Origin of the sequence: Bradyrhizobium sp. Rc2d (assembly GCF_900099855.1) — a bacterium.
GTDB lineage: Bacteria > Pseudomonadota > Alphaproteobacteria > Rhizobiales > Xanthobacteraceae > Bradyrhizobium.
The window spans coordinates 279,420-324,171 of record NZ_FNCU01000004.1 but is presented as its reverse complement, the minus strand read 5'-3'; the positions used below and the strand labels follow the sequence as shown (position 1 = coordinate 324,171).

Here is a 44,752-nt window from a genome sequence, read left to right as displayed (position 1 = left end):
CATCGTGAGGCCGCCGAGCGCACGTTGCTCACGGCGATTGCGGCCGGCTTCTCCCCGGCTGAACTCGCTGATGCCCTGCTCGCCGCTGCGACCGACCGGGCGTTCGCCGACACCGGGCACTCGCTTGACTTCATCAACAAGGCATTCGAGTGCCTCGACCTGATCGGTTGGCAACACGCGGCGGCTCTGCTGCCGGCAGTCGTCGGTCAGATGGTGGCGGCCCGTGGTGCCGAGGAATCCACCGCCTGGCGCCAGCCCGTTGATCTTGTTCTGTTGTGTGAGGAATCAACCAGCGAACTCGCGGACCTGTTCGCTGCCGGACGCGGCGCGCGTGACTGGTCGGGCCACGCCGCACTTGCTCAAGAACTCGTCGGTGACGATCCGGCCAGGATCGTTGACGCTCTCAAGGGGGCGATCCGCGCCGGTGCCGATCCTGCTGACCTCGGCCAATCCCTCGCGTATGCGGCAGCGCTCAGGGTGGCGCGCTTCGGCACTGCCAATGAGCACGCCGATTGGGAGACGGCACATCACGTCTTCACCTACGCCAATGCAGTCCACCAGATGCTGACGCGGATGGACACTGCCAGCGTCGACACCCACGTCACGGCTGTCCGCGGCGTCTTGCACGGCGCGATGGCGCTCTACCTTGCTCGTTATCTCAATGTGCCGCCGGCAGGCATCCCGGGCGACGGCGGCGAGCAGCTCGATGATCTGCCCGCGGAGCCAGAGACGATCCGCGCCGCCTTGCTCGACGCCTTCGACCGGCAGCGACAGGTCGATCTTGCCGCACGCCTGGTAGCACGGCACCTCACGCTCGGCCATTCGCCGCAGGCGCTGATCGCCACGCTCGCGCATGCGGTGCTGCGCGAAGATGCAGGCTTCCATACATATCAGATGCTGGAGGCGGGGGTCCGGCAGTTCGGGGCGTGGGGCAACACGGACGAGGGCCGGCACATCCTCATCGCGGTTGCCCGCTATCTGGCGGCCCATTCACCGACCGAACGCGCGTTACACCAGACAGCCGACATCGCCCGCCGCTTGATGCGGGGTGCCGAGCTACATCAAGAGGCTGGATCGTTCTGAACATCACGCGCCGAGGGCGATCTGAAGCGACAAAGGCCTGCGTCCGACACGCGCTTCCAGTTACCATCTTAGCGCGCACCAGTACGACGCCCGGATCATGTCCTGGACAGAACCGCCACAGCACGGCTCAGTTGGGGGTCATCTGATCCGGCAGAGACCGCGCCTGCCGGGACCTCGATCGTCGGCGTCACGCCCACGCCCTCCAGGCGCTCGCCATCGACCCGAACATCTTCGACTGCGAGCAGCAGCAAGCCGCCTCCGATGAGGAATGCGGTGGCGGCAAGGACCGCGCCCTCTGTCCGGGTGCCGATGAGCTCGCCCAACCGGTACTTCTTGAAGCCATATGCAAGCACCTCCTTGCCGCTGCGCGTGCCGCCGTTGATGAGCATGGCAACGGGCTTGCGCCACTTCACATTCACGAGTTCGCTAGTGCCGCCTCGGTCGGTGACCTGCATCGTTGGCGCCCGGGCGTTGAACAGGTCGAGATATTCGGGTTGCGCGCCGCCCCAACCGTCCCGCAAGTCCCAGATCAGCGCGTCCGCGTCTTTTAGCGCGCCTTGAGATAGCAGGCGTTCAAGAGCCCGTTGATAGACGTAGCCGGCATAGCACCAAACATGGACATAGCCGATGCGCCGTCCGTTGGACTCAATGATGCGCGCACTCGACTCCAACCCACGAAGGAACATTTTGGTGGGCTCAAGATCGACTGGCGTGACCGGGATTTGCAGACCCGAGGCGCCTCGATTGACCTCCAAGACAAGCGATTTGCCGACCTTCCCACGGAAGGACCCGATTGGCTCAAATGCGTTCCCGTCCGCCGCGATGATTTCGTCACCGGCACGGAGACCCGCCTGCTGCGCCGGCGTTCCATCTATGACGCCGGTGATCGTATTGCGACCCCCCGCCTCGAAACCTGAAATGATACCGATGCCGGGGTACGAAATGCGGCCGTCTGGAAACGCACGCTGCAGTCCCTGGCGTCGCAGTGCGCCGACAAAGATGTCTGCAAGCTGATAGTATTCCGGCTCATCCGGCGTATAGAAGCGCGTGTGTGAAGCGTGCAACTCAGACAGCATGGTATTGATGACGCGCGCCAGGGAGTCCTGCGAGGTTGCCCGCTCAACGTCTGGGAGATATCTCTCCCGAACCGCCGACCAGTCCAGTCCGTTGTGACGCGGATCGAAAAAGCGATCACGCACGGTCTGCCAAACGCTCTCGAAGGTCGCGACGCCATCAGCGGGAACATAGGAGTCGTTGGCCTCTCCCTTGAGAGGCTCCGCGGCACTCGGGGCCTTCGCAGCCACGGCACATGCCGTAACCATGGCTGCGAGTCGCAACACTTGGCGACGCGAAGGCGATGTATCGACAACCTGTTTCATCGTCTGAACTCGCGGTGGAGTGCCGCGTTCGGCCATTCGATCCCGGCACGTTACCGAATGCTTGCGCTCCATTGGCGAAAATCATGAGGTGCCAGCGATCCTGCCACCGCGAGGCTACTTCCCGTAGAACTTTCGCCTGTCGGGCTCACGCCCCGTTGAGGATGAAATCGCCGTCAGGACTGGCGTCATGGCGGTGGTTGCCGAATCGGTCGTCCGCGATGGCCGCCAAATCCGTCCTCACATCGAGAAATCGCCCAACCAGTAGTGCCCCCGAACGGTCCGGCTCGAGCTTAAGATGAAGACGAGCCCCAGCACCATCAGCAGCACGCCGAGCCAGGTTGCCGTCCACCCTCTCCCGTCGTCGGCCGCCTCGGCGACGGGAAAGGCGACCGGCGCCGGAGGCACGGAGGCGGCAACCGCTTCGCTGGCAGCCGGCGCGGCCGCCAGAAGCGTCCCCACGTCGACCTGGCGCGGGATGGGACGGTCGGGCATAAGCTGATCCGTCGCAGTCATGGGGACGACGGGCTCCGGCACGAGGGCCGCGGCCCATGTAGCGAGGACGGGAGCAGCGTCGGCCACCTTGAACTCGGGCGTAGGCGGCGTCGGCTGGGGCGTTTCCGCCGCTGCGGAGCGCAGTAGCTCCGCGCGCGCATCTACGATCGCCTTCCGCTTGCGCAGCGCGGTCTCGTTCTTCTCGGCAGCGGGCACACGATGCCTGGCGGCTTGGCCATGCGGCTTCTTCGCCGTCGCGGTCCCCGCGGCAGCCTGGAACCAGCATTTGCGGTGACCGTCGAAACGATAGACCCAGTGCTGGCCATCGGCCGTCGACTTGCCGGGTTGCGAGAGGCACTCCTCTGTGGCGGGAGCGGGCGCAGTGGCTTGCGCGGGAGACGCATTGAAAAAGTCGGCGAAGGGATTCGAAAACGCAGGCGATGTAGAGAGACCTGCCAAAAGGAGACAACCGGTGAAGCAAAATCGCAAATGACCGGACATGGAAACCCCCGGTGTTGCGCCCCGCCCCGCATGACCTTTGGCCGCGACACTAGGCCGGGACGACGGCCGCAGTTGTTGCAGTGCTGTCGCACGGCGTCCGGGACAAACGCGCCGTATTTGATCCAGCGCAACGCGCTCCTGCACCATTGTGCCTAGTCTCGCTCCAATTCCACGACCTCAACGGAGCTTTCCATGAGCACCGCAAGCAGGCCCTATCCCATCGTCCAGGATCTCATCGAGTCCTTTGCCGGCTGGCTGAAGCATCGCCGCGAGATGAACGAGATGCGGCAGCTCGATCGCGCCGATTTCAACCGGATCGCCAGCGATCTCAGGATCGCGCCTGACGATCTGGAGGAGCTCGTTCGCCACGGCAAGCACGCCGCCGACGAATTGCCGAAGATGCTGGAGCAACTCGGCATCAACGCCGAAGGGCTCGGCCGCGCACAGCCGCTGCTGCTGCGCGACATGGAGCGGGTCTGCTCGCTCTGCAACCAGAAGGGCCAGTGCGACCGCGATCTCGCCGCCGGCACCGCCGCGGAGAATTATCACGGCTACTGCGCCAACGCCGCGACGCTGGAGTCGCTCGACCGCGCCGACGTCGCGCCGCGCTGAGGCGGACGCGGGAGATCCCACTCGGGTGTGTACTTACGAGAGCGAGGGCGTGGAGGTCTGCTGCAGCCTATAGCAGACATCGTTCAGAGGTCCGAGCTGGGGCTCAAGGCCGACATCGCTATCCTATTCGATGGCCTCGTCGGGGCGGGCAGTTGCACCGGCAAGTCAGAAAATAGCGTTTCTCGCGAACCTCAGCGGCTACCCGATTGCCGGCGGATATCTTCCAAAATACCGCGCATCGCATCGATCTCTTTGCCGAAGCCTGCCCAATCACCGGATTTCAACCGCTCCATGGCCTGGTCGTAGTGCGTGAGCGCCTCCTGCGCGCGCGCTGCCGTGGAGGCTTCGGCGGGTGTTTCCGCGGTCACAGCCGACGCTGCCGGGGAAGGGCCGCTGTCCACGAAGAGTGCCGACAGGGCCTCGGCAAGCGTTTCCTTCATGACGACATGCTCACCATAGGCGGCAATCACTCGCTTGAGCTCCGGCAAATGTCCTTGCTCGGCCCGCAAATACAGCGGCGACACGTAGAGAATCGAATTCTCGATCGGGATCACGAGCAGATTTCCCCGGATCACCCGCGACCCCATCTGGTTCCACAGCGATATCTGCTGGGAGATCTCCGTGTTCTGATGAATTCGCGCCTCGATCTGGAACGGCCCGTAGACCAGCTTCTCTTTGGGAAATTCGTACACGATCAGCTTGCCATAGCCGGGCTCGTCGCAGCGCGCGGCAAGCCAAGCGATCATGTTGTCGCGACGGCTCGGCACCATCGGGATCATGATGAAGAACTCGGCTTGCGCCTCTCCGGGCAGCCGCATGATGATGTAATAGGGGGCCATGGTGGTGATGCCGTCCATTGAAGAGACGCCATCACCGGCCGGTTGACGCGGAAATTGCCAGAGGTCCTCCCGGTTATAGAAAACATCGGCAGCTTCCATGTGGTAGGTCTGGAAAAGTCGCGCCTGGATCAGGAAGAGGTCTTCGGGATAACGAATGTGCTTTTGAAGATCGGACGGCATGGCCGCGAACGGCTTGAACAGGTCCGGGAAGATTCGCTGATAGGTCGCGGCGACCGGGTCGGCTGGGTCCATCAGGTAAAAATCGACGGTGCCGTTATAGGCGTCGATCACGACCTTCACTGAATTGCGGATATAATTGAGGTTGTAGCCGGGCGCAGGCTGTGCGTAGGGAAAATAATCGCTGGTCGTGTAGGCGTCCTGCATCCAGAACAGCCTGCCCTCGCTGACGACCAGATAGGGATCGCGATCGAGAGAGAGGAACGGGGCGATCATGCCCACCCGCTTCTGGATGTTGCGCCGGATCATGATCCGGCTGTCATCGCCGATGTAGTCTGACAGCAGCAGGTTCACATCGTTGAAATGGTGGGCGAAGATCAGTCTCCGCACCATGCCCGACAGCGGCACGCCGCCGGAGCCGTCATAGGACGCGTAGGCATTGTCCTTTCCCCTGGGATAATCGAATTCCGGCACGGTTCCCTTGACGATGACGTAGTCCTCAGTCTGCAGTCCGTAATAGATGCGCGGCTCGCGAATCGCGGGACCTCCATGTGCGACCGGAGGAATGTCGTCCAGATAGAGAAGCGGAAGTCCTTCGCCGCTCTTCTGGGTGACCGGACTCATCACCGCACCATTGCCGTGGGTGAACAGGATGTGGCGGTTGACCCAGGTCTGCGCGTTGGGTGGCAGCAGCGCGGAATTCAACTCGCGGCCTGAGATCATCACGCTTTGGTAGGTATCGCCGAACCAGTAACGATCGACATCGAGGTCGCGCAGTTTGTAATAGGTGCGAATCTCCTGCAGTTGAGCGTAAGTGTCGGCCAATGGTTGCCAATCCCACAGCCTTATATTTTCAATGGTAGCCTTGTTGGCCTCGAGCGCCCTCAAGGTCAGGTTCTGTTCCGCAGGGAACGGCTTCGGCACGATCCGATTGAGATTGTAGGCCTCCCGCGTCAGGGCAATGTTGCGTTCCATGTAAGGCCGCTCCCATGCCAGCTCGTTCGGCCCGACGTAGAAGCGCTGAAACACTGCGGGGATGATGCCCGATAGCAGGAAAGCGCCGCCGAACAGCAGCACAATCGCGGCGGTGGGGAGGCGGTAGGTACGCACCCACAGGTTCGCGCATGCCGCCACAGCGGCGACGATCGAAAGTGCGATCAGCAGCCACAGGACCGGCAGTTCCACATTGACGTCGGTGAAGCCTGCGCCGACCACCACGCCGTTGTCGCCGTACAGCAGGAGATAGCGGTCGAGACTGTAGGACCACGCCTTCACGCCAAAGAAGAGGCCGAGAAGCGCCGAACCGTGCGAGATCGCCGCTGGTGATACTCGCTGCGCCCGGTCCTCGATGTCGCCGTGCACCCAGTAGATAAGCCCGGCGAGCAGCGCGCTCATGACGAGTGTCAGCAACGCCCAATTCTTGATGGCCACAAAGACGGGCAGGGAAAACAGGTAGAATCCGATATCCTTGTCGTACAAGGGATCATTGGTGCCGTAGGGCACTTGATAGATGAAGCGCAGAAAAGTGCTCCAGTTGCCGGCTTCTCCCCAGCCGACAAGCAGAGCGACGAGGCCGCTACTGGCGGCGATCATGCTGCGCCACCGCAGCCGCTCGCGCAGGAATTCAAGCGGATCGGGCAGCGCCGCAGCGGCCACAAGCCTCGGGTCGAAGGCCGCGGGCAACCGGGTTCGGCGCCCGGCAAGGCCAAGTGCAAGGCGCGCGTTCGCCCACAAGATGGCGGCGGTCGCCGCGAAAACGACGAGGAAGACGGCGGCTTTCGCGCCGATTGTGGTCCAGAAGACCTGTTCGTAGCCGATCGACGAGAACCACATCCAGTCGACCAGAAAGTCGCCGACGAGAGCGAGCAGGATCAGGCCGATTGCGGCGATGATGGCCGCGATGATGAATCCCACCACGGCGCTTCGCCCTGGTGCCTTCCGTTCGGGTCCGGAAATCCCGATCGTCATAGTAACATTATAGCAGAACGACAGACGTGGCGCGCCTGTCACGTGGCGCCCGCACCTGCTTTTTGCTCCGCAGTCCTAAAGCGGAATGGCTTTAGATTGAATCGATTGCCGCGGGTGGTTCACCTCTCCCGCTTGCGGGAGAGGTCGGCGCGAAGCGCCGGGTGAGGGCTTTCTCCTCTTGGGGATTGTCCCATCGCGGAGACACCCTCTCCCCAACCCTCTCCCGCAAGCGAGAGAGGGAGTGCACCTCGCTCGTTGCAGCGATCAAGCCTCATCCCATCAAGCTTTTACACGCGGATACCCGCAACAGGCTGCGCGCCGACCTCGGGAGGACGCGCGAGGTCTTGCAGAGCTGCGTGTTGTCCCCTGAAGCAACGCCGCTTTTTTGAGCGTGCGCCCTAGCCTTTCCCCATCACCGCGATCGCGTCTGCGATCTCGATCGTGCGCCGGGCCATGTCGGCGTGCAGGCGTTCGACCATGGCGCCGTCGAGCCGGATCGCGCCACGGGAGACGTTTTCCGGCAATTCGAACGCTGCGATGATTTTTCGCGCGCGCGCGACTTCCTCTTCGGGTGGGGTGAAGATCGCGTTGCAGGCATCGATCTGCGAGGGATGGATCAGCGTCTTGCCGTCGAAGCCGAGATCGCGCCCTTGCGCGCATTCGGTGGCAAAGCCGTCGGAATTGGCGATGTCGCTATAGGGCCCGTCGAGGATTTCGAGGCCGTGGGCGCGCGTTGCCAGGATGCAATGGGTGATCATCGGGATCATCGCGGCGCGGCCCGGCAGCATCTTGATGCGGGTCTCGCGCGAAATATCGTTCGGACCGAACACGAAGCCCGACAGGCGGCTTGATGGATCGCGGCCGGCGGCGGCCAGCTCCTCGGCATGGAGCACGGCGCGCGCGGTCTCGATCATCGCCCAGACTTTCACCGTCGGCGCGGCGCCAAGCTCGGCCAGCTTCCGGCCGATCGCGTTGAGATCTTCGATGCTTGAAACTTTTGGAACCAGGATGCCGTCCGGCGACGCCTTGGCAGCCATAGCGACGTCGTCGGCCCACCAGGACGTGTCGAGGCCGTTGGTCCGGATCAGGATCTCGCGTTTGCCAAAACCCTTGGCCGCGATCGCGGCGGCGATGCCGTCGCGCGCCATCGCTTTGGCATCAGGAGCGACGGAATCCTCGAGATCGAGGATCAGGCCGTCGGCGGCGAGATTGCGCGCCTTTTCCAGCGCGCGGGGATTGGAGCCGGGCATGAACAGGTGGCTGCGGCGCGGGCGGGTCATGCAAGCGTTCCTTCCTCGTCAGTCTTCTGACCTCAGCCGATAGCATTTGGCCTGCCTATTCGAAAGGCTTGTTCGCCCCTGCGGTCTGTGATTAGGCATGGGTATGGTGACATTCCCGAAGCATTTGCTGGAAGGCTACGAGGCGTTCGCCACCCAGCGGCTGCCGGCCGAGCAGACCCGCTACCGCGAGCTGTCGGTGAAGGGACAGTCGCCGGAAGTGATGGTGATCGGCTGCTGCGACAGCCGCGTCTCGCCCGAGGTGATCTTCGACGTCGGCCCCGGCGAGTTGTTCGTCGTCCGCAACATCGCCAATCTGGTGCCGACCTATCAGCCCGACGAGAACGCACATGGCGTCTCGGCGGCGCTGGAATATGCGGTGACGGTGCTGAAGGTGAAGCACATCGTGGTGCTCGGCCACGCGCAATGCGGCGGCATCCGCGCCTTCGTCGACAAGATCGAGCCGCTGACGCCGGGCGACTTCATCGGCAAATGGATGCAGATGTTCATCAAGCCGGGCGAGGTGGTCGAGCAGCGCAATCACGAGACCATGGCGCAGTTCGTCGCTCGCATCGAGAAGGCCGCGGTGTTCCGCAGCCTGGAGAACCTGATGACGTTCCCGTTCGTGCGCACGGCGGTGGAGAGCGGCCAGATGCAGACCCACGGCGCCTATTTCGGCGTCGCGGAGGGATCGCTGTTCGTGCTGGATAAGGTCGCGAAGGAATTCAAGAACGCGCGAAGCGTGGCGTAGGCCACCGCTCTCGTAGGGTGGGCAAAGCGAAGCGTGCCCACCACCTGTCGGAATCGGAAAGAATGGTGGGCACGGCGCGCGAAGAGCGCGCCTTTGCCCACCCTACGGCAGCTCGACGTTACGCCGCCTTCTTCTTCGCGCTGATCAGCTTGCGGTTGATCAGGACCTCCGCGATCTGGATCGCGTTCAGCGCGGCGCCCTTGCGCAAATTGTCGGACACGCACCACAGCACGAGGCCGTTCTCGACCGTCGCGTCCTCGCGGATGCGGCTGATATAGGTGGCGTCCTCGCCGGCGGCTTCGTAAGGCGTGGCGTAGCCGCCGGGCTCCTGCTTGTCGATGACGAGGCAGCCCGGCGCCTTGCGCAGGATTTCGCGAGCTTCGTCCGCACTGATCGGGTTCTCGAACTCGATGTTGACGGCCTCGGAATGGCCGACGAAGACAGGCACCCGCACGCAGGTCGCGGAGAGCTTGATCTTGGGATCAAGGATCTTCTTGGTCTCCGCCATCATCTTCCACTCTTCCTTGGTGTAGCCGTCCTCCATGAAGACGTCGATGTGGGGGATGACGTTGAAGGCGATGCGCTTGGGGAATTTCTTCGCGACCAGCTCGTCATTGGTGTAGACGGCCTTGGTCTGCGAGAACAATTCGTCCATCGCGTCCTTGCCTGCACCCGACACCGATTGATAGGTCGAGACCACGACGCGCTTGATCGTCGCCTTGTCGTGCAGCGGCTTGAGCGCAACGACGAGCTGCGCGGTCGAGCAGTTCGGGTTGGCGATGATGTTCTTCTTCTTGAAGCCTTCGGTCGCGCCCGCGTTCACTTCCGGCACGATCAGCGGCACGTCCGGATCCATGCGCCACGCCGAGGAATTGTCGATCACGACCGCGCCGGCGGCGCCGATCTGCGGCGACCATTCCTTCGACACCGAGCCGCCCGCCGACATCAGGCAGATGTCGACGTCGGAGAAGTCGTAATGCTCGAGCGCTTTGACCTTCAGGGTGCGGTCGCCATAGGAGACCTCGACGCCGACGCTGCGGCGTGACGCCAGGGCCACGACCTCGTCGGCGGGGAATTTGCGCTCATCCAGGATGTTGAGCATTTCCCGTCCGACATTGCCGGTCGCGCCGACGACTGCGACTTTGTAACCCATCGTTCACTCTCCGATGAAAAAGCCCGTTCCTGAAGCTGACGCTTAAACAGGAAGAGCAGCGCTTCTATGCGAGAACCGGCCTCAAGACAACGTTGGACCATGCCTGAAGGCCGTGGATGCAGTCGCCTGAGGCCAGCACGGCCGTTAGCCCTACCCAGATCCATCTGGCGCTTGCAGCCTTTGCCGACGAGGTCATCGGCACGCTGGCGCACCTGATCGCCTATGTGGGGGCGCTCGCCCTGTTTGCCATCCTCGCGCTCGAGGCGCTCGGCCAACTGCCTGACTTGCGCGACGATGAGCCGGCGGACAAGCCGGGCTGGAGCGCGGCCGACCGCTCGCATCCGGCCTTCGCCGTCAGTCGGCTTGATTCATCAGACAAAACAGCCTCTTACACCATCCTTCGGCATCCCGAAGGCGGCCGCAGGGACGTGCTGCGCTGGGCGAGCGAGGCTGACCAGCCCGTGGCCGAGCTCGAAATCTACCGCGAAGGCGGCGAGTTCGACGTGGCCCGTCCGGCGACTGCGGATCTCGCCGTCCAGATGGGATTGAGCGCGGCGACCACGCTCGAGCAGGCCGGCCTGATCGACACCAAATTCGGTCCCGTCGCCCTGTTCCGGCCGGTCGGCGCGGCGGAGGGGACGCGGGCTTGCCTCGGCTATCTCAAGCGCAGCGAGGAGCCGGCGCTCCAGATATCCGGCTTCTCCTGCCAGGGCGATACCCTGCCCGCCCGGCGCGCGGCGATCGCCTGCACGCTGAACCGGCTGACGCTGCTGACCTCGGGCAACGAACCCAGGCTGGCGGAATTGTTCGCCCATGCCGAGCTGAAGCGCCGCGCCTGCGATTCCCAGGGATCGTTGGGATCGTCGGACTGGCTGCTGGGCGCCGCGAACGCGCAATTGCGCGGGGCGCTCTAGGCCGCATCAAGCTCAAGTGGCTGGTATTGATGCAACTTTTGCCGGCGCGCACGATTATTCCGAGCTGGTGTGACCCAATTGACCTAGTTGCATCCGCCCCGGCCGGGCTAGTATGGGGTGAAATCGACTGGCGGCCTGCCGCCTGAAGGGGACGTGATGAGCTTGAAATTCTCTGCGGCGAACACATTGGCGACCTGGCTTGCGGCGGGCGCCGTCATTGCCATGTCGCTCGCGTCGCCGGCTTCGGCCGACACCAGGACCAAGCGCTATGACGAGCGCGGCCGATCCTATTACGGACCGAGCGGCCCCAACGCGGTCTATCAGCAGGGCCGCACCCGCATCTATGTGAGCAAGCGCTCCTGGCTCGACGGCGGCACCGAGGTCAATCCGGGCGACCGCAAGTTCAGCGACTACGCCTTCCCGCCGGCGGTGGGCTACCCGTCCTTCGCCCGCGAGAACCTGAACCGCCCGATCGATCGCCAGCCGCTGTCGCCGCCGGCCGATGTCGGCGGTTACCCGCAGAATTTCCCGCTGTACTGAGGCGGACGCAGGCACCGAATCAAAATGGCCGGGCTCACGCCCGGCCATTTTTTGTCGCGTAGCCCGGATGGAGCGAAGCGCAATCCGGGAAGTCTATCCACGAGGCCCGGATTTCGCTGCGCTCCATCCGGGCTACGACTCTACCCGTGCAGCTTCTGCAATTCCTTCAGAATCGCTTCGCCCATCTGCGTGGTCGAGGCGGCGGTGGTGCCTTCCGACTTGATGTCGGCGGTGCGCAGGCCGCTGGCGAGCACGGCGGCGATGGCGGCATCGACCTTGTCGGCGAGATCGCCCATGTCGAAGGAGTAGCGCAGCGCCATGCCGAAGGACGAGATCATCGCGATCGGATTGGCGAGGCCCTTGCCGGCGATATCAGGCGCGGAGCCGTGCACCGGCTCGTACAGCGCCTTGCGCTTCTTGCTCTTGACGTCGACCTCGCCGAGCGAGGCCGAGGGCAGCATGCCGAGCGAACCGGTCAGCATCGCCGCGATGTCGGACAGCATGTCGCCGAACAGATTGTCGGTGACGATGACGTCGAACTGCTTCGGCCATTTCACCAGCATCATGCCACCGGAATCGGCGAGCTGATGCTCCAGCGTGACGTCGGGGTATTCGCGCTTGTGAACTTGCGTGACGACCTCATTCCAAAGCACGCCCGACTTCATGACGTTGCGCTTCTCCATCGACGTCACCTTGTTCTTGCGCTTTTTGGCAAGCTCGAAGGCGACGCGAGCGATGCGCTCGATCTCATAGGTGTCGTAGACCTGGGTATCGATGGCGCGCTTCTGGCCGTTGCCGAGATCGGTGATGGTCTTGGGCTCGCCGAAATAGACGCCGCCGGTGAGCTCGCGCACGATGACGATGTCGAGGCCCTCGACCGCCTCGCGCTTCAGGCTCGAGGCGTCTGCCAGCGCCGGGTAGCACACGGCAGGACGCAGGTTGGCGAACAGAGCGAGATCCTTGCGCAGGCGAAGCAGACCGGCTTCGGGGCGCACCTCGTAGGGCACCGCATCCCATTTCGGGCCGCCGACCGCGCCAAAGATCACGGCGTCGGCGTCCTTGGCCTTGGCCATGTCGCCCTCGGAGATCGACACCTTGTGCGCGTCATAGGCCGCGCCGCCGACGAGGCCGGTGTCGGTCTCGAACTTGGCGATCCCGGCCGAATTGAGCCAGTCGATCAGCCGCTTCACCTCGCCCATCACCTCGGGGCCGATACCGTCGCCGGGGAGCAGCAGCAGTTTGTGGGTCGCCATGGTCGTTCCTCTCAGGTCGAATTCGGCCGGAGTGCTAGAGCGGCGTTGCGCGCTTGGCAAGACACCATTGCCGGGGAGCCGGCTGTGCAAAGCGGATGGAGCCTGCCACACTCCCACAGCCGGAGTACCCCTTGCACGCCCCTGACCGCCCCCCGCCCATCCCGCATCCCGCGCGGCTGATCCTGACCCTGTCGCTGGCGGCGACGGTCGGGCTCGGCATCGGCCGCTTTGCCTATGCGCTGGTGTTGCCAGATATGCGGGAGACCCTCGGCTGGTCCTACTCGGCGGCCGGTTTCATGAACACCATCAACGCCGTCGGCTACCTCGTGGGCGCGCTGGTGGCCTCCCGCCTGATCCAGCGTATCGGCTGGGCGGCGGCGATCCGCCTGGGAACTCTGGCCTGCGTCGCCGCGCTCGCCACCTGCGCGCTGACAGGCGATTTCATCGCGCTGAGCCTGGCCCGCCTCGTGCTGGGCTTGGGGGCTGCAGCCGGCTTCGTCGCCGGCGGCGCGCTGGCTGCGACCATCGCGCAGTTGCGTCCCGAGCGGGCCAATTTCCTGCTGAGCCTGTTCTATGCCGGGCCCGGCATCGGCATTCTCGCCTCGGGGCTGATCGCCCCGTTCACGCTGCAATATTTCGGACCGGGCTCGTGGTGGATCGTCTGGTGGGCGCTGACGCTGCTGTCCGTCGCGATGACGATTCCGCTGTTCCTGATCCGCATCGAGAGCAGCGTCCGCTTCTCGGAAGGCAGCCACGTGTCGTTCGCGATTCTGCCGGTGCTGATCTATCTCGCCGGCTACTTCCTGTTCGGCGCCGGCTACATCGCCTACATGACCTTCATGATCGCCTATGTGCGCGACGGCGGCGGCGGGGCCGCAGCGCAGGCCGCGTTCTGGAGCCTGATCGGGCTCAGCGCCTTCGTGACGCCCTGGGCCTGGCGCGGCGTGCTGGCGCTCGATCGCGGCGGACTTGCCACCGCCATCATCCTCGGCACCAACGCCCTCGGTGCCGCCCTGCCGATGCTCGGACATTCGCCGGCGTGGCTTGCGGTCTCCGCCGTGGTGTTCGGCGTCGCGTTCTTCGCGGTGGTCGGCTCAACCACCGCCTTCATCCGCTTCAACTATCCGCCCGAGATGTGGCCGACCGCGATCGCGGCGATGACGATCTCGTTCGGCGTCGGCCAGACGCTGGGCCCGATCGTGGTCGGTGCGATCACGGATGCGCTGGGCAGCTTGAGTTACGCGCTGAATGTGTCGGCAGCGCTGCTGGCGTTCGGGGCGGTGGCGGCGCTGTGCCAGCGCAAGGTGGGGACGAAGAAATCATCGGTGCCGTAGGGTGGGCAAAGCGAAGCGTGCCCACCAACGCTTTATCCGCCGTGACAATCATGGTGGGCACGGCGCTACGCGCCTTTGCCCACCCTACGGCAGCGGGCCTAACTCCCACTAAACGAATTATACCCCTGGTCTTCCCAATAGCCGCCCTTGTAGTCGTTGGTGACTTCCATCGAGACCACGTATTTCGGGTTCTTGAAGCCGAGTTTTGTCGGCACGCGGATCTTCATCGGAAAACCGTAGGCGCGCGGCAAAATCTCGTTCGCGTATTTGAACGTCATCTGGGTCTGCGGATGCAGTGCGCTGCGCATGTCGAGCGGCGAGTTGTAGCCGTCCTTGTCGGCGCACTGGAACCAGACATATTTCGCGCGCGTGTCGGCGCCGATCAGCTTGAGGAAGTCGCGCAGCGGCGTGCCGGTCCAGCTGCCGATCGCGCTCCAGCCCTCGACGCAGATGAGGCGGGTGATCTGCGTGACCTGGGGAAGTTGGTACAGCTCCGGAAGGGTCCACGATTTCTTGTTGTCGACGAGGCCGCGGACCTCGAGCTTCCAGTCGTTGCCATCGACATCGGGCGCGTCGTCGAGATCGTAATAGGCATTGAACGGGAACGGTTTTGTGATCGCGCTCTCGGAGAAGGTCGGCGCCAGCGCATCGGGATTGAAGATGAAGGCCTGCACCGCGTCGTTGAATTTCGAGACCTGCTTCAGCATCTCCTCGGCCGATGACGAGTCGACGACGTCGCAGCCGGTGAGCAGCGTCAGCGCACCGAAGCTGGCGCCGCCCGCGATGAAGCGGCGGCGGGTGACGTCAGGCATCGCCTTGATGGAGTCCTTGATCAAGAGCCGCTTGTCGACGCCGGGGATCAGGAATGAGCGCTTGGCCATGGCTTGCTCCCTTAACGTCCGATGATCATCGCGCGCAGGCTCTTCGGCACCAGCAGCGCGAGCAGGACATGAACGACCAGGAACGCGCAGATCGCGGCCATGCAGAAGAAGTGCACGTAGCGCGCAGTCGGATAATCGCCGAACAGCATCACCAGGTAATAGAGCTGCACCGGCTTCCACATCGCGAGGCCCGACAGCACGATCAGCACGCCGACCACGATGATGCCGGCATAGAGCAGGCGCTGCACGTAATTGTAGACGGTGAGATCGTCATGGCCGAGCTTGAAGGTCAGCGCCGCCCTGACGTCGTGAAGCACGCCGGACGCCGTGATCGGCAGCAGCTTCTTAGCGAAGCGGCCGGTGGCGAAACCGGTGATGAGATAAGCGAGGCCGTTGATCATCAACAGCCACATCGCCGCAAAATGCCAGAGCAGGCCGCCGGCGAGCCAGCCGCCGAGCGTGTATTCGCGCGGAAAGCTGAAGCCGAACAGCGGCGAGGCGTTGTAGATCTGCCAGCCGGACAGAATCATCAGGATCATGGCGAGGGCGTTGACCCAATGCATGATCCGGACCCAGGCCGGCTGGATCACTTTGGCCGGAGTGGCCCTGACCTGCTCTTCGGTGACTGTGAGGCTCGCCATGATGGTTCCGTCCTGAACGTCGTTTGACAGCAATTATACGCCGATGCTTCCGCTTTCGTTACGCCCCGTCCGGCATCAAATCGATACCGGCGGGCTATCACGGTCACAAGAAAGCGAGCCGGGCACCCCCGGCTCGCCGTCTCGAGGCCTCCTGTTCGGGGGATGAAACAGGGGTGGGGCGGTGTTACGTCGCCGGCATCAGCACGGTGTCGACCACATGAATGACGCCGTTCGACTGATTGACGTTGGAGATCGTCACCATCGAGGTGCCGCCCTTGGCATCGACGATCCAGGTCTTGCCGTCCATCTTCTTCACCGTCAGTTCCTCGCCCTCGGCGGTCTTCATCTTCTTGCCGTCGGTGAGGTCGGAGGCCGCGAGCTTGCCGGGCACGACGTGATAGGTGAGGATCTTGGTCAGGGTCGCCTTGTTCTCGGGCTTGACCAGGTTGTCGACGGTGCCGGCCGGCAGCTTGCCGAAGGCGGCATTGGTCGGCGCGAACACGGTGAACGGGCCCTTGCTTTCCAGCGTCGGCACCAGGCCCGCCGCCTTCACCGCCGCGACCAGCGTGGTGTGGTCCTTGGAGTTGACTGCGTTCTGGACGATGTTCTTGGACGGGAACATCGCGGCGCCGCCGACCATGACAGTCTTTTCCTCGGCGCTGACGGGCGCGACGACGGTCGCGGTGATGGCGAGGGCGCTGAAGGCGGCGGCAGCGAGATAGGCAATGCGCTTCGACATGGAGAATCTCCCGATTGAATTGAGACCGGCGGTCGCCGGTGTTTGAGTTGGCAACAACGGCGACTGTGTCTCCTTGGCTTGAAGCAGCAGCGCCGTCGTTGGACCGAACTACGGGAGGGTCTACGGAGCGGTTTCGAACAAAAATTCTTTGTAATGCGTGAAACTATGGGGGAGGGATTTCGTGTGGTCGATCCACCGTCATTGCGAGGAGCCCTTGCGACGAAGCAATCCAGACTGTCTCCGCGGCTACATTCCTGGATTGCTTCGCGGAGCCTGTCATCGGGCCGCGCTTTTGCGCGGACCCGGTGGCTCGCAATGACGGACTCGCGGCTGCGCCCCACCTCAATCCCTGCTGTGCGGCGTCTGAATAAAACCGCGGTTATACGTCGGGCTGATCAGCACCTCGTTGATGCAGACGCGCGCCGGCATCGACGCGATAAACGCGATGGTGCGACCGAGATCTTCGGATTGCAGCATCCTGGCCTGCTCCTCCTCGCTCGGCACCACCGGGCGCAGCTTCAGGATCGGCGTTGCCACCTCGCCCGGCATCAGGCAGCAGGCGCGCAGGCCGTTGACGCATTCGTCCATGTTGAAGGAATGGGTCAGCGCCAGCACCGCGTGCTTGGTCGTGGTGTAGGCCGGGCCCGGCATCTTCGAGACATGGCGGCCGGCCCAGGACGAGACGTTGATGATCGCGCCGTCCTGCTGCTTGCGCATCGTCGGCAGCACCGCGCGCATGCAATAGAGCACGCCATTGAGATTGACCTGGACGAGCTTATCCCAGCCTTCCAGTTCCATGTCCTTCCAGCTGCGCTTGGGAACATTGATGCCGGCATTGTTCACCAGCAGATCGATCCGGCCGTGCCTGGCGACGATTCGATCGGCCGCCTTCTGGGCTTCATTGGCGTTGGACACGTCAAGCACAATGGCCTCGGCCGCCCTGCCTGCGCCGTTGATCTTCGCAACCACGGCATCGAGGGCTGACTGGCGCCGGCCCGAGACCACTACCGTCCAGCCGTCGGCAGCTAATGCCTCAGCTCCGGCCTCGCCGATCCCGCTGCCGCCGCCCGTAACCCAGGCCACGCGTTTCCCGTTTTTGGTCATGCAAACTGTCTCCGTTGCTTCTGCGGGGCGGTTTTTGCTAATCCAGCCCTCGGTTTTGACCGGCCTTCGCCGGCGAGGAATGTTGCATGAACCAAGCTGCCAACGCCAATCTGTTTTCCCGCCTGTTCGACGGCCTGGACGATCCCAAGCGCCTCGCAATCGAGACGCATGACGGCGCCCGTATCAGCTATGGCGATCTGATCGCGCGCGCGGGGCAGATGGCGAATGTGCTGGTCGCACGCGGCGTGAAGCCCGGCGGTCGCGTCGCGGTGCAGGTGGAGAAATCGGTCGCCAACATCGTGCTGTATCTGGCCACCGTGCGGGCCGGCGCGGTCTATCTGCCGCTGAACACCGCCTATACGCTGAATGAGCTCGACTACTTCATCGGCGATGCCGAGCCGTCGCTGGTGGTTTGCGATCCCTCCAAGGCGGAAGGCCTCGCCCCGATCGCCGCCAAGGTGAAGGCCAAGGTCGAAACGCTCGGGCCTGACGGCAAGGGCTCGCTGACGGACGCCGCCGACAAGGCGAGCGGCGAGTTCGCGACGGTGTCGCGCACAAGCGACGACCTCGCCGCGATCCTCTACACATCTGGCACCACGGGCCGCTCCAAGGGCGCGATGCTCACCCACGACAATCTGGCGTCGAACTCGCTCAGCCTTGTCGGCTACTGGCGCTTCACCGACAAGGACATCTTGATCCACGCGCTGCCGATCTACCACACCCACGGCCTGTTCGTTGCGACCAACGTGACGCTGTTCGCGCGCGCGTCGATGATCTTCCTGCCGAAGCTCGATCCGGATTTGATCATCAAGCTGATGGCGCGCGCCACCGTGCTGATGGGCGTTCCGACCTTCTACACACGTCTTCTGCAGAACCCCGCGCTGTCGCGCGAGACAGCGAAGCACATGCGACTGTTCATCTCGGGCTCGGCCCCGCTGCTGGCGGAGACCCACCGTGAATGGTCGGCGCGCACGGGCCATGCGGTGCTCGAGCGCTATGGCATGACCGAGACCAACATGAACACGTCGAACCCCTATGACGGCGAGCGCGTGCCCGGCGCAGTTGGCTTCCCGCTGCCGGGCGTCTCGTTGCGCGTCACCGACCCCGAGACAGCGAAGGAACTGCCGCGCGAAGAAATCGGCATGATCGAGGTGAAGGGCCCGAACGTATTTAGGGGTTACTGGCGCATGCCGGAGAAGACCAAGGCCGAATTCCGGCCTGACGGCTTCTTCATCACCGGCGATCTCGGCAAGATCGACAGCAAGGGCTACGTCCACATTCTCGGCCGCGGCAAGGACCTCGTGATCTCCGGCGGCTTCAACGTTTATCCGAAGGAAATCGAGAGCGAGATCGACGCCATGCCGGGCGTGGTCGAATCCGCCGTGATCGGCGTGCCGCACGCCGATTTCGGCGAAGGCGTCACGGCCGTCCTCGTCTGCAACAAGGGCGCCGAGGTCAGCGAAGCCTCGGTGCTGAAGGCACTCGACGGACGGCTCGCAAAATTCAAGATGCCCAAGCGCGTCTTCGTCGTCGACGAGCTGCCGCGCAACACCATGGGCAAGGTGCAGAAGAACATTTTGCGCGAGACGTATAAAGATATCTACGCGAAGAAATAGGCGTGGGCTCGTCGCGACGGTCCTCTCGACGCTGTTCTAATCGGGAAGAGCTACCCACCACACAACGCGCTGTCATGCCCCGGCTTGCCGCCTTCGCTAAAGCTTCGGCGGCCGAGCACCCTTGTGGCCCCGGCGAAGCCTTGGCGGAGCCGTGACCGGGGCATCCAGTACGCCGCGGCCTCTCGGCTCAATCATTGCGGTCTCTGGAATACTGGATCGCCCGATCGAGTCGGGCGATGACAGCGGAGTGTGTGGCGCGTGCTTCGGCCCAGGCCCATCACTGCCCGCCGACCAGGCTCATCACAAACCTGCTGCCGACAATAAACAGATAGCACCCGAACGCCACCTCCAGCGTCCGCTTCGACATCGCATGCGCGGCTCTTACGCCGAGCGGCGCGGTGACGAGGCTCATCGGCATCACCAGCACGGCGCCGATCAACGAGACGTAGCCGAGCGCGAACGGGATTTGCAGGGCCGTGACGGCCGGATAGTTCGCCGCCGCCGGCCAGCCGGCATAGATGTAGCCGAGCGCGCCGGGGATCGAGATCAAGACCGCGAGCGCCGACGAGGTCGCGACCGCCTGATGAATGGGACGGCTGTAGAAGGTCATCAGCAGGTTCGAGAACAGTCCGCCGCCGATGCCCATCAGGGTCGAGAGGATGCCGACACAGAAGCCGTAGGCGCGCATCAAGGCGCCCTTCGGCAGATCATCGCCGAGCTTCCAGGTCTCGCGCGCGAAGATGAGCCGGACCGCGGCTGACCAGGCGACGGCGACGAACACGATCTTGAACAGCCGTTCCGGCGCGTAGCGCGCGACCACGCTGCCGGCGATGACGCCGATCACGATCGGCAGCCACCACACGCGCAGGATCGCCATGTCGACGGCGCCGCGTTTGTAATGCGCCTGAAACGAGCGGATCGAGGTCGGGATGATCACCGCGAGCGAGGTGCCGACGCAGAGCGGCATGCGCACCTCCAGCGGCACGCCGGCGATGCGAAAGCATTCGTAGAACACTGGCACGAGAATCGCGCCGCCACCAATGCCGAACACCCCGGCCAAAAATCCCGAGAGCGCGCCGGTTGCGATCAGCAACAGCGCAAGCTCCACGATCTCCTTGATGTCGAGCCCTGCAATCACCTCTGACCTGCCCCGGCGACTGGTCGCTGCGGCGCCGAGATGTCGCTTCGGAACGCCGCGTAGGGAGCATTAGGCGATCTGATTCGCGCGGTCGACACACCGAACCTCCCGGCTGGGGTGGAATGCAGAGTGCGCATATCCGATGGGGGTCGAACGGAAGCGGAATGGGAAGGCCCGTTCGCGTGTGCGGACGAGTTTTGCGCTACGACTGGGCCACCTCCGGCCGATTTGGACGGGATGGTCCGTTTAGAGGCGTTCCAATAGCAATTTCAACGCACCTCGGGCCCCGCAGAAGAAATGAATAATTATTCTTTACTTGGTTGGCGGACCGACGCTCTGGTATACCAAGCCACTGATTGGCCTTGTTTCATCAACGCTCTAGAGCTGAACCGTCGTTCGATTTATGGCGATTTGGTGATTGCGCCAGCGAAATCGACTCCGTAAATAGAGCCGACCTTTCCGATCCCCGCGCGCCCTTCTGTTGGGCCGCAATACAACATCAAAGCCCATGACCGCACGGATCGAACGACCGCTCTCACCACACATGCAAGTGTACCGTTGGACGCTGACGATGGCGCTGTCCATCGTCCATCGCGCCACCGGTATCGCCCTCTACGTCGGAACCCTGCTGCTGGTCTGGTGGCTGATCGCGGCGGCCTCCGGCCCCGCCGCCTACGCGCACGTCCAGGCCTTCGCCGGCAGCATCATCGGACGGCTGATCGTGTTCGGCTACACTTGGGCGCTGATGCACCATATGCTCAGCGGCATCCGGCATTTCGTCTGGGATCTCGGCTACGGCTTCAAGGCCAATGAGCGGGAAGCGCTGACCTGGGGCGCCCTGATCGGGGGCATCGCGCTGACGGTGCTGATCTGGATCATCGCCTATGCGATCGGAGGTGGACGATGAGCGCAACCGATACGCCGAAGCGCAGCATGCGCACCCCGCTTGGCCGCGTCCGCAATCTCGGCGCCGCGCATTCGGGCACGTCCGATTTCTGGCGCCAGCGCATCACCGGCGTCGCCATGACGCTGCTGATGATCCCGGTTCTGGTGATCATCATGATGCTGCTCGGCCGCAACCAGATCGGCGCCGCGCAGATTCTCAGCTCCATTCCCGTCGCGGTGATCCTGATCCTCTTCATCTTCGCCAGCGCCTGGCACATGAAAATCGGCATGCAGGTGGTGATCGAGGACTACGTCCATAACGAGAAGCTGAAGCTCATCTCCATCATGCTCAACAACTTCTTCTCGGTCGCCGTGGCGCTCGCCTCGACCTACGCGATCCTGAAACTGTCATCCGGAGTGTAACCCATGGCCACCACAACGAATGGCTCGGGCAATGGCGCTCCCGCCACCAACGGCAAAGCCTATCCGATCGAAGACCACACCTATGACGTCGTCGTGGTCGGCGCCGGCGGCGCGGGCCTGCGCGCCGTGGTTGGCTGCAGCGAAGCCGGCCTCCGCACCGCCTGCATTACAAAAGTGTTCCCGACCCGCTCGCACACGGTTGCAGCGCAGGGCGGCATCTCGGCCGCGCTCGGCAACATGCACCGGGACGACTGGCGCTGGCACATGTACGACACCGTGAAGGGGTCGGACTGGCTCGGCGACCAGGACGCGATCGAATACATGGTGCGGAACGCGCCGGAAGCCGTCTATGAGCTCGAGCATTGGGGCGTGCCGTTCTCGCGCACCGAGGACGGCAAGATCTATCAGCGCCCGTTTGGCGGCATGACCATGGACTTCGGCAAGGGTCAGGCGCAGCGCACCTGCGCCGCCGCCGACCGCACCGGTCACGCGATGCTGCACACGATGTACGGCCAGTCGCTGCGCCACGCGGCCGAGTTCTTCATCGAGTTCTTCGCCATCGACCTGATCATGGACGACCAGGGCGCCTGCCGCGGCGTGATTGCGCTCAAGCTCGACGACGGCACGCTGCACCGCTTCCGCGCCCAGACCACGATTCTGGCGACCGGCGGCTACGGCCGCGCCTATGCCTCCTGCACCTCGGCGCACACCTGCACCGGCGACGGCGGCGGCATGGTGCTGCGTGCCGGCCTGCCGCTGCAGGACATGGAGTTCGTGCAGTTCCACCCGACCGGCATCTATGGCGCGGGCTGCCTCGTCACCGAAGGCGCGCGCGGCGAAGGCGGCTATCTCGTCAACTCCGAGGGCGAGCGCTTCATGGAGCGCTATGCGCCGTCGGCGAAGGACCTCGCCTCGCGCGACGTCGTCTCGCGCGCGATGACGATCGAGATCCGCGAGGGCCGCGGCGTCGGCAAGAAGAAGGACCACATCTTCCTGCATCTCGACCACCTCGATCCCGCGGTGCTGGCCGAGCGGCTGCCCGGTATCTCCGAATCCGCAAAGATCTTCGCCAATGTCGACGTGACGCGGGAGCCGATCCCGATCGTGCCGACCACGCACTACAACATGGGCGGCATTCCCACCAATTATCACGGCGAAGTGCTGACCAAGAAGGACGGCGACGATAATGCTGTGGTCCCCGGCCTGATGGCGCTCGGCGAAGCCGCCTGCGTTTCCGTGCACGGCGCTAACCGCCTTGGCTCCAACTCGCTGATCGACCTCGTCGTGTTCGGCCGCGCTGCGGCGCTGCGCTGCGCCGAGAAGCTGACGCCCAACGCCGAGCAGCCGGAGCTGCCGGCGAACTCGGCCGAGATGGCGCTCGGCCGCCTCGACCATTACCGCTACGCTTCCGGCGGCACGCCGACGGCGAAGCTGCGCGAGGGCATGCAGCACGTGATGCAGAACAACTGCGCGGTGTTCCGCACCGGTGAGGTCTTGAGCGAAGGCCAGAACCTGATCGCGAAGGTCCACAGCGGCATCACCGACATCGCGGTGTCCGACCGCTCGCTGGTGTGGAATTCGGATCTCGTCGAGACGCTCGAATTCGACAATCTGATCTCGCAGGCGGTGGTGACGATGAACTCGGCCGCCAACCGCACCGAGAGCCGCGGCGCCCATGCGCGCGAGGATTTCTCCGAGCGCGACGACAAGAACTGGATGAAGCACACGCTGGCCTGGCTGGACGATTCCGGCAAGGTCAAGATCGACTACCGCCCGGTTCACGACTACACCATGACCAACGACGTGCAGTACATTCCGCCGAAGGCGCGGGTGTACTGATCGAACAGCGAAGGCCCTATCGAAATGGTTGAATTCGCACTTCCGAAGAACTCCAAGATCACTGGCGGCAAGACCTGGCCGAAGCCTGCGGGCGCGACCGAGCTCCGCGAGTTCAAGGTCTATCGCTGGAATCCGGACGACGGCAAGAATCCGAGCGTCGACACCTACTACGTCGACACCAATGATTGCGGTCCGATGGTGCTGGACGGCCTGATCTGGATCAAGAACCACATCGACCCGTCGCTGACCTTCCGCCGCTCCTGCCGCGAAGGCGTCTGCGGCTCCTGCGCCATGAACATCGATGGCCAGAACACGCTGGCCTGCACCCGCTCGATGCACGACGTGAAGGACGGCGCGGTGAAGATCAATCCGCTGCCGCATCAGCCCGTCGTGAAGGACCTCGTCCCCGACCTCACCAATTTCTACGCGCAGTACGCCTCGATCGAGCCGTGGCTGAAGACGACCTCGCCGACGCCGCAGAAGGAATGGCGCCAGAGCCACGAGGACCGCGAGAAGCTGGACGGCCTCTACGAATGCATCCTGTGTGCCTGCTGCTCGACCTCCTGCCCGAGCTATTGGTGGAACAGCGAGCGCTATCTCGGCCCCGCCGCGCTGCTGCAGGCCAACCGCTGGGTGTCCGATTCGCGGGATGAAGCGACCGGCGAACGGCTCGACGATCTCGAGGACCCCTTCCGCCTCTATCGCTGCCACACCATCATGAACTGCGCCAAGGCCTGCCCGAAGGGCCTCAACCCGGCCGAGGCCATCGCCGAGCTCAAGCTCAAGATGGTCGAGCGCCAGATCTGAGACGAATGTCCCCGGCCGGGCCGGCCGGGGTATTCTGCGATCGCAGTCAATTTGAGCAGAATTTTCTCCAACCCGCTGCGCGCGCAAGTTTTAGGTCCACAACCAGCGGTTTTCGCATAAGCTGCTTCCTTCCCTGCGCGAGATTCAGTTAAGCTCGCGCCAGGGACCGGAGCGACTGTGCAGAGGGCGCAACGCAACTCGCTGAGGCTGTTGCAGTGGATGATGGCGGCATCCCTGGCGCTGCCGATTGCGCTATTCGTCATTGCGGCCACGATCTCCTACACGTCGACGAATGACATCGCCGACCGCGAGATCGAGCGCACCCTCGACGTCGCGCATGAGCATGCGCTGAAGGTGTTCGAGACCATCGACCGCAGCCTTGCCGAGCTCAACGAGGTCGTGCGCAACCTTTCCGACGATACCATCCGCGCGCGCGAGCCGGCTTTGCACCGTCGCCTGAAGCGGCTGACCGATTCGCTGCCGCAGCTCAAATCGGCCTGGATCTTCGATGCGGACGGAAAAGCGCTGGTCAACAGCCTCGCCTCGCCGCCACCGGCGCTGAGCTTTACGGACCGCGATTACTTCTATTCCCACATCGACCAGAGCATCGGCACGTTCATCGGCATGCCGCTGACGCCACGCGCGCCCTATCAGGGCGCGCGCTTCTTCAGCGTCAGTCGCCGCCGCGATTCCGACGACGGCAACTTCATCGGTGTGATCCAGGCCTCCGTCCTGCCGGAATATTTCGAAAGCTTCTATGCCAGGATCGGCTCCGATCCCGGCAGCTTCTTCGCAATGGGCCGTGCCGACGGCGCCGTGCTCGCGCATTTCCCACGGCTCAACCACGACCTGCGGCTCGACCCGGGCGGCCCGGTTGGCCAGCAGATTGCCGGCCAGCCCGAGCGTGGCCTAATGACCATCGCCTGGCCATCGGACGGGATCGAGCGCCGCATCGGCTACCGGCGCGTTGCCGAATATCCGATCTATGTCAGCGCCGGGCTCGAAACCTCGGCGATCCGGGCACGCTGGTTCGCCACCATGGGCCAGCATCTGGTGTTCGGCATTCCCGCCACCGCGCTGCTGTTCCTGCTGCTCGCCTTCGCATTCCGCCGCACCCAGCATCTTCAGGCCGAGGCCGCAGCGCGGCGCGAAGCCGAGGACGCGCTCAAGCACAGCCAGCGCCTGGAGGCGCTCGGGCAGCTCACCGGCGGCGTCGCGCACGACTTCAACAATCTGCTGACGGTGATCCGCGCCTCGGTCGACCTGCTGAATCGCCCGCAACTGACGGAGGAGCGGCGACAGCGCTACATCACGGCCATCGCGGACGCAGTCGCACGCGCCGCCAAGCTGACCTCGCAGCTGCTCGCCTTTGCGCGGCGCCAGACCCTGAAGCCAGAGGTGTTCGACGTCGGCCAGCGCATGCAGTCGCTGCACGACATGCTGGCAACGCTGCTCGGGCCCGCCATCGAGATCGTCACGCGGCTGCCGGCCGAGCCCTGTCTCGTCAATGCCGATGCCGGCCAGTTCGAGACCGCACTGATCAACATGGCGACCAACGCGCGCGATGCGATGCAGGGCAAGGGCAGGATCATCTTCGAGGTCGAGGCCGCGATGACCATTCCGGACACGCTGGCTCCTGTCTCCGGCAACCATGGCTTCGTCCGCGTCACCGTCAGCGACACCGGGATCGGCATTCCTGCGGCGCGACTCGGGCGCATCTTCGAGCCGTTCTTCACCACCAAGCAGGTCGGCCACGGCACCGGTCTCGGCCTGTCCCAGGTGTTCGGCTTCGCTCGGCAATCCGGCGGCGAGGTGACGGTCACGAGCGAGGTGGGGCAAGGCAGCACCTTCTCGCTCTATCTGCCGCGCGTGCCGCCGGACCTGCGGTCGCAGCGGCTGGCGCCGAACACGGCGCCGGCGGTGGCCGGCAGTGGCATGTCGGTGCTGGTGGTCGAGGACAACATCGAGCTCGCCAATTTTGCCGCCGACGGCCTCACCGAGATCGGCTACAGCATCACGCTGGTCGACAATGCGACCGATGCACTTGCCGAGCTCATCGTGGACGCCAATCGTTTCGACGTCGTGTTCTCGGACGTGGTGATGCCCGGGATGACCGGGCTCGACCTGGCGCAGGCGGTCCGCGACCGCGGCATCGGCGTGCCTGTCGTGCTGACCACGGGCTACAGCCAGGCCCTGTCGCAGGATGGCGCTGCCGGCTTCGATCTCGTGCAGAAGCCCTATTCGATCGAAGAGTTGTCGCGCGTTCTGCACCGGGCCGCACGGCTGCGACGTGTGCGAGATGGCGCCGCCGAATGATTCGGTGATCGGAACCGAAGGGAACCGGTTGATTTCCTTCGCGTTGTCCGCCCATGCACAAGCCCGCCGTGAAGCGCGAACAGGGCGAGAAGCCGCCCATTGGAGAGATCAAAGGCGAGAACGGCGATGAAGTGGCACCGCCGCCGCCTCCCGAGCTGCTCGAACCCGACCCCGAACTATCACCCGAGGAAGCCGAACAGGTCCGCAAAGATTATCTGCTGACGCGCTTCTGGATCAGCGCGCGCGACTTCTGGGGCCGTAACGGCGACCGCCTGGCCTGGCCGTTCTCGATCGGCCTCGGCGTGCTGATCATCCTGACCGTCGGCTTCCAGTACGGTATCAACGTCTGGAATCGCGCCATCTTCGACGCCATCGAGCAGCGCGATGCGACGAGTGTCTTCCATCTCAGCGCAATGTTCTTCCCGCTCGCGATCGGCAGCATCGCGCTCGGCGTCGCCCAGGTGTTTGCGCGCATGAGCATTCAGCGGCGCTGGCGCGCCTGGCTCACGGCAAGCGTGCTGACACGCTGGCTTGCCAACGGCCGCTATTATCAGCTCAACCTCGTCGGCGGCGACCACAATAATCCCGAATACCGCATCGCCGAGGATTTGCGCATTGCGACCGACTCGCCGGTCGATTTCCTCGCCGGCGTGACGTCGGCGCTGCTATCGGCCGTGACCTTCATCATCGTGCTCTGGACCATCGGCGGCGCGCTCACCGTCACGCTCGGCGGCTCAAGCATCACCATTCCCGGATTCCTGGTGATCGCCGCGATCCTCTACGCCGCGATCGCGTCCAGCTCGATCGTGGTGATCGGCCGCCGCTTCGTGCAGATCTCCGAAGACAAGAACCAGGCCGAAGCCGATTTCCGCTACACGCTGACGCGCGTGCGCGAGCACGGCGAGAGCATCGCGCTGCTCGGCGGCGAAGAGGAGGAACGCGATGGCATCGACCGCAATTTCACCAGCGTGCTTCGGCAATGGGCGCGCCTGGCCGGACAACACATGCGCACGACGCTTGTCTCGCAGGGCTCCAGCCTGGTTGCGCCCGTGGTCCCTCTCCTGCTCTGTGCGCCAAAATTCCTCGACGGCAGCATGACGCTGGGTCAGGTGATGCAGGCGGCCTCCGCCTTCACCATCGTGCAGAGCGCGTTCGGCTGGCTGGTCGACAATTATCCGCGGCTTGCCGACTGGAACGCCTGCGCGCGCCGCATCGCCTCGTTGATGATGTCGCTCGACGGCCTCGAGCGCGCCGAGCAGGGCGATGGCCTTGGCCGCATCCAGCGCGGCGAGACCGGCAATGATGCCATGCTGGAGTTGAAAGACCTTTCCGTCACGCTCGACGACGGCACCGCGGTGGTCGGCGAGACCGAAGTGGTGATCGAACCGGGCGAGCGGCTTCTGGTCGCGGGCGAATCCGGCACCGGCAAGAGCACGCTGGTGCGCGCCATCGCAGGGCTCTGGCCGTGGGGCGGCGGCAGCGTCAATTTCCATCCCGACCGGCGGCTGTTCATGCTGCCGCAGCGGCCCTACGTGCCCTCGGGATCGCTGCGCCGCGCGGTCGCCTATCCCGGTGCCGCCGACGACTGGACGATCGAGGAGATCGGCCAGGTCCTGCGCAAGGTCGGTCTCGCTCACCTCAAGGAGAAGATCGAGGAGGAGGCGCCGTGGGACCAGACGCTATCAGGCGGCGAGAAGCAGCGCCTCGCCTTTGCGCGGCTGTTGCTGCACAGCCCCGACATCGTCGTGCTCGACGAGGCCACATCCGCGCTCGACGAGAAGAGCCAGGACAAGATGATGAAGATGGTCACCGACGAGCTGCCGAAGGCGACCATCGTCAGCGTCGCGCATCGCGCCGAGCTCGAGGCCTTCCACAGCCGCAAGATCGTGCTGGAGCGCCGCAAGAGCGGCGCCAAGCTCGTCAGCGACGTCGACCTGATCCCGCGCAAAGGCAAGCGCAAGCTGCTCGGCCGCATCCTGCGCCAGCGCATGGCCTCGCCGAAAAAGGCGGCGTGAGGCCCGTAGCCCGGATGGAGCGCAGCGCAATCCGGGACAGGTCCCCCAGACGCGAGAATCCTGGATTACGCTACGCTCCATCCAGGCTACAACCCGCCGTTGGAGTCCTCATCAAAACCGGCTATGCATGCGCCGCCTGCAACGAGGACCTTCTGGCTTGACCGACAACGCCCCTTCGTCCGCGCCGTTCGGCGCGTTTGCGCCGAATGCGGCGCAGGCCGCGCTCATTCGCCTCGCCCAACAGTCTGGGCTGAAGCGCGGCGCCTTCCGGCCCTGGATGTCGCGACTGGTCAACCTGCTGCGCGGCGGTCCGGTCGACGTGCAGTATCAGGGCGCCTCGTTCCGCTTCTATCACCAGGGCAGTGCGACCGAGCGCGGCGCACTGTTCAATCCCGACTACAATCTCGACGAGCTCGATTTCCTGCGTCAGCACACCCCGGCGGGCGGCACGTTCGTCGACGTCGGCGCCAATGTCGGCACGTTTGCGCTGGTGATGGCGCGGCAGGTCGGCACCAAAGGCAAGGTCGTTGCGATCGAACCACATCCGACGACATTTGCGCGGCTCGCGTTCAATCACGCCGCATCGAAAGCGACGCAGGTGCGCCTGGTGCAGGCCGCGGCAGGCGACAGCGACGGCGAGCTGATGATCGAAAGCGGCGGCGGCAATCTCGGTGCTACCCACGTCGTCACCGGCGCCGTGAGCGCCGAGGCCATCAAGGTCCCGTCACTGCGGCTGACGCGCATTCTCGACGAAGCCGGCGTCACGCAAGTCGATTCGCTCAAGATCGACGTCGAGGGCTTTGAGGACCGGGTGCTGATCGGCTTCTTCCGCGACGCGCCGAAATCGCTGTGGCCGCACGCGGTCGTCATCGAGCACCTGTCACAAAACGAATGGCAGCAGGATTGTATTGCCGACATGGTCGCGCGCGGCTTTGCCATCGCGCGCAAGACGCGGAGCAATACGTTCCTGTCGCGCTGACAGGGACGAACAGCGGAGGTTGCGATGATTGATCACATGGGTTTCTCCGTCTCCGACTATGAGCGCGCCAAGGCGTTCTACGCCAAGGCGCTGGCGCCGCTCGGCTACAGCCTGATCATGGAAGTGACGGCAGAGCAGACCGGGCACGCCGCGGCCGCAGGTTTTGGCCCCGACGGCAAGCCCGATTTCTGGATCGGCGGCGAAGGCGCGATGAATAAGCCGGTGCACGTCGCCATTCACGCCAAGGACCGTGCCACGGTGGACGCGTTCCACAAGGCGGCAATCGCGGCGGGCGGGCGCGACAACGGCCCGCCCGGCATCCGCCCGCATTATCATGCGAACTACTACGGAGCGTTCGTGCTCGATCCCGACGGGCACAACATCGAGGCGGTCTGTCACGCACCGGAATAAGCCGCGTTCCACACCACGCGAAAAGGGAACATCGGCACGGCATCATCGTTATCGTCCTCTGGACAATTGATTCACGAAGGTGCCGATGCCGATCGAGCCGCCTGAGATTCCGCCGACAACACCGGGGACTCCGACCGAGCCGCCTCCTGGAATTCCGCCGGGCAATCCGCAACCCGACATCACGCCGCCGATGCACGAGCCTGGCGAAACACCGCGACCGGATGAATTGCCGCCGCACGTTCCCGAAGAGATTCCACGACGCGGACCGAACGGACCGCTCACGCCCAATCCTGCGACGGACGCACCTTCGCCGCGGGACCCCACATGAGGCGAGCGATCACATGTGGGGCGATTGCAACCTGCGTCTGAATGCGCAATGAACGTCGTCATAGTGAGGTGATTTGCGTGCAGAAATAAATCGGGCCGCGACCGCTTGGCCCGCCACATTCCGGCCTAACGCGTAGCTGTTCATCCCAACACTTCGTCAAAGAACCTTCCCGGGGAAGTTCACCACCATGACCAACCTTCGTTTCGTGCTGCTTGCAACGACGGCTCTGACCGCGATGCAATTCGCAAGCTCCGCATCGCATGCGCAAAGTGCGCCGCCGCTCGTCGTCGCACAGGCCCAGCCACAAGAGACGGGCCCTGACGGAAAACCGAAGCAGCCGCCGAAGGGACCGCCTGCGGCCGCGCCGCCCGCGCGCCCGGCCACACCGCCGCCTGCGGCTGCACCGCCCCATCCGCCCGCCGCGCCTCCGCCGGCGGCCGCACCGCCGCGCCCGGCAACGCCGCCACCGCCGTCGCCTCCACCTGCGGCCCGTCCGGCTCCGCCGCCACCACCCCCGCCGCCTGCCGCACCGAAGCCGCCCTCACCGCCGCCGGCCGCGGCGCCGCAGCAGCATGCGCCGACCCCGCCCCCTCCGGCACCGCCTGCAGCGCGTCCGTCTCCCACGCCGCCACCCCCGCCGCCTGCCGCGAAGCAGCCTTCGCCACCGCCGGCCGCGGCGCCGCAGCAACACGCGCCCACACCACCGCCGCCTGCGGCTCGCCCGACTCCGACGCCGCCGCCTCCGGCAGCGGGTCCCGCAGGGCGGCCTGCGCCCACAGCGACGCCCCCTGCTCCGGCAGCAGCGCCCGCGGCTCGCCCGGGCGCACCTGCCCCGGCGACCACACCGACACCGACTCCCGCGCCGACTGCGACTCCGGCCCCCGGCAGCACGCCCGCGGCTCCGCCGCCGGGCCGCCCAGGCGCGCCGCCGCCCGGCGCACGTCCCGGCACGCCTCCGGCTGCAGGATCACCGTCGCCGGCTCCAACGGCCACGCCGGCACCAGGTGGCGGCACGCCGACGCCTCCGCCCGGACGTCCCGGTGCAGCACCGACGCCTGCTCCCGGCGCAACCCCGGGCGCGACGCCGACCCCTGGCCCTCAGGGTGGGACGCCGCCTGCAGGCGCGCCCGCTGCCGGAACTCCGGCTGCACCGCCCCAGGCCGGCGGCCTCCCGCCTCGGCCTCCGGCTCCAGCCGGTGCAGCAGCACCGACCGTCGTGCCCGGCACGCCGGCCGCAGCGCCGCCGCCGAACCGGGCGCAATACGCTCCGCCCACGGTTGCGCCGGCCTTCCGGGCCGCACCGACGGTCGCAGCACCCTTGCCGCCACCGCCGCGTCCGCCACAGCGTGACCTGACGCCGCTCGCGGTCGGTGCGGGCGTGGTGGCCGGCGCCGTGATCGGCGCCACCATTGCCGACCTCCACAACCAGCGCCGCGAGGTCGTCGAAGGCGGCCGCACCGTCTACACCGAGCCGGACCGCATCATCATCCGCGATCCGGGTGGGCAGGCCTATGTCCGCGGCAACGATCTCTATCGCTTCCGCTACGGCGCCCGCGATATCCGTACCGACACTGTCGGCGGCGAGACCCGCACCGTCGTGGTCCGTCCCGACGGCAGCGAGGTGATCACCGTGGTCGGTGCAGACGGTTCGCTGCTGCGGCGGATCCGCAGGGATCCCGGCGGGCGCGAGATCGTCATCATCGACAACAGCTACCGCGATCCGCGCGCGGTCGGCGGCTTCTATGTCGACGTGCCGCCACCGGTCGTGAACATCCCCTATGATCGCTACATCGTCGATGCCGAGGAGGCGTCGCCGGACGTGATCTACGCGACCATGCAGGCACCGCCGGTGCAGCGGATCGAACGGCGTTACTCGCTCGACGAGATCCGCTACAGCCCCAATGTTCGCATGCAGATGCCGAGCATCGACGTCAACACGATCAACTTCGAGACGGGATCGTGGACCATCCCGCCGGACCAGGCGGCCCGGCTGCAGGTGATCGCCGATGGCCTCAACCAGGCGATCCAGCGCAACCCGCGCGAGGTGTTCCTGATCGAGGGACATACCGACGCGGTCGGCAACGACGTCGACAATCTGTCGCTGTCGGACCGCCGTGCGCAGTCTGCGGCCGAGTTGCTGACGCAGCAGTTCAATGTACCCGCGGAGAACCTGACATCGCAGGGCTACGGCGAGCAGTATCTGAAGGAGCAGACGCAAGGGCCGAGCCGGATCAACCGGCGCGTCACCGTCCGCCGCATCACGCCGCTGCTCAATGGCGGCCAGGCCTCGCTGCCGCCGCCCCCGCCCGGCACCGCGCCGCCGCGCTGAGGCGAAGCACAAATGCAAATGGCCGGGAGCGATCCCGGCCATTTTTGTTTTTAGGCGTAGCCCGGATGGAGCGCAGCGTAGTCCGGGGTTCTCGACGAGCGGCAAGATTCCTGGATTTCGCTGCGCTCCATCCAGGCTACGAGAATCTCAGCCCTTGTCGCTCTCCAGCCGGAAGATCTGCGAGCCTTCGCTGCCCGAGAGCAGGCCGGTGTCGCTGTAGAGCTTCAGCTTGGTGCGCGTGTCGGCGATGTCGAGATTGCGCATGGTGAGCTGGCCGATGCGGTCGGCCGGCGTGAAGGCGGCGTCCTCGACCTTTTCCATGCTGAGCCGCTCCGGCGCATAGGTGAGGTTGGGGCTCTCGGTGTTGAGGATCGAATAGTCGTTGCCGCGGCGCAGCTCCAGCGTGACCTCACCGGTGACGGCGCGCGCGACCCAGCGCTGCGCGGTCTCGCGCAGCATCAGGGCCTGCGAGTCGAACCAGCGGCCCTGATACAGCAAACGGCCGAGACGCATGCCGCTGATGCGGTACTGCTCGATGGTGTCCTCGTTGTGGATGCCGGTGACGAGGCGCTCATAGGCGATGTGCAGCAGCGCCATGCCGGGGGCTTCATAGATGCCGCGGCTCTTGGCCTCGATGATGCGGTTCTCGATCTGATCGCTCATGCCGAGGCCGTGGCGTCCGCCGATCGCATTGGCTTCGAGGAACAGCGCGACGGGATCGGAGAAGGTCTGGCCATTGAGCGCAACCGGCTGGCCTTCCTCGAAACGCACCACGACCTTCTCGGCCTTGACGGCGCAGTCGTCGCGCCAGAACGGCACGCCCATGATCGGGTTGACGATCTTGATGCCGCTGTCGAGGCTCTCGAGATCCTTGGCTTCGTGCGTGGCGCCGAGCAGATTGCTGTCGGTCGAATACGCCTTCTCGGCGCTCATCTTGTAGGCGAAGCCTTGCGCCGTCATGAACGCCGACATCTCGGCGCGGCCGCCGAGCTCGTCGATGAACTGCTGGTCGAGCCAGGGCTTGTAGATCTTCAGGCCGGGATTGGTGAGCAGGCCGTAGCGGTAGAAGCGCTCGATGTCGTTGCCCTTGAAGGTCGAGCCGTCGCCCCAGATGTTGACGCCGTCTTCCTTCATCGCCGCGACCAGCATCGTGCCAGTGACGGCGCGGCCGAGCGGGGTGGTGTTGAAGTAGGTGATGCCGCCGGTCGAGATGTGGAAGGCGCCCGACTGGATCGCGGCGATGCCTTCGTGGACGAGCTGCGTGCGGCAATCGACGAGCCGGGCCTTCTCGGCGCCGAACTCCTGCGCCTTGCGCGGGATCTCGTTGTAGTCGGCTTCATCCGGCTGGCCGAGATTGGCGGTGTAGGCGTAGCAGCGCGCGCCCTTCTGCTTCATCCAGAGCAGCGCCGCGCTGGTGTCGAGCCCGCCCGAAAAAGCGATGCCGACTTTCTCTCCCTTGGGCAGGCTTTTCAGGATGGTGGTCATGGCGCTTCCAATCGGGTCACAAGGGCTGATGTCAGGGCGGGTTTGACCGCGCGAATATCAAATTTCGCACGCCTCGGCACCCATTTAATGGCTCAAATCATGACTCAAATCGACGGCTCGGGACCCGTCTTGCGGCCGAACAGGCGCTGGCGGAGCTGGTAGGCGGGCCAGTTCAGCCGGGTCAGCGCGGCGTCGACCGCCGCGTCCGAAAACCGCGTCCGCGGCCAGCGGTAAATCAGCGCGTAGGCAAACCAGATCACCACGAAACTGACGAGCCCGGCAATCGCCACATCGGTGAAGAAATGTCCGCCGAAGGCCATACGCAGCCCGCTGGTCACAACGCCGAAGATAACCGCTCCGGCATAGGCGAGCGGCCGCCATGCCGGCGGGGCCAGCGCGGCCGGCGCCAGTGTCCAGAACGCGGTCGCGCCCTCGCCCGAGAAGAACGAGCAGTTGCGCGCGCAGCCGCCGCGCGGATCCCACCACGGCACGAACTGCTGGTCGCCGGCAAATTGCGTCACCACCACCGGCCGCGGGCGTCCCCAATAGGTCTTGAAGGTCAGGTTGGTCAGAATGCCGGCCGACATGGTCAGCGTCACCAGCAGGAAAATGATCGCGCGCCCCGACACCATTAGCGGCCGGTCGGGCCGGACCATCTTGACCACGAGCGCGACGAGCGACGGCAATGCGAAGGCCCAGGCGACCCACATCGCCGCGTCACGCGCGAAGCTGGCCCAGCCGTTCAGCTTGAGCGGGAACGTCTTGGTCTGGGGATCGAAGAACAGCGAGGCGAGCTTGAGATCGAGCTCGGGATAGAGGCCGAAGACGAGGCCGATCACGAGCCACAGCGCCAGGGCGACGAAGAGTCCAGTCCGGTTCATGGCGCGCGGTTTAGCGGAGTGGGCGCCCTATGGAAAGGCCCGGCGACAAGGTGCCCGCGCTATGTTTCATCGCTTGCTGACCTTGCCGCACGCCATTGACCCATATTCGCGAAGATGGCCGTTCGCGGCCATGGGCTGCGCTCGGGCTTGCCACTCCAAGTCAAATGCACTTCAGCAACTCGCCCGTCACCGACGAGAAAAATGGCATCGTCGCGATCATCACGGCGAGCAATTAGCCGCAGGCCGCAATTCCAGAGTGGATGTTCCGGACCAATCTCCTTGCGAAGCTCGTCTTCCCAAGCCTTGCAGACATGCTTGTCGATGACGGCATACCAAGGAGCGGTCCAGACCTCCTCCATATTGATCTCCATAATGCTCTAATTGGATGATCGCGACTGCGACGGCAGCGGCGGGGGCGGCCGGCGCGGGGGCGGCGGATCGCGCCAGGCGCCGGCGTTGCGGCCGGCGATCAACCAGTAGACCACGCCGGAGACGATGCCGGCTCCGGTCATGATCTCCAGATGCCGCCGCACGATGCCCTCGAACTGCAACGTGTCGGCGTGAAAGGGAACGAGGCCGAGATAGCAGGCGAGCCCGACGAGGCCGCCGCCGACGGCGTAAGCGAGCGCGCTGCGGATGTAGAGCGCTTCGGTGATTGCGACGATCACCGCCGCCGGCACCAAGGCAAAGCCCGAGACGAAGATGAAGCCGAAACCGAGCAGGACGTCGATCGCGCCCTGATCGACGGGACCTGCGCCGAGATCGGCGAATTCCGGAAACAATAGCGCGACGACCACGATCATGCCGCCGACGAAACAGGCGGCGAGGAAGCCGATGAAGATGACGACGAGGCGGCCGATCAGGGACATGCGCGGAAAGCCATCATGACCGTCATTGCGAGCGAAGCGAAGCAATCCAGAGATGCGTCCGGGGAGACAGTCTGGATTGCTTCGTCGCCACGCTCCTCGCAATGACGAGGATGCGAGAGCGCGAGCATGATCCGCTAGTCCGTCATCGCCATGGCGCGCAGCGCCTGGCGTTCGCGCGCCGAGAGCTTTTCCGTCTCCGACTTGAGTTGGCCGCAGGCGGCGAGGATATCGCGGCCGCGCGGGGTGCGTACCGGCGAGGAATAGCCGGCATTGAAGATGTATTCGGAGAACTTTTCGATCTGATCCCAGTCCGAACATTCATAGGCGGTGCCGGGCCAGGGGTTGAACGGGATCAGGTTGATCTTGGCGGGAATGCCCTTGAGCATCTTTACCAGCAGCTTCGCGTCATCGAGCGAATCATTGACGCCCTTGAGCATCACATATTCGAAGGTGATGCGGCGCGCGTTCGAGGCACCGGGATAGTCGCGGCAGGCCTGCAGCAGCTCCTTGATCGGATATTTGCGGTTGAGCGGCACAAGCTCGTTGCGCAGCTCGTCGCGCACCGCATGCAGCGAGATCGCGAGCATGACACCGATCTCCTCGCCGGCGCGGACGATGTTCGGCACCACGCCCGAGGTCGACAGCGTGATGCGGCGCCGGGAGATGCCGATGCCTTCGTTGTCGCCGACGATCAGCAGCGCATCGCGCACCGCGTCGAAATTGTAGAGAGGCTCGCCCATGCCCATCATCACGATGTTGGTGACGCGGCGCGTGCCGTCCTCGCGATCGGCCCAATCATTCAGGCGATCCCGCGCGACCATCACCTGTCCCACGATCTCGCCGGCGGTGAGGTTGCGCACGAGGCGCTGCGTTCCGGTGTGACAGAAGGCGCAGTTCAGGGTGCAGCCGACCTGCGAGGAGACGCAGAGCGTGCCGCGGTCGGTCTCGGGGATGTAGACGCACTCGACTTCGTGCGCCTTCTCGACATTGTCGCCGCTCGGCAGCCGCAGCAGCCATTTGCGGGTACCGTCGTTGGAGATCTGTTCGGCCACGACCTCGGGCCGGTCGACCGTGAAATGCTGCGCGAGCTCGGCGCGAATGCCTTTCGAGATCGATGTCATCTCGTCGAAGTTTTGGGCGCCGCGGAAATAGAGCCAGTGCCACAGCTGTTGCACGCGCATCTTGCGCTGCGCCGGTGCAACGCCGATCTCGCCGAGGCGATCGGCAAGATCGCTGCGCGACAGGCCGATCAGCGACGGTTTTGCCGGCGGCACATAGGTTTCGAGCGGAGTCTTCTCCACCAATGTTGCGTTGTGCGGCTCGGTCATCGGTTGCCTGAGATTGCTGCTGTCTCGTCATGCCCGGGCTTGTCCCGGGCATCCACGTTCTTTCCCGCCCGGAGCCAGCGCGTGGATGGCCGGGACAAGCCCGGGCATGACGGCAGCACCTTTGGGATAACCCCTATATAGCAACCGGAACAGCCGATTGCGACCTTATCGCCCGCAGCCTTAACGCCGTCGGGCTCAGCGCCTGCAGTCCTGGGCGATCTTATCGAGCGCCTGGGCGAGGCCCTTCAGCGAGAAGGTGTCGGTCGTCTCGGTGCCCTTGGCCGAGACGCCCTTGACCACGAGATCGGCGGATTTGCGCATGGCTTCGACCATCCGCTCCTCCTCGGCCGCGTTCTTGATCCAGAGGCCGTCGCCCTGCGTATACATGGCGAAAGCAGCGCCGCCGACCTCGACCGTCGATTCCGAGCCCGGTTTCAGCGCATAGCCGATCATGACCGAGACTTCGTTATTGACCTTCTCGGCCGGCCGGGTCGACACGAACGCATAGGCAGGATCGCGCGGCCGGTTCGGCGGGTTGGTCTTCGACGACGAGGGCTTGGCCAGCGCGAAGCAAACCTTCTTGCCGTTGGGCGTGGCCGAATAGGCGCCCCAGGTGCCGAACTGGCCGATCAGGGTTGGCTCCGCGCCGCCCGCAACCGCCGCGGTCGGGGCGGCCGGTTTGCTCTCGGGCTTTGCAGCCGTCTTTGCGTGGGTATTGGCCGCCGGCGCGGCTGGCTTCGGTGTCGCCTTCGGCGCCGGTTGCGTCGTCTGCGCCCGCGCGAGATCGGCGATCCCGCACGTCATCATGCCGATCATCAAAACGAAAGCTAGCACCCGCCACATGCTGGAGTGGTTCCCTCAATATTGTGACTGGAAGATGGCCCGGCCGCGTTTTGTCCCCGGGCAGGGATAGCCGGGAAAGTCCAATTTGGGAAGGCAGTTAGCAGGTTTGTCAGCACTAGGCCCTGGATCGCGCGGCGCGCTGCGCAGCCCATTGCGCCTCGCTCCAGCCGAGCAGGTCCTCGGCGCCGGAACTGCGCAAATGCGCGCCGCCGTCGATCACCACCATCTCGCCATTGATATAGCCGGCACGGTCCGAGACCAGGAAGCTGGCGAGGTCGGCAAGTTCGCCGTGCTCGCCGGTGCGGCCGAGGGGGTTGCGCGCGGTCCAGCCTTCGTCGCGGCCCTCGGGGCGGAGCTGCCCCGATGCGCCGGCGGTCGGGAACGGTCCCGGCGCGATGGCGACGGTGCGGATGCCCTTCGGGCCCCATTCCACGGCGAGACTTTTGGTCATCGCCAGCACCGCCGACTTCGCCATCGCCGAGGGCACGGTGAAGGCGCGGCCGGTGATGGTCGAGGTCGAGAGGATCGAGAGCACGACGCCGCCATGCTTGCCCTCGATCCAGCGCCTGCCGGCGGCGAGCGTGCAATACATCGCGCCGTGCAGCGTGGGCGCGAGGATCGCGTCCGCCGCGCGGAAGGAGAGATGCTCGCTCTGCGCGATGAAGGTCGCGGCGGCGTTGTTGACGAGGATATCGAGCGGCGCCTCGCGCCAGATCTGATCCATCATATCGTCGACGGCCGCACCGTCGCGGATGTCGCAGGCGATGGTCGTAACCTTGCCGCCGGTCTGTGCGCGCACCTCACTCGCCGTTGCCTCGAGCCGATCGAGCTTGCGGCCGCAGATCACGAGCTCGGCGCCAAGCGCGAGGAAGCGACGGCCCATCGCAGCGCCGAGGCCCGAGCCGCCACCGGTGACGAGGATGCGCTTGTCCTTGAGCAGGCTTGTTTCAAACATCGTTTGAATCCTCTTTCCTTCTCGCTCCGTCATTGCGAGCGCCGCGAAACAATCCAGACTATTTCCGCCGCACGGACTCTGGATTGCTTCGCTGCGCTCGCAATGACGTGAGGATAGGCCGGCGCGTCGCTTTGGCAAAGAAACCGGATTGTCGCCCGTGCCTAAATCCGGCAAAACCGGGCCAACTATAATTCCACTCGAAACGCCCAGGTGCCGCCATGAAAGCCATCCTCTGCTCGCAATATTGCCAGCCCGACGATCTCGTTCTGGCTGACGTGCCGGATCCGGTGGCAGGGCCCGGCGAAGCCGTGATCGCGATCAAGGCGGCGGCGCTGAACTTCTTCGATATCCTGATGATCCAGGGCAAGTATCAGATCAAGCCGCCGTTCCCGTTCTCGCCGGCCGCCGAGGTCGCCGGCGTGATCGAGAGCATCGGCGCTGGCGTCACTGACCTGAAGGTTGGCGATCGCGTCGTCGCCTCCTGCGGCCACAACGGCGCACGCGAGAAGATCGCACTGCCGGCGGCATCGATCGTGAAGATCCCCGACAATCTCGATTATGATCGCGCCGCCGGCATCATCATCATCTACGGCACTGCGCTGCATGCGCTGGAAGATCGCGCGAGCCCGAAGCCCGGCGAAACGCTCGCGGTGCTGGGCGCGGCCGGCGGCACCGGCCTTGCTGCCTGCGAGCTCGGCAAGCTGATGGGCCTGAAGGTGATCGCCTGCGCTTCGTCGGACGAGAAGCTCGAATTCGCGAGGGCGCATGGCGCAGAGCTGACGCTCAACTACGCCAAGGAAGATTTGAAGGAAGGCTTGCGCAAGCTCACCGATGGCAAAGGCGTCGACATCATCTTCGATCCCGTGGGCGGCGCCTATGCCGAGCAGGCGCTGCGCTCGATCGCCTGGGAAGGCCGCTTCCTCGTGATCGGCTTTGCCGCCGGCGACATTCCGAAGATGCCGCTGAACCTCGCACTGCTGAAGGGTTGCGACATCCGCGGCGTGTTCTGGGGCGCCTGGACCCGGCTCAACCCGGCCAAGAACCGTGCCAATCTGGAGAAGCTCGTGAAGTGGACGGCGGAAGGCAAGATCTCATCGCATGTCGACCGCACCTTCCCGCTGGCCCAGACCGCGGACGCGTTGAAGGTGCTCGCAGGGCGTCAGGCGATGGGGAAGGTGATTCTGCATCCGTGATGACCGTGTCATCACGAGGCTGTTTCAACACACTCAACTGTCATCGCCCGGCTTGACCGGGCGATCCAGTACTCCGAGACGATTGCGAAAGATCGACAGGCCGCGGCGACTTGATGCCGCGGCCCCGGCTCCGCCAAGGCTACGCCGGGGCCACAAGGGTGCTCGGCCGCCGAAGCTTTGGCGAAGGCGGCAAGCCGGGGCATGACAGCTGAGTTGATGGCACTCCACTCGCACGTCGCCACTTGGTAAGGTCTCCTCAACCACCGCTGGCAAAATTGCGGTGCATTCCGCAACCTCGCCCGAATCAAACCCAAATTTTTCCCGATTCGCCCCAATCGCCGTCGCTTTTTGGACTGATTCAAACTGCGATTTACCGGTTCCAGTTTGCTGGGCGCTCCTGGACAACAACAAAAAAACTGAAACCGGTATGCCCCGCGTCGTGTCAGTCTTGGGGAGCATCACCATGGAGACGACGGCCTTCCGTGCGTCCAGGGAATCGAGGGCATTCGATTCCGATCAAGCCGCATCACACCCGTCCACCGCATCCTACATCCGTGCGCGCGCCGCACGGCTCGATCTGTCACCGGACGATCCAATACCACTGTTCCTGTCCGATCCGCTCGGTGCCCCGGACCCGGACGAATATACCCCGCTGGAATTGCGTCCCCGGGTCAGAATTGTCCCGCGTGTTCTTGCGGGCGTTCTGGCAGCGGTTCTCGTCGCATCCACCCTGGCAGTTCTGGCCGCGCTGTTTCAGTCCGACCTTCGCGGCATCTTCGATGCCGGTGGCTCGGTGGGTGCCGCGCTGGAGCAGGTGGTGGCCTCGGCCAATGCGCTGGCCGTACCGCAGAGCCCGCGCAACGATCCGGCGCACGTGACCGACGCAAGGCTGGCGAGCGCTGACGCGCAGGATCTCCCTGCACCGTCAACGCCGAGCCGCGAAGCGATCGCGACCGCCTATCAGACCGCGCTGCAAGCCCAGACGCCTGTGCCTCAGCCCGCGCCGGTGGCGCCGCCGCCTGCGCCTCCTCTGCCCGCCAAGACGCTCGACGCCGACACGCTGGCCGGGCTGATGACGCGCGCGAAGAGCCTGTTGGGGGTTGGCGACATTTCTGCAGCCCGTCTGCTGCTCGAACGCGCGGCCAATGCACAGGATGCCACAGCGGCGTTCCTGCTGGCGCAGACCTATGACCCGGCCGTGCTGGGCACCAGCGACACGCGGCGCATCGCCGCCGACGCGACCGCCGCGCGCGAGTGGTACCAGAAGGCCGCGGCACTCGGATCGACGGAGGCGCGGCAGCGCCTTGTCCAGCTTCAGAACTAGTAATTTAATTTTTAGAGGACATCATGCGTAACGCTTTGGGAATGGCGCTTGCCGCCATCATGACGATCTGTGCCTTTGCGGCACGCGCCGACCAGACCGAGTACGATCCGGCCAAGGTCTCGGACGGCCTGAAGGCCATCTTCCAGTTCGGCTCGACCTCGACCAAGCAGGCGTTGAACGCCAACACGGTGACGCTGATCACCGGCACGATCGGCGGCACCTATGTGCAATTCGGCGCCGACCTCGCTTCGGTGCTCGACGACGGCAACAAGATCCGCGTGCTGCCGATCGTCGGCCGCGGCTCGGTGCAGAGCGTCGCCGACATCTTGTTCCTGCAAGGTGTCGATCTCGGCATCGTGCGCGCCGACACGCTCGACTATCTCGAGCGCAAGGGTTTTGCCAAGGACATCAAAAAGCAGTTCACCTACGTCACGAAGCTCTACAATGAGGAGATGCAGGTGATCGCGCCGAGATCGGTCGCGACGCTCAAAGACCTCGAAGGCAAGACGGTGAGCGTGGACCTGCCGAACGGCGGTACCTTCGTCACGGCGCTCACCGTGTTCGAGCGGCTCGGGATCAAGGCGAAATTCGTCTATGTCGAGCAGCGCATCGCGATGGAGAAGCTGAAGGCCGGCGAGATCGACGCCGTCATCGTGGTCGGCGGCAAGCCGTACAAGTCGGTCTCGACCTTCGGCAATGACGGCCGCTTCCATCTCGCGAAGGTCGACTATGCAAAGCCGCTCCAGAGCGACTATCTGCCGGCAACGCTGACCGCCAAGGACTATCCGAACCTGATCAAGGAGGGCGACAGCGTGGACACCATTGCAGTTCCTGCGGTGCTTGCGGCGTACAATTGGGCGCCCAACACCGAGCGCTATCGCAAGCTTGCGTTGTTCGTGGACGCGTTCTTCACGAAATTTCCGACGCTGCAGAACCCGCCCTTCCATCCCAAGTGGAAGGAGGTCTCGCTCGCGGCGCCGCTGTCGGGCTGGAACAGATTGCCGGTGGCGCAGCAATGGCTCGACAAGCACGGCGTCGAGCCGGTGACGCGCCAGCGCTTCGAAGCGTTCCTGAAGCAGAGCCCGGCGGCCGCGCAGGTATCCGATGCGGACAAGGAAGCGCTGTTCAAGCAATTCCAGGCTTGGGACGCGGCGAATGCGCGGGCGGGGGCGGGGGCGAAGTAGCGGTTGTCGCTGCGAGCAATGGTGTCGCAAGCGCCATCCACACACTCAGCTGTCATCGCCCGGCTTGACCGGGCGATCCAGTACTCCGAAACAGCAGTGATTGAACCGAAAGGCCGCGGCGTACTGGATTCCCCGCCTTCGCGGGGAATGACAGCGGAATGCATGGCGAAAGCTATTGCGCCAGCTCTACTTCCGCCTCCGCCTCTTCTACACCGCGCTTCAGCGCGGCGCGAGCGGCCTCGCGGTGCTCGTTCGTGATGTGGCCGGCGACCATGCGGATGGCGGTGGCGAGCACGGCGGCATCATCGGCGAAGCCGAGGATCGGCATCACGTCAGCGACGAAGTCGAATGGCAGGATGAAATAGGCGATCGCGCCGAGCAGCGAGGCCTGAACATGGCGCGGCGTCTGCCGGTCGAAGGCGCAGTAATAGGCGGCGAGCAGGTCTTCGGCGAACGGCAGTTGCGCGGCGACGCGCTTCAGCTTGCGCCAGAAGCGGCGGCGAACGCCCTCCCGGTCTTGCGCGAGCCGATCGGCGGGCTCAAAGCCGACGCTGTGTTCGGCAGCCATGCTCGAAAACTCCCCGTTCAGGCGGAGCGGCGGATCGCCACATCACCTGCTGATCACAAGATGGGGATGAGGCTGCGGCCTGCAAGACGTCAGCCAAGTGTCAGCCAAGTGTCAGCTAGCTGTCAGCCGGCGATGGCGTTCATCGCCTTGGCCAGCTCGATATCGCGCGCGGTGACGCCGCCGGCCTCGTGGGTCGACAGCACCACCTCCACCGTCTTGTAGACGTTGCGCCATTCGGGATGGTGATCCATCTTCTCGGCGACCAGCGCCGCGCGGGTCATGAAGCCGAAGGCCTGGTTGAAATCCTTGAAGACAAAGGTCTTCCCGATGGCGTCGCGGCCGGAAATCTCGCCCCAGCCCGTTATTCCGCCGAGCGCCTGCTTGCGCGCCTCCGCCGATAGCCGCTCTGCCATGATCGCCTCCGTCATTCAGGGGAACTTTACCCCAACACCGTGCCGGCGGCCCGGTTCATGGGAGATTTCGTCGATCCGCTAACCATGACGGAGATGTAACCCCTCCGGACAAGAAATTTGCTACAATTGCCGGCGTAAATCGCCGGCCAAGATGAAACTGAGCCTGAAGCGTCTGTTTGGGAGATCGATGACCGGGGGATTGAACCTGGCCGAAACGCCCTCTCCGCCTTCGCCGCGATCCGCGGCGCGGAAGACCGCGCTCGTGTCTCTGGCGCTCGTGCTTGCGATCGTCGGTGCGCTCGCCGGCGGTTACTACTTCGCGATGCGGCCGGTGACGCTGAAGATCGCGGTTGGTCCCGCCAACAGCGATGACGTCAAGGTCGTGCAGGCGCTGACCCAGGCTTTCACGCAGAACAAGAGCCAGGTGCGGCTGCGCCCGATCCAGACCGACGGCGCCACCGCCAGCGCCAATGCCCTCGCGGAAGGCAAGGTCGATCTTGCCATCGTGCGCGGCGACCTCGATGTGCCGAAGAACGCACAGGCGGTTGCGACGCTGCGCAAGAACGTCGTGGTGCTGTGGTCCGTCCCGGGCAAGGGCAAGAAGAAGGGCGCCAAGATCACCAAGATCGCACAGCTCGCCGGCCATCGCATCGGCGTCATCGGCCGCACCCAGGCCAATGTCAATCTGCTCAAGGTGATCCTCCAGCAATACGGCGTCGATCCCGCCAAGGTCGAGATCGTGCAATTCCCGGCCAACGAGGTTGCCGAGGCGATCAAGGCGCAGAAGGCCGACATCTATCTTGCGGCCGGTCCCGTCAACAGCAAGATCACGGGGGACGCGATCGCGGCATCGGTCAGGGAGGGCGGCACGCCGACCTTCCTCGCCATCGATTCCGCCGACGCGATCGCGCAGAACCATCCGGTCTACGAATCCTCGGAGATTCCCGCAGGCACTTACGGCGGCTCACCCGATCGTCCGGACGAA

40 protein-coding genes and 1 pseudogene (1 of these 41 running past the window's edge) are annotated in these 44,752 nt (G+C 64.7%); 21 read left to right on the top strand and 20 right to left on the bottom strand.

Annotated elements, in window-relative coordinates; all coding sequences use genetic code 11:
- A pseudogene (locus BLV07_RS09375) lies at positions 1–1,083 on the top strand (Rieske (2Fe-2S) protein); the annotation flags it as partial.
- 95 nt (positions 1,084–1,178) lie between these two features.
- Here the strand turns inward: BLV07_RS09375 and BLV07_RS09370 are convergent.
- A complete protein-coding gene (locus BLV07_RS09370) occupies positions 1,179–2,462 on the bottom strand; it encodes a S41 family peptidase (RefSeq protein WP_176945428.1) in 1,284 nt (427 codons plus the stop codon).
- A gap of 237 nt (positions 2,463–2,699) precedes the next feature.
- On the bottom strand, positions 2,700–3,455 hold the full coding sequence (locus BLV07_RS09365) for a hypothetical protein (RefSeq protein WP_091882988.1): 756 nt from the start codon (positions 3,453–3,455) through the stop codon (positions 2,700–2,702).
- A 192-nt stretch (positions 3,456–3,647) separates the two neighbouring features.
- On the opposite strand from BLV07_RS09365, the gene BLV07_RS09360 reads away from it, so the two are divergent.
- Complete coding sequence (locus BLV07_RS09360; RefSeq protein WP_091882985.1) at positions 3,648–4,067, top strand: DUF6455 family protein; 420 nt, start codon at positions 3,648–3,650, stop codon at positions 4,065–4,067.
- A gap of 191 nt (positions 4,068–4,258) precedes the next feature.
- Here the strand turns inward: BLV07_RS09360 and BLV07_RS09355 are convergent, their stop codons facing one another.
- Both BLV07_RS09355 and BLV07_RS09350 read right to left on the bottom strand, forming a co-directional pair.
- Positions 4,259–7,051, bottom strand: a complete 2,793-nt coding sequence (locus BLV07_RS09355) for a UPF0182 family membrane protein (protein ID WP_091882982.1) — start codon at positions 7,049–7,051, stop codon at positions 4,259–4,261.
- A gap of 398 nt (positions 7,052–7,449) precedes the next feature.
- The gene (locus BLV07_RS09350; protein ID WP_091882979.1) at positions 7,450–8,331 is read right to left on the bottom strand and encodes an HpcH/HpaI aldolase/citrate lyase family protein; all 882 of its coding nucleotides are present in this window, start codon (positions 8,329–8,331) and stop codon (positions 7,450–7,452) included.
- 103 nt (positions 8,332–8,434) lie between these two features.
- Between BLV07_RS09350 and BLV07_RS09345 the strand changes: the two genes are divergently transcribed.
- A complete protein-coding gene (locus tag BLV07_RS09345) occupies positions 8,435–9,079 on the top strand; it encodes a carbonic anhydrase (RefSeq protein ID WP_091882975.1) in 645 nt (214 codons plus the stop codon).
- 118 nt (positions 9,080–9,197) lie between these two features.
- Here the strand turns inward: BLV07_RS09345 and BLV07_RS09340 are convergent, their stop codons facing one another.
- Positions 9,198–10,232: an aspartate-semialdehyde dehydrogenase gene (locus tag BLV07_RS09340; RefSeq protein WP_091882972.1), complete on the bottom strand. Its 1,035-nt coding sequence runs from the start codon at positions 10,230–10,232 to the stop codon at positions 9,198–9,200.
- A 116-nt stretch (positions 10,233–10,348) separates the two neighbouring features.
- Between BLV07_RS09340 and BLV07_RS09335 the strand changes: the two genes are divergently transcribed.
- Together BLV07_RS09335 and BLV07_RS09330 are read left to right on the top strand one after the other, a co-directional pair.
- Positions 10,349–11,146, top strand: coding sequence for a hypothetical protein (locus BLV07_RS09335; protein WP_091882969.1), 798 nt, complete (start codon positions 10,349–10,351; stop codon positions 11,144–11,146).
- Positions 11,147–11,302: 156 nt separating this feature from the next.
- On the top strand, positions 11,303–11,686 hold the full coding sequence (locus BLV07_RS09330) for a hypothetical protein (RefSeq protein ID WP_091882965.1): 384 nt from the start codon (positions 11,303–11,305) through the stop codon (positions 11,684–11,686).
- 140 nt (positions 11,687–11,826) lie between these two features.
- Here the strand turns inward: BLV07_RS09330 and leuB are convergent, their stop codons facing one another.
- Positions 11,827–12,939 (bottom strand): 3-isopropylmalate dehydrogenase, encoded by a 1,113-nt coding sequence (gene leuB / locus BLV07_RS09325; protein WP_091882962.1) that lies wholly within the window; start codon positions 12,937–12,939, stop codon positions 11,827–11,829.
- Positions 12,940–13,070: 131 nt separating this feature from the next.
- Between leuB and BLV07_RS09320 the strand changes: the two genes are divergently transcribed.
- Positions 13,071–14,273 carry a YbfB/YjiJ family MFS transporter gene (locus BLV07_RS09320; protein WP_091882959.1) on the top strand — a complete coding sequence of 401 codons (1,203 nt, stop codon included), beginning with the start codon at positions 13,071–13,073 and terminating at the stop codon, positions 14,271–14,273.
- 98 nt (positions 14,274–14,371) lie between these two features.
- Here BLV07_RS09320 and BLV07_RS09315 read toward each other — a convergent pair whose 3' ends face one another.
- The 4 genes from BLV07_RS09315 to BLV07_RS09300 all read right to left on the bottom strand — a co-directional run bounded on the left by BLV07_RS09315 (position 14,372) and on the right by BLV07_RS09300 (position 17,638).
- On the bottom strand, positions 14,372–15,154 hold the full coding sequence (locus tag BLV07_RS09315; protein WP_091882956.1) for a molybdopterin-binding protein: 783 nt from the start codon (positions 15,152–15,154) through the stop codon (positions 14,372–14,374).
- 11 nt (positions 15,155–15,165) lie between these two features.
- The gene (locus tag BLV07_RS09310; protein WP_091882953.1) at positions 15,166–15,795 is read right to left on the bottom strand and encodes a cytochrome b/b6 domain-containing protein; all 630 of its coding nucleotides are present in this window, start codon (positions 15,793–15,795) and stop codon (positions 15,166–15,168) included.
- Between the two features lie 184 nt (positions 15,796–15,979).
- Complete coding sequence (locus BLV07_RS09305; protein WP_091882949.1) at positions 15,980–16,534, bottom strand: fasciclin domain-containing protein; 555 nt, start codon at positions 16,532–16,534, stop codon at positions 15,980–15,982.
- 342 nt (positions 16,535–16,876) lie between these two features.
- Positions 16,877–17,638: an SDR family oxidoreductase gene (locus BLV07_RS09300; RefSeq protein ID WP_091882945.1), complete on the bottom strand. Its 762-nt coding sequence runs from the start codon at positions 17,636–17,638 to the stop codon at positions 16,877–16,879.
- 86 nt (positions 17,639–17,724) lie between these two features.
- Here BLV07_RS09300 and BLV07_RS09295 point away from each other — a divergent pair, with 86 nt between their 5' ends.
- Complete coding sequence (locus tag BLV07_RS09295; RefSeq protein ID WP_091882942.1) at positions 17,725–19,254, top strand: malonate--CoA ligase; 1,530 nt, start codon at positions 17,725–17,727, stop codon at positions 19,252–19,254.
- 277 nt (positions 19,255–19,531) lie between these two features.
- On the opposite strand, the gene BLV07_RS09290 is transcribed toward BLV07_RS09295, so the two are convergent.
- Positions 19,532–20,392 (bottom strand): sulfite exporter TauE/SafE family protein, encoded by an 861-nt coding sequence (locus BLV07_RS09290; protein ID WP_091882938.1) that lies wholly within the window; start codon positions 20,390–20,392, stop codon positions 19,532–19,534.
- 508 nt (positions 20,393–20,900) lie between these two features.
- On the opposite strand from BLV07_RS09290, the gene sdhC reads away from it, so the two are divergent.
- From sdhC to BLV07_RS09240, 10 genes are all read left to right on the top strand, one after another.
- The gene (sdhC, locus tag BLV07_RS09285) at positions 20,901–21,299 is read left to right on the top strand and encodes a succinate dehydrogenase, cytochrome b556 subunit (protein ID WP_091882935.1); all 399 of its coding nucleotides are present in this window, start codon (positions 20,901–20,903) and stop codon (positions 21,297–21,299) included.
- Positions 21,296–21,700 (top strand): succinate dehydrogenase, hydrophobic membrane anchor protein, encoded by a 405-nt coding sequence (gene sdhD, locus BLV07_RS09280; protein ID WP_091882932.1) that lies wholly within the window; start codon positions 21,296–21,298, stop codon positions 21,698–21,700. The genes sdhC and sdhD overlap by 4 nt, the downstream gene beginning before the upstream one ends.
- 3 nt (positions 21,701–21,703) lie before the next feature.
- Entirely contained in the window at positions 21,704–23,539 is a 1,836-nt protein-coding gene (sdhA, locus tag BLV07_RS09275; RefSeq protein ID WP_091882929.1) for a succinate dehydrogenase flavoprotein subunit, read from the top strand.
- A gap of 24 nt (positions 23,540–23,563) precedes the next feature.
- The gene (locus tag BLV07_RS09270) at positions 23,564–24,346 is read left to right on the top strand and encodes a succinate dehydrogenase iron-sulfur subunit (RefSeq protein WP_091882926.1); all 783 of its coding nucleotides are present in this window, start codon (positions 23,564–23,566) and stop codon (positions 24,344–24,346) included.
- A 177-nt stretch (positions 24,347–24,523) separates the two neighbouring features.
- Entirely contained in the window at positions 24,524–26,662 is a 2,139-nt protein-coding gene (locus BLV07_RS09265; protein ID WP_091882923.1) for a hybrid sensor histidine kinase/response regulator family protein, read from the top strand.
- 53 nt (positions 26,663–26,715) lie between these two features.
- Positions 26,716–28,677, top strand: a complete 1,962-nt coding sequence (locus BLV07_RS09260) for an ABC transporter ATP-binding protein/permease (RefSeq protein WP_091882920.1) — start codon at positions 26,716–26,718, stop codon at positions 28,675–28,677.
- Positions 28,678–28,834: 157 nt separating this feature from the next.
- Positions 28,835–29,656, top strand: coding sequence for an FkbM family methyltransferase (locus BLV07_RS09255; protein WP_143035371.1), 822 nt, complete (start codon positions 28,835–28,837; stop codon positions 29,654–29,656).
- Positions 29,657–29,680: 24 nt separating this feature from the next.
- The gene (locus BLV07_RS09250) at positions 29,681–30,067 is read left to right on the top strand and encodes a VOC family protein (RefSeq protein ID WP_091882914.1); all 387 of its coding nucleotides are present in this window, start codon (positions 29,681–29,683) and stop codon (positions 30,065–30,067) included.
- A gap of 85 nt (positions 30,068–30,152) precedes the next feature.
- Positions 30,153–30,395 (top strand): hypothetical protein, encoded by a 243-nt coding sequence (locus BLV07_RS48705; RefSeq protein ID WP_091882910.1) that lies wholly within the window; start codon positions 30,153–30,155, stop codon positions 30,393–30,395.
- A gap of 187 nt (positions 30,396–30,582) precedes the next feature.
- Positions 30,583–32,724 carry an OmpA family protein gene (locus BLV07_RS09240; RefSeq protein WP_091882907.1) on the top strand — a complete coding sequence of 714 codons (2,142 nt, stop codon included), beginning with the start codon at positions 30,583–30,585 and terminating at the stop codon, positions 32,722–32,724.
- Positions 32,725–32,871: 147 nt separating this feature from the next.
- Here BLV07_RS09240 and argG read toward each other — a convergent pair whose 3' ends face one another.
- From argG to BLV07_RS09205, 7 genes are all read right to left on the bottom strand, one after another.
- On the bottom strand, positions 32,872–34,209 hold the full coding sequence (argG, locus tag BLV07_RS09235) for an argininosuccinate synthase (protein ID WP_091882904.1): 1,338 nt from the start codon (positions 34,207–34,209) through the stop codon (positions 32,872–32,874).
- 104 nt (positions 34,210–34,313) lie between these two features.
- Complete coding sequence (locus tag BLV07_RS09230) at positions 34,314–35,090, bottom strand: phosphatase PAP2 family protein (RefSeq protein ID WP_091882901.1); 777 nt, start codon at positions 35,088–35,090, stop codon at positions 34,314–34,316.
- A gap of 59 nt (positions 35,091–35,149) precedes the next feature.
- Positions 35,150–35,449: a hypothetical protein gene (locus tag BLV07_RS09225; RefSeq protein WP_143035370.1), complete on the bottom strand. Its 300-nt coding sequence runs from the start codon at positions 35,447–35,449 to the stop codon at positions 35,150–35,152.
- A gap of 18 nt (positions 35,450–35,467) precedes the next feature.
- Positions 35,468–35,959: a hypothetical protein gene (locus BLV07_RS09220; protein WP_091883079.1), complete on the bottom strand. Its 492-nt coding sequence runs from the start codon at positions 35,957–35,959 to the stop codon at positions 35,468–35,470.
- 134 nt (positions 35,960–36,093) lie between these two features.
- Positions 36,094–37,287, bottom strand: coding sequence for a dual-specificity RNA methyltransferase RlmN (gene rlmN, locus BLV07_RS09215; protein ID WP_091882895.1), 1,194 nt, complete (start codon positions 37,285–37,287; stop codon positions 36,094–36,096).
- A 195-nt stretch (positions 37,288–37,482) separates the two neighbouring features.
- On the bottom strand, positions 37,483–38,130 hold the full coding sequence (locus BLV07_RS09210; protein ID WP_091882892.1) for an invasion associated locus B family protein: 648 nt from the start codon (positions 38,128–38,130) through the stop codon (positions 37,483–37,485).
- A 115-nt stretch (positions 38,131–38,245) separates the two neighbouring features.
- The gene (locus BLV07_RS09205; protein WP_091882889.1) at positions 38,246–39,085 is read right to left on the bottom strand and encodes an SDR family oxidoreductase; all 840 of its coding nucleotides are present in this window, start codon (positions 39,083–39,085) and stop codon (positions 38,246–38,248) included.
- 218 nt (positions 39,086–39,303) lie between these two features.
- Here BLV07_RS09205 and BLV07_RS09200 point away from each other — a divergent pair, with 218 nt between their 5' ends.
- The 3 genes from BLV07_RS09200 to BLV07_RS09190 all read left to right on the top strand — a co-directional run bounded on the left by BLV07_RS09200 (position 39,304) and on the right by BLV07_RS09190 (position 42,786).
- Positions 39,304–40,278, top strand: a complete 975-nt coding sequence (locus BLV07_RS09200; protein WP_091882886.1) for an NADPH:quinone oxidoreductase family protein — start codon at positions 39,304–39,306, stop codon at positions 40,276–40,278.
- A gap of 463 nt (positions 40,279–40,741) precedes the next feature.
- Positions 40,742–41,602 (top strand): hypothetical protein, encoded by an 861-nt coding sequence (locus BLV07_RS09195; RefSeq protein WP_091882883.1) that lies wholly within the window; start codon positions 40,742–40,744, stop codon positions 41,600–41,602.
- Positions 41,603–41,625: 23 nt separating this feature from the next.
- Entirely contained in the window at positions 41,626–42,786 is a 1,161-nt protein-coding gene (locus BLV07_RS09190; RefSeq protein ID WP_091882881.1) for a TAXI family TRAP transporter solute-binding subunit, read from the top strand.
- Between the two features lie 172 nt (positions 42,787–42,958).
- Here BLV07_RS09190 and BLV07_RS09185 read toward each other — a convergent pair whose 3' ends face one another.
- Both BLV07_RS09185 and BLV07_RS09180 read right to left on the bottom strand, forming a co-directional pair.
- A complete protein-coding gene (locus tag BLV07_RS09185; RefSeq protein WP_091882878.1) occupies positions 42,959–43,354 on the bottom strand; it encodes a YkvA family protein in 396 nt (131 codons plus the stop codon).
- A gap of 122 nt (positions 43,355–43,476) precedes the next feature.
- Positions 43,477–43,767, bottom strand: coding sequence for a 4a-hydroxytetrahydrobiopterin dehydratase (locus BLV07_RS09180; RefSeq protein WP_091883076.1), 291 nt, complete (start codon positions 43,765–43,767; stop codon positions 43,477–43,479).
- A gap of 151 nt (positions 43,768–43,918) precedes the next feature.
- Between BLV07_RS09180 and BLV07_RS09175 the strand changes: the two genes are divergently transcribed.
- Positions 43,919–44,752: the 5' portion of a TAXI family TRAP transporter solute-binding subunit gene (locus BLV07_RS09175; RefSeq protein WP_091882875.1), read on the top strand. Its footprint extends 612 nt past the window's final position; only the first 834 of its 1,446 coding nucleotides appear in the window; its start codon is at positions 43,919–43,921; its stop codon lies beyond the right edge, outside the window.

Excerpts from the sequence above, each read along its gene's own strand:
- BLV07_RS09185 (WP_091882878.1), bottom strand. The coding sequence starts at position 43,354 with ATGGCTGCCGAACACAGCGTCGGCTTTGAGCCCGCCGATCGGCTCGCG.
- BLV07_RS09315 (WP_091882956.1), bottom strand. The coding sequence starts at position 15,154 with ATGGCCAAGCGCTCATTCCTGATCCCCGGCGTCGACAAGCGGCTCTTG.
- BLV07_RS09220 (WP_091883079.1), bottom strand. The coding sequence starts at position 35,959 with ATGTCCCTGATCGGCCGCCTCGTCGTCATCTTCATCGGCTTCCTCGCC.
- BLV07_RS09180 (WP_091883076.1), bottom strand. The coding sequence starts at position 43,767 with ATGGCAGAGCGGCTATCGGCGGAGGCGCGCAAGCAGGCGCTCGGCGGA.
- sdhD (WP_091882932.1), top strand. The coding sequence starts at position 21,296 with ATGAGCGCAACCGATACGCCGAAGCGCAGCATGCGCACCCCGCTTGGC.
- BLV07_RS09300 (WP_091882945.1), bottom strand. The coding sequence starts at position 17,638 with ATGACCAAAAACGGGAAACGCGTGGCCTGGGTTACGGGCGGCGGCAGC.
- BLV07_RS09230 (WP_091882901.1), bottom strand. The coding sequence starts at position 35,090 with ATGAACCGGACTGGACTCTTCGTCGCCCTGGCGCTGTGGCTCGTGATC.
- BLV07_RS09195 (WP_091882883.1), top strand. The coding sequence starts at position 40,742 with ATGGAGACGACGGCCTTCCGTGCGTCCAGGGAATCGAGGGCATTCGAT.
- BLV07_RS09365 (WP_091882988.1), bottom strand. The coding sequence starts at position 3,455 with ATGTCCGGTCATTTGCGATTTTGCTTCACCGGTTGTCTCCTTTTGGCA.
- BLV07_RS09270 (WP_091882926.1), top strand. The coding sequence starts at position 23,564 with ATGGTTGAATTCGCACTTCCGAAGAACTCCAAGATCACTGGCGGCAAG.
- leuB (WP_091882962.1), bottom strand. The coding sequence starts at position 12,939 with ATGGCGACCCACAAACTGCTGCTGCTCCCCGGCGACGGTATCGGCCCC.
- BLV07_RS09240 (WP_091882907.1), top strand. The coding sequence starts at position 30,583 with ATGACCAACCTTCGTTTCGTGCTGCTTGCAACGACGGCTCTGACCGCG.
- BLV07_RS09330 (WP_091882965.1), top strand. The coding sequence starts at position 11,303 with ATGAGCTTGAAATTCTCTGCGGCGAACACATTGGCGACCTGGCTTGCG.
- argG (WP_091882904.1), bottom strand. The coding sequence starts at position 34,209 with ATGACCACCATCCTGAAAAGCCTGCCCAAGGGAGAGAAAGTCGGCATC.
- sdhA (WP_091882929.1), top strand. The coding sequence starts at position 21,704 with ATGGCCACCACAACGAATGGCTCGGGCAATGGCGCTCCCGCCACCAAC.
- BLV07_RS09210 (WP_091882892.1), bottom strand. The coding sequence starts at position 38,130 with ATGTGGCGGGTGCTAGCTTTCGTTTTGATGATCGGCATGATGACGTGC.
- BLV07_RS09310 (WP_091882953.1), bottom strand. The coding sequence starts at position 15,795 with ATGGCGAGCCTCACAGTCACCGAAGAGCAGGTCAGGGCCACTCCGGCC.
- rlmN (WP_091882895.1), bottom strand. The coding sequence starts at position 37,287 with ATGACCGAGCCGCACAACGCAACATTGGTGGAGAAGACTCCGCTCGAA.
- BLV07_RS09260 (WP_091882920.1), top strand. The coding sequence starts at position 26,716 with ATGCACAAGCCCGCCGTGAAGCGCGAACAGGGCGAGAAGCCGCCCATT.
- BLV07_RS09305 (WP_091882949.1), bottom strand. The coding sequence starts at position 16,534 with ATGTCGAAGCGCATTGCCTATCTCGCTGCCGCCGCCTTCAGCGCCCTC.
- BLV07_RS09200 (WP_091882886.1), top strand. The coding sequence starts at position 39,304 with ATGAAAGCCATCCTCTGCTCGCAATATTGCCAGCCCGACGATCTCGTT.
- BLV07_RS09225 (WP_143035370.1), bottom strand. The coding sequence starts at position 35,449 with ATGGAGGAGGTCTGGACCGCTCCTTGGTATGCCGTCATCGACAAGCAT.
- BLV07_RS09190 (WP_091882881.1), top strand. The coding sequence starts at position 41,626 with ATGCGTAACGCTTTGGGAATGGCGCTTGCCGCCATCATGACGATCTGT.
- BLV07_RS09345 (WP_091882975.1), top strand. The coding sequence starts at position 8,435 with ATGGTGACATTCCCGAAGCATTTGCTGGAAGGCTACGAGGCGTTCGCC.
- BLV07_RS09355 (WP_091882982.1), bottom strand. The coding sequence starts at position 7,051 with ATGACGATCGGGATTTCCGGACCCGAACGGAAGGCACCAGGGCGAAGC.
- BLV07_RS09350 (WP_091882979.1), bottom strand. The coding sequence starts at position 8,331 with ATGACCCGCCCGCGCCGCAGCCACCTGTTCATGCCCGGCTCCAATCCC.
- BLV07_RS09295 (WP_091882942.1), top strand. The coding sequence starts at position 17,725 with ATGAACCAAGCTGCCAACGCCAATCTGTTTTCCCGCCTGTTCGACGGC.
- BLV07_RS09205 (WP_091882889.1), bottom strand. The coding sequence starts at position 39,085 with ATGTTTGAAACAAGCCTGCTCAAGGACAAGCGCATCCTCGTCACCGGT.
- BLV07_RS09250 (WP_091882914.1), top strand. The coding sequence starts at position 29,681 with ATGATTGATCACATGGGTTTCTCCGTCTCCGACTATGAGCGCGCCAAG.
- sdhC (WP_091882935.1), top strand. The coding sequence starts at position 20,901 with ATGACCGCACGGATCGAACGACCGCTCTCACCACACATGCAAGTGTAC.
- BLV07_RS09335 (WP_091882969.1), top strand. The coding sequence starts at position 10,349 with ATGCAGTCGCCTGAGGCCAGCACGGCCGTTAGCCCTACCCAGATCCAT.
- BLV07_RS09360 (WP_091882985.1), top strand. The coding sequence starts at position 3,648 with ATGAGCACCGCAAGCAGGCCCTATCCCATCGTCCAGGATCTCATCGAG.
- BLV07_RS09340 (WP_091882972.1), bottom strand. The coding sequence starts at position 10,232 with ATGGGTTACAAAGTCGCAGTCGTCGGCGCGACCGGCAATGTCGGACGG.
- BLV07_RS48705 (WP_091882910.1), top strand. The coding sequence starts at position 30,153 with ATGCCGATCGAGCCGCCTGAGATTCCGCCGACAACACCGGGGACTCCG.
- BLV07_RS09370 (WP_176945428.1), bottom strand. The coding sequence starts at position 2,462 with ATGAAACAGGTTGTCGATACATCGCCTTCGCGTCGCCAAGTGTTGCGA.